The organism is Hungatella sp. SL.1.14 (assembly GCF_024460495.1).
GTDB classification, from domain to species: Bacteria; Bacillota; Clostridia; order Lachnospirales; family Lachnospiraceae; genus Hungatella; species Hungatella hathewayi.
The window spans coordinates 115,343-173,013 of the sequence record NZ_JANFYJ010000012.1 but is presented as its reverse complement, the minus strand read 5'-3'; the positions used below and the strand labels follow the sequence as shown (position 1 = coordinate 173,013).

Below are 57,671 nucleotides of genomic sequence, written 5' to 3'. Positions count from 1 at the left end.
ATACCCATACCGTGCAAAACGGCTCTGCCGGTTTTTACACTGTCTTCACACGCAAAGGCCCGGAGGGAAATCCATACTTTGACGCAGAAGGAAACCTCACCGATGAAGGCAGAGAAAATAATGAAACTGACTGGCTGAACACCGATCCCTGTTTCTATCTCTTTAAGCCTGTAGATACGGACGGTGACGGCATTTACGAGATCATGACTGCCCAGTATACGTATCTCTATGGGCGCGCGGATGGCCTGGGTACCGCGTATACGCTTCTCAAATGGGACAACAGTATGGAACGCATGTATATTCAAAAAGCCGGCTACTGGCCCTATGAGGATCACGAAGATGACTCTCAGGATTACTACCAGCGGTGGGAAGACTATGAGAACACCTGGTATCAGAAGGAAGAACCGTCTCCGGGCGATTCTCTTAATTCGAAGGAGCTGATCAAGGCTGCCTCCGATCAAATCCGGGCAATTGACTTCCATGTAAGGCAGTATCCTGTCGATACATCTCTGTTTGATTCAGAAATGGACAGGAAATACAGGAAGGCATTTTATCAGGCTGTAACCAACCTGAAACCGGTGCTTTGCCGGGCATACCGGTCACTGGATTATGAGGAAAACACGTATCAGTATATCCTGAGAAGTGACTCCTTAAGCGACCAGGAATTTTTAAGGCAGGAACTGAAACAGGATTCCGGCTACTATTATACAGACTATGACGGCGATGGGCTGCCGGAGCTGATCATTCGGAATACGGGACTCTACGGTTTAAAATATGATCCGAAGCAGGATAACGTCTACCTGTTTCTTTCAACTTACAGCAGTTACAGCTATTTCATGGGCGCCGGGCAGATCTTCTGGCACAATCCGTGTCTTGCCGGCAAAGATATCTACAGCTACGAATCGGAAGACAGAAATGGAAACCGGATTTATGCCGGTTTTGAAACAATCTACCATTGGGATGAAGACAGTTCGAGTGAGTCATATTACATATCGACAAACGATTATATGGATGTAGAGGTGAGCAGGAATCTGTGGGAAGAGCTGATCAGCCTGTTGTTTGACGCCTATGAGGAAACTCCCGCACCAGAATCCTACGAGGAATTTTTTAAAGGGTGTTATTAAAACGTATTGTCTTAGAAAAGGACTGGAAAAGTCCATGAAAAAGAACGCCTCCAGGTTCTGTACCTGAAAGCGCTCTTTTTTCATGGGCTTTTTATACAGGCTTCCATCCGCTCAAAATCACGTTCCTCCAGATGGATTCTGTTTTCTATCATATACCGAAAAGACTATTTTTTCTTCTTCCTCGCCTTCCCCTTTCTGGCATTCTTCTCTTTCTCCGGCTGGATTTCGCGTTCGATGTCGTAGTCCTCTTCCTGATCCTCCACTCCCGCCTCCAGTTCCTTAATCTGCTCCAGGAGCTCATTTTTCCGCCCTTTTCCGCCGCGATGATTTTTTCCGCTGTTGTTGTCACAGATCAGGTCAGCCGACTCTTCTGCCTCTGCTGCAGGATTTTCCTCTTCGCCGCAGCTGCCGTCACTCTCGCAGGGTGCTTCATTCTCCCATGCTCCGTCATCTTCCCCATGTTCCTCATTCTCCTGGGCAATCAGGTTTTCCTCATGTATCTCCGCCTCCCGCTCCTTTGCCACTTCCTTCATTTTTTCCGTAGTAATGCTGCCGGAAAGGAACAGCGACATCTTTGCGCAGACCGGCCCCACCATCTCGTAGAGGACGGAGGAGGACAGAATAATCGTCAAAAGCAGCTTTCCCATCTCCTCCGGAAGCAGCCTCTGTCCCAGAAAGGCCAGACCAATGGCGACGCCTGCCTGCGGGATCAGTGCCAGGCCCATATAATTCCGTATCTCCCTGCTGGTTCCCGTAATCAGACAGCTGATATACGTTCCCAGATATTTTCCAATGATTCTCACAATGAAATAGGCCAGTCCCACAGCTCCCACCGTAGTAAGTGCCATTAAATCCAGATTCATGCCTGACACGATGAAAAAGATGGACATTACCGGAGGTGTAAAGTTATTGATCTGACGGTACAGCTTCTTATCACTGGTAAGATTGATATACGCCGCCCCGAAGATCATACAGGACAGCAACGGTGAAATATCGAGAGACGCGCAGATACCTGAAATCCCCAACAGCATGGCGATGGCCAGAATCAGCCTGTTATCCTTGCTTCTGGCCGGTATCAGCAGCCGGCTTAAGAAATAACCGCAGAAAAATCCCAGCCCCAGAGCCAGAATATTATAAACCACCGGCATCAGGAGCGTGGACATGGTCACCTCTTCCTCACCCGTCCGTCCGGCGATCCCCGCCACAATACTGAATGCCAGAAGGCACACCACGTCATCCAGCGCCACGATCTGCAGCAGCGTATTGACAAACTCTCCCTTGGCCTTATACTGGTTGATCGTCATCATCGTACTGGCCGGCGCTGTAGCCGTTGCGATCGCTCCCAGAATCAGTGCAAAATTCCACTCCATCCGAAAAACCCCCACACAGAACAGCGTTACCAGCACGCCGGCCAGCAGGGCCTCAAAGAGTGTAATAATGATAATCCGGCTTCCCGTCTTTAACAGTACTTCCTTCTTAAAAAACTTTCCAACTCCAAACGCGATAAACGCCAGTGCCAGATCGCTGACAAATCCCATGTGGCCGATGATATCCACGGGGATCAGGTTTAATCCGCACGGCCCGATCAAAATTCCGGCCATAATATAACCGCTTACCTTTGGCAGGTTCAGCGTATTGGTCAGCCTCGTCATAATAAATCCGGCAAACAGAATCACTGACAGAATCAGCAGCACTCTGGTGCCCTCACTTACCCCGGCTAAATATCCCTGCATTTTTTTGCCCCCTGTTCCCATTTATACTAAAAACTTCCCTTACTGCCGCAAGCGGCAAAAAAAGAGCAGGGAAATAAAACGAATACTGTTCGCTTTTATTCCTTACTCTTTCTCTCAAAGGTTTTTTATTCTGTTCTTTTATTCAGAAACCGTATTCTTAATGGAACCGATCCCCTCGATCACGCATTCCACCACATCGCCTGCTTTTAAAAACTTCGGCGGCGTAAAGCCCATTCCGACTCCGGAAGGAGTTCCTGTAGATATGATGGTTCCTGCCTTCAGCGTCATTCCCATGGACAGCTCGCTTACAATATGATCGATATCAAAAATCATCTGTCCGGTATTACTCTCCTGCCGCACCTCACCGTTTACGAGAGAGCGGATCGGAAACTTCGGCGGGTATTCCACACTGTCCGCAGTTAAAATACACGGTCCCATCGGCGTAAATCCGTCCAGACTCTTTCCAAAGTACCACTGCTTATGGGCATTCTGCACATTGCGCGCGCTCACGTCGTTAATAATGGTGTAGCCAAAGATGTGATCCTTTACCTGCTCCTTCGGAACCCGGTAAGCCTCTTTTCCGATGATCACGCCCAGCTCCGCCTCATAATCGAGGCTGTCCACGATATCGCTGTGAGCGGAAATCTCTCCGTCCGGATCAACCGTCCTGTTTACCCTTTTGGAAAAATAAACTGCTTCCTTCCGTACTCCGTCAAACGCTTCCTTCTTAAATCTGGCGGATTCCTCCGCATGCTCCATATAGTTAAGCCCAAGACAGATGATATCCTGTTCCGGCGCTTCGATCGGAGCCAGAATCTTTACCTCGGAACGCATGGCCGCCCCTGTGACACCGTACGGCTCCAATCCGGATACGTGCTCCAGCAAATCCTTTTCCGACTGGCTGAATCCCTTTACTACCTCCATCATGCTCGTATATTCCATGCCGAATGCCCGAAGCGGGTATACCCACATCTCATCCCTGCTCATAACCCCGATATCTTTTCTTCTGTCAACTTCATATGTCAGTAACTTCAACGTACTTCCTCCCTTACATGAACCACGGTTTTCCCGTACACGGCGAAACCGCGTCCGCGGCGCAGCCGAAGACGGCCGGAAAAATTTTCCCAACTTCTTATACTTTAACAATCCTTCTCCACAGAGTCAAGTAAGAATCCGAATTTTTGTCATTTCTGTGAAAATTGCCTGTACAAAAAGCCGTCTGTTTCCCCACCGCGTTCCATATAAAGTTCCTTTCCGGCACTTTTTTCGCCTCTCCAGTCAGCCTTTTTTCTCAACCCAGCTCCTGCAGATCTCCGGATAATTCGTAAAAATCCCGCTGCAGCCCCATTCATAAGTGTTCTCCAGGCTTTCCATGTCATTGATGGTCCAGACATTCACCCCGATTCCATGGTCTCTGCAGTTTTTTACGGTATTTTCTGTAAGTCCCTTGATTCCCGGATGGTAAAAGTCATAACCGAAGCGGCTGCAGTAGTATCCAGCATTTCCCAGGCCCCCATGCTCCAGCAGGGCTCCCCGGGGAATATCCGGCGCCAGCTCCTTCATCCGCTCCAGCGACAGGTGGTTAAAGGAAGAGAACATTACCCGGTCCTCCAGATGATACTTCCTTATAAGCTCCAGGGTCTTTTCCTCGATGTCCTCGTAATAATACACTCCCGTTTTGATCTCCACATTCGTCACAAATCCGTACTGGACGGCCCATTCACAGTATTCCTCAAAAGAGGGAATGGGGCAGAAGCTATATCTGCCCCCCTTAATCGTACCCGCATCCAGTTTTCTTAACTCCTCAAAGGTATAATCCTTCACCAGGCCCGTTCCATCCGTCGTCCGGTCAACCGCTTCATCGTGGATCACCACCACGGTTCCATCCTTTGTCAGCTGTACATCCAGTTCCATCCCGTCACAGCCGGTTTCCGCCGCCTTCTGAAACGCGAGCATGGTATTTTCCGGATACCTTCCGCTGTAACCTCTGTGTGCGTATATTTTCATGTTGCTCCCCCGGTTTCTTATTTCATTGCTGCCTTCGAATATCCGGTCAGCATGTATTTCTGGAAAATGAAGAACAGGATGATGACAGGTACAACCGCCATCACCGCGCCGGCCATAATCTCATGGTTGTTCATGGATTCAGCGCCGGCAAAGGTATTCTTTAAGTAGGCAAGTCCGACTGTAAGCACGCGGCGTTTCTCGCCCTTGGCTATGATCTTCGGCCAGAAGTAAGCGTTCCAGCCATTGGTAAAGGTTACTAACGTCACCGTAAATAACGTGGAGCGGCACATGGGCGCCAGGATCTTCGTGATAATGCCCACGCGGCCCAGCCCGTCGATCCGCGCGGCCTCGATATAGCTGTCATCAATAGCCATAAAGGTCTGGCGCAGCATGAATATGTAATACGGCGACACCGCTTCCGGAAGAATCAGGCCTAAGAAGGTATCTGACATTCCCCAGTTTGCCATCATGATATAGATCGGAATAAACGTAACCTGAAGCGGAATCATCAGGGCGCCCAGAACGATGATAAAGCAGAAGTTCTGGCCTTTAAATCTGCCCTTGGAAAATCCATAGCCCGCAAAGATACCGGTTACAACCTGACCGATCAGGATCCCTGCCGTCATGACTGCCGTATTAAAATAATATCTGGCGAAATTGCCTTTTCTTAACACATTGATATAGTTCTCGAAGTGGAATTCCTTCGGCCATAAGGTCGGCACCGGAAGCAGGATCTCCTCCTGGGATTTCACGGAAGACACCAGCATCCAGTAGATCGGGAACACGATGATGATCAGGACGATAATCGCGAGAACCCACTGAACCGCCGTAATCGTCGCCTTTTTTCTTCTGGCGGAACGGTTAATATCCCGTCCGTCCTTCATTGTATGTTTCTCCATGTTGTTCCCCCCTATGAATCGTACGTCACATTGCCGTTAGATACCTTCATGGTAGCCACCGTCACCACCAGCAGAAGCAGGAAGAAGAAGATAGCCACTGTGGAAGCGCGGTCCATTCGGAAGTCTTCCATTGCATAACGGTAAATGTTATACACAAACACTTCGGTCGAACGGTACGGACCGCCCTGCGTTAAGATATCTACGGACTGGAACACCTTCATGGAAGAAAGGAAGGTGGTGACAAATAAAAACAGTGTGGTCGGCGACAGCATCGGTATCGTAATCTTAAAGAACCGCTGTACCGCGTTGGCTCCGTCTAAGGAGGCGGCTTCATAATAGTCCGTGGAGATACCCATCATGGCGGACAAATACACCATCATTCCATAACCCACGCACCGCCACCCGGTCAGCATCAGGACCGAGATTAAAGCGGTGTGACGGTTTCCCAGCCAGTCTACCTTACTGATTCCAACCAGAGACAGGAGGTAATTTAAAATACCGCCGTCCGTATTTAAAATCCACAGGAACACAACGGCCGCTGAGGACATGGCCACATATTTCGGCATGAAAACAATGGCTCTCATGGCGGAGAAACCCTTCGTCATCCGGTTAAAGATCAGGGCAAAGATCATACCCCCTACCAGCGTGATGAAGATTTCGCCGGCCGAATAGAGAATCGTTACCTTTAAGGAGTTCCAGAGATATTTGGTACCGGAGCCTCCAAACAGCCACTTCCAGTTTTTAAATCCCACATAGTGCCACGTATCATTTAACATGTTCCAGTCCGTAAAACTGATCCGGAACAGCTCCGCGATCGGATAATAAGTAAATACCGCCAGGAATATCAGTACCGGAAGCACACAGGCAAAATCCTTCATCGCGGATACTTTTCTTGGATTCATACGTTTTTTCTCTTTCATATGTTACCCCCGCCTTACTGCATCAGGAATCTCCCAATACGTCATCAATTTCTTCGGCCATCTTTTCCATGGATTTCTGCGTATCTCCGCCTTCCAGCATGAGCTGTGCCATGTCGTTCTTCCAGATGTTGGCCATCTGAGACCATGCCTTATGCTGAATTCTCGGCTGAATTAAGTCCAGATTATCGAAAATACACTGGAACGCCGGTTTCTCTTCCAGGAATGCCTTTCCTTCATCGGTTGTGAGCACGGACTTTCTGGTCGGAATATATCCGGTTCCTCTTGCCCATGTTAAGTTTACTTCCTTGCTGCATAAGTACTGCATAAACTGCCATGCCGCGTTCTTCGTAGCCTGATCGTTCTTGGATGGGATTAACAGCACGCAGCCGCCGATCTCCTGGTTCTTTGTCTCGCCGCCCGGAAGCCATGCCATACCAATCTCAAAATTACACTGGCTCAAATAGTTCGTATACAGGGAGCTTGTATGTACAACGGAAAATGCCTCGCCGTCGATAAAGTGCTGACGCATGATGGAGGACGCGTCATCCGCGGTTCCTGTCCAGTATGTATAGCCCTTATCGCACCACTCTTTAATCTTGGCCGCGATCTCCACTGCCTTCTCATCGCCTAGGTCTGTGGTTACCTGGTCATCATTGATGATCTTTACGCCCTGATTTAAGTAGAAGGTCTCATAATACCACTGATCCCAGCCCGGCATAATGGTTCCGTATACGGCAGTCGTTCCGTCGGCGTTGATCTTGGATGTCTTCTCAAGGAACGCATCCATATCTTCCCACTTCTCAGGAATCTCGACTCCCAGCTCGTCCGCCATATCCTTGTTGTAATAGACGATCTGTGTGGAAATCAGGAAGGGAAGGGATACCTGCTTGCCGTTATAGCTGGAAGCTGAGATCATACCGTCTCCAAAGTCCTTTAAGTCATAGCCGCTGGCCTGAATGTATGGCGTCAAATCTTCTGTCAGGCCGCCCGCACCGTATTCTGCGACGTAGGGAGTATTGGCAACCGTAATTGCCGGAAGATCTGTTCCTGCCGCATGAGCCGCTACCAGAGCCTCATTTAATTTCTTGTAGCTTCCGATATACTCGGCTTCCACCGTAATCATATCCTGTGACTTGTTGAAATCGTCTACCACCTTCTGCACAGTCTCTGAATACTGTTCCTCCAGCGCGTGCCACCACTTGATGGTAATAGGTTCCGTCACTTCATACAGAGACGGGTCCACCTCCGCCACAGTCTGTGCTTCTGTCTGCGCGCCGCCGCCCGCCTTGCCTGTGGAACCTCCGCCGCTGCATCCGCTCAGCGTTCCTGCCATCATTGCAGCCACCATTAATAATGCAATACCCCTTTTCTTCATGTCTTTACGACTCCCTTCCGCTGCTCTCTGAGACCTCTCCGCCCGAAGGTTACGACTCCTCCCGGCGGAAAAAACTGCAATAAAAAAGAGATTGTGCATGCGCCGAAAGCATATTGCTCATATGCATCCTACACTTGCTCCGATCTCAGTCTCTCTCAAGCAACCCATATTCTTTTCTGATAGGACTATGGTATCACAGATTATTCCATTATGCAAGCTATTATTTATCTATTTTGTATAATTTTTTTATTTTTTCTTTTCTCTTTTTATTTCCTTTTCATAAAAATTGACTTTTTTTTAACAATTATTACCAGTTACTCTTCCTCATCTTTCATGTATTTATAAAAAATAGAACGATAGAAAAAGGAAGCCACATAACTTCCCAGTGCAAACCAAAACATAAAAAGCATGGGGAAGAAATACGTAATAACTGCTGTAATTCCATATATTACAAGGATTGTTATGGAAACGTGAAGATTTCCGACAGACATGACAAAGGAATCCCTTATCACTTTCAAGGTACCGACATGAAAGAAAGCAAGAAGCGGAAAGAGATAAATTATTGTTAATAAATAGACAAAAATTGCGCCCGTCAGCAGGAAAAACGCGATGAAACGAATCGCCCCCAGCGGAGCCAGAAACTGACAGCACCACAGATCAAACACCAAAAATGCGCCTGCCAGGACTGCACCGATCCAGAGAATGGTGGCCTGGACGAAATTCTTCTTAAACCCTTCCCGGAAGGTCTTCCAGACGTATCCCTCCTCGTCTGCCGTCAGCCGGAGCGTATACTGAAACAGAGCGGTAGTCGCCGCCCCCGCAGTCACTGCCGGGATGCTGAAAAGGAACCAGAAGAAGCTGAGAACACAGATATCCGTTACCCTTTCCATAAATGCCCAGAACCGGTTCTCCGGATTAAAAAATCTGTTGATATTCCATCTCATACGTCTTCTGATTCCTTTCTTACCTAAAGTCTGTTAAGCCAGTTCTACATTCTTCGTCGCTACAATGGAGACACCCGTACCCGCGCAGTCCGGTATTACCACATCCCCGATCTTCACCGGAGCCGGTATCGTCACTTTGCGTATCTCATCCATGCATTCGAAGATCTTGCCCTTCGGTATATCGTGCTCCGTCTTTACAGAAACCATCTCGATGGTTCCTCCAGACACATGAACGGAAGAGGTAACAATTCTGGTAGGGCTTAACACTTCCTTCTTCGCGTAATCGGCACCTCTCGCACAGGTATTGCCGGAGACCTCCACTTCACCGCCTTCCAGACGGACCGTCAGGGGACAGCCAAGCGGACAGCCGATACAGATTAACTCTCTAACCTCCATTTTACTCCACCTCCGTACAAATCACAATATTTTTTAAGTCGGGGCAGCCGGAAAAGCTTTCTTTCTTTAACACGACCTGCTCCATCTCACCCGGTGCAAGGACTTTTTTCTTCTTTTTAGACACACGCACGCCGTCGTAATAGACGCTGATGAAGCGGTCCTTATAGACGTCGGCCACACGGAATCTCACTGTCACCTTATCCTTCATATGATCGATATCGATTGCCTGGGGGACCGTATAACGGACGCCGTTCTCCGCCTTTAAAGCGACGGTGCGGCCTGCCTCTTTTTCGCTTTCCGCCCCCACGTATGCAGCGGCATTGGCGCCGGCCAGCGTGGCCTCCTCGGAAACGTAATCTACCAGGTCATGGACGTGGAGAACATTGCCGCAGGCAAACACTCCGCTGGTATCGGTCTCCAGCTGATCGTTGACATTCGGTCCCTGGGTTACACGGTTCATGGATGCTCCGATCCCCTTTGTCAGTTCGTTCTCCGGAATCAGACCTACGGAAAGAAGGAGGGTATCACAGCTGTAATGTTCCTCTGTCCCCGGAATCGGTTTCCGGTTTTCGTCTACCCTGGCCAGAGTAATTCCGGTAACCCGTTCTTTTCCCTGAATATCAATCACGGTATGGCTGAGCTTCAGCGGTATGCCGTAGTCGTCAAGACACTGGACAATATTTCTCTTCAATCCGCCGGAATAAGGCATCAGCTCGGCAACGACCTTCACCTTTGCGCCTTCCAGCGTCATTCTTCTCGCCATGATAAGTCCGATGTCGCCGGAGCCTAGGATCACGACCTCACGGCCCACGCTGAAGCCCTCGATGTTCATAAGGCGCTGCGCCGTACCTGCCGAATAGATTCCGGCCGGACGGTAACCAGGAATATTTAAGGCGCCGCGGGGACGTTCCCGGCAGCCCATGGCCAGGATGATGGCCTTTGCCCTGATTACCTGTAATCCGTCCTCCCGGTTGATGACGGTGATCTCTTTCTCCTGATTGATATCAATGACCATGGTATTTAATTTATAGGGAATCTTTTCCTCTTCCACCATGTCTATATAGCGTGCTGCGTATTCCGGGCCTGTCAGCTCTTCCTTGAACGTATGAAGTCCGAATCCGTTGTGGATACACTGATTTAAGATGCCGCCAAGGCAGCTGTCTCTTTCCAGAATCAGGATATCTTCCGCTCCTGCCCGTTTTGCAGCCACCGCTGCCGCCAGCCCGGCAGGGCCGCCTCCGATGATTACGATATCATGTTGTGTCATATCATTCTCCCCCTTATTTCTGACCGGTCAGCATATTGGATCCGGGCGCATTTTTGCAGACTTCTTCCATTGTGATTCCAAGTTCCCGGGACAGGATCTCCATGGTCCTCGGCGTGCAGAAGCCGGCCTGGCATCTTCCCATGCCCTGTCTGACCCTGCGCTTCACCCCATCCAGAGACACGGCTCCCAGTGTTCTTCTGATGGAATCGATAATCTCACCTTCGCTGACGCCTTCACAGCGGCAGATAATCGTGCCGTACTCCGGTCTCTGCCGGATCAGCTCGGCCCTCTCTTCCACACTCATCTTCTCCGGCCGGACAATCCCCCGGCGTTCCCGCTTCCAGTCCTTCTTCTGAGCTGCTCCCGCCTTTCCGGCTACAAGCTCTGCCAAATAGACGCCGATGGCCGGCGCGCTGGTAAGACCTGGGGACTCGATGCCTGCCGCATCGAAAAATCCCGGTGCATCCTCCGCCTCTCCGATGATAAAATCATCGCCGTCCTCATGGGCCCGGAGACCGGAAAACGATGTGATGACCTGACGGAATGGAACATTTTTCACGCCGATGGAAGACTTCTCTGTGACAAATGCCAGTTCCTCAGCCGTCGTGGCATTGCCTTCCTTATCCTCAATATCCACGGCTGTCGGCCCGGTCAGCAAGTTTCCGTGAACGGTCGGCGTCACCAGAACGCCCTTTCCCAGCTTTCCCGGGAGCTGGAAAATGGTATGGCTTACATGGCCGCCTGCCTCCTTATCCAGCAGACAGTAATCGCCTTTCCGCGGGGTGATATGTATTTTACTGCTGCTGACCATGTTGTGGAAGCGGTCCGCGAAAACGCCTGCGGCATTGATAATATATTTCGCTGTTATGGCTCCCTTTCCTGTCTCCAGAATGTAGCCTTCTCCGTCTTTTTTAATCTCATTTACTTCAGTCAGGAACTTAAATTCCACTCCGTTGTCTGCCGCATTTTCCGCCAGAGCGATGGTAAGGCCAAAGGGGCAGACAATTCCGCCGGTCGGCGCGTGGAGGGCTGCCACCACGGTATCCGTTACGTTCGGCTCCATCTTTCTGACTTCATCTCCGGAGATTATCTCCAGCCCCTGGACCCCATTGCGCTTCCCTTTTTCCAGGAGTTCTTCCAGCGCCGGAAGATCGTCCTCAGAAAAGCAGAGAACGAGAGAACCGTTTCTCACATAATCAAAATCCAGTTCCTTCGAGAGCGGCTCCATCATCTGGCTTCCCTGTACATTGAATTTCGCCTTTAAGGAGCCTGGTGTGGCATCATGCCCGGCATGGGCGATGGCGCTGTTGGCTTTCGATGTTCCCGAGCACACATCCTCTTCCTTTTCCAGTACACAGACCGACAGCTCATAGCGGGACAGTTCCCTGGCTACCGCACATCCGGTTACCCCGCCGCCAATAATGACCGCATCGTAATTCAAACTTTCCATTTTCATTCCTCCTGATTGATCCTCTCGTTCCTGTGAAACGAAGCGTTTTGGGGAATAAGAGCGCTTTCCTTCTACGCAAAAAGAGTAAGGGAAACAAACGGATTACCTCCGTCTATCTACCTTACTCTGTCGTCTCAAGGTTTCATATTTAGTTTCATGCTATCACACACAGTGACCGGTGTCAAGTATAAATATTCTGAGTTTCACCGAACGCGTTTACTCTTCCTCTGCCCAGCACAGGGCACACTTCACCGCCCGCTTCCATCCCTTTACGAGCCGGCTGCGCTGATCCTCTTCCATACTGCTCTCAAAGGCCCTGGACACCTTCCAGTTCTTTCGGATCTCTTCCTTGTCCTTCCAGTAGCCCACGGCCAGTCCCGCCAGATAGGCGGCTCCCAGCGCGGTGGTCTCGATACAGTCGGGACGGATAATGGCAGTATTCAAAAGATCTGCCTGGAACTGCATCAGGAAGTTATTGGCACAGGCGCCGCCGTCTACCCGAAGCTGCCTTAAGCAGATTCCGGAATCCTGCTGCATGGCCTCGATTAAGTCATATACCTGATACGCCATGGATTCCACGGTGGCACGGATAAACTGTTCCTTGCTGGTACCGCGGGTCACCCCTACAATGGTTCCTCTGGCATACTGATCCCAGTAAGGCGCCCCCAGACCTGCAAAGGCAGGAACCACATAGACGCCGCCCGTATCCGGTACCGCGGCACAGTACTCCTCCGTCTGCGGCGCGCTTCTCACCATTCGCATCTCGTCTCTCAGCCACTGAACCGCAGCTCCTGCCACGAAGACACTGCCCTCCAGCGCGTAACGCACCTCATTTCCCTCACTGGCCGCTATGGTCGTCAGCAGTCCGTTCCGGGAGAGAACCGCTTTTTCCCCTGTATTCATGAGCAGGAAACAGCCGGTTCCATATGTATTCTTCACTTCGCCCTCGTCGAAGCAGCACTGGCCGAACAGCGCCGCCTGCTGATCCCCTGCCGCACCGGCAATCGGAATCTTTCCGCCCATCACGTCGGAGGACGTGTAGCCATAAACACAGCTGGATGGCTTTACATCCGGAAGCATGCACTTCGGAATTCCGAAATACTCCAGAATCTCATCGTCCCAGCACCTTCTGTGGATGTCAAACAGCATGGTTCTCGATGCATTCGTATAGTCGGTCACATGAATGCAGCCCTTGGTCAGATTCCAGATCAGCCACGTATCCACGGTTCCAAACAGCAGTTCTCCACGCTCCGCCCGTTCCCGGGCGCCTTCCACATGATTTAAAATCCATTCGATCTTGCTTCCCGAAAAATAGGCATCCGGAATGAGGCCGGTCTTTTCCCGAATCCGGTCTGCAAGCTCCTCTTTTTTCAGTTCCTCGATCCGGTCCGCCGTCCTGCGGCACTGCCATACGATAGCGTTGTAAACCGGCTCTCCGGTCTCCTTATCCCACACAATAGTAGTCTCACGCTGATTGGTGATGCCGATGGCGGCGATGTCGCTGTAATGCGCCCCTATTTTTCCCATCGCCTCCATGGTTACGGACAGCTGGGAAGACCAGATCTCCATCGGATTGTGCTCCACCCAGCCCGGCTGCGGAAAAATCTGTGTAAACTCCTTCTGTGCCACGCTGCAGATCGTTCCCTGTTCATCAAACAGGATACATCTGGAGCTTGTCGTTCCCTGGTCCAATGCAATGACATACTTCCCCATGTTTCTTCTCCCTCCTGGTAACTCGCCCCGCACACTCTGCGCACAGGTTGCTGTAATAATAAACGGCAGCCGACACGGCCGTTTCTGAGATGACCGCCTGGTCCCCTTGAAAACGGGAAGCCATATCCCCGCGGCGTTTCCCGTTCCGGCAGCATAGCCCTGATAAGCATAATAGCCCCGATAAGCACAGCAGCCCTGATAAACAAGGAAAGAGCGGGCAAAACAACGGGGTTTACGGCCCCGTGTGTTTAACCTGCTCTGTCATCTCTAAGGTTTCTATATAAACTAAGATTATAGTACCACCGGGTCCTGGCTTATGTCAAGAAATTTCGTCAATCCGTCACGGGAAAGTCCCTAACCCTGGTTCAGCGGAAAGTGGCACGCCACACCATGGCCGTCCCCCATATCCCTTAATGCCGGTACCTCTTCCCGGCACCGGTCTGTCGCATAAGGACAGCGGGTATGGAACTTACAGCCGGACGGAGGATTATAGGCACTGGGAACATCTCCCTCCAGGATGATGCGGTTGCGCTTTCTGTTGGCATCCGGGATGGGGATGGCGGAGAGCAGCGCCCTGGTATAAGGATGGAGCGGCGCTCCGTATAAATCCTGCTTGTCGGCGATCTCAACCACACTTCCCAGATACATAACCGCCACACGGTCGCTGACGTGGCGAACCACGCTCAAATCGTGGGATATGAATAAATAGGTGAGGTTCCTCTTCTGCTGCATCTTTTTCATCAGATTCAGTACCTGTGCCCGCACAGACACGTCGAGAGCCGATACCGCCTCGTCGCAGACCACAAACTCCGGATTCAGGATCAGAGCCCTGGCTATGCCGATTCTCTGGCGCTGGCCTCCCGAGAATTCATGGGGAAAGCGGTTTAAGTACTGTTTGTCCAGACCTACGTCATTTAAGATGGAGATCACCATCTCCTTGCGTTCCGCGGCGCTTCCGATTCCGTAGACCTCGAGAGGCGCGCTGACCAGATCATACACCGTCATTCGCGGATTGAGCGAGCTGTAGGGATCCTGGAAGATGATCTGCATCCGCTTGCGCATCTCCCACATCTGCTTCTTGTCATATGCAGCAATATCTTCGCCGTTATAGATTACCTGACCGGAGGTCATGGGAATCAGCTTTAAGATGGTTCTGCCCAGAGTGGATTTCCCGCAGCCGGATTCGCCAACCAGTCCCAGAGTCTCCCCCTTATGGATCGTCAGGTTAATATCATCAACCGCCTTGACCACTGCAGGATTTAAGTTGAACAGACCCTTTTTCCCGCTAAAATATTTTCTCAAATCTTTCGTTTCCAGTAATACCTGATTCTCACTTCTCATAGTTATCACCCTCGTATCTAAAGCAGCTCACCTTCGCACCGCCTGCCTCATAGATTCCCGGCTGTTCTTTCTTACACCGTTCATCCGCATAAGGGCATCTGGGGCTGAAACGGCATCCGGCCGGCATCTGCCCGGGTCCGGGCACCGTTCCCTCTATGGTGTTCAGTTCCTCCACATCCTCTTCCAAAGGCGGTATGGAGCTTAAGAGCCCCTTTGTATACGGATGCTTGGGGGTATTAAAGATCTCTTTTACCGATCCGTATTCCACAACTTTGCCCGCGTAAAGTACCAGGATGTTATCCGCGGTCTCGGCCACCACGCCCATGTCATGGGTGATGAGAATAACCGCCGTATCCATCTTCTGCCTTAAATCCAGCATGAGTTCCAGAATCTGAGCCTGAATCGTCACATCCAGCGCCGTAGTCGGCTCATCTGCGATCAGAAGCTTGGGTGCGCAGGAAACGGCCATGGCGATCATGACCCTCTGGCGCATACCGCCGGATAGCTGGTGGGGATACTCTTTCAGCCGCTTTTCCGGCGCCGAGATTCCTACTTTTTTCAGAACCTCAACCGCCTCCTTCCTGGCGTCCTTCTTGTTGAAGCCCTGATGAATCACCAGGGGCTCGATCAGCTGGTCGCCGATGGTCAGAGTGGGATTGAGCGCCGTCATCGGGTCCTGGAAAATCATGGCGATCTCATTGCCCCGGATCTTACACATCTCGTCTTCAGACAGGGAGAGTAACTCTCTGCCTTCCAGCTTAACACTTCCCTGGGATATCCGGGCGTTGGTTCCTAAAAGCCGCAGGATGGACAAGCTGGTTACGCTCTTACCGCAGCCCGATTCTCCCACGATTCCCAGTATCTCGCCTTTTCCAACCGAAAAGCTGATGCCGTCAACCGCTGTATTAATTCCTTTTTTTGTATTAAACTGGACTGATAAACCGTCCACCGTAAGCAATGAATCCATAAATTTTCCCTCTTAACTTTTATTCTTAAGTTCCTTACTGTACATCCCAGTTCCAGGTTGACCAGTTCAGGGAATCGAAATTCTCTGCATCGATGCCTGTCACCCTCTTATTATGAACCGTTAATGTATTCTTGGTATACAAGTAAGCCATGGCAGAACGCTCCTTCACCATCACCTGATACTCATCAAAATATGGTTTTCTGGCGTCGAAGGTCAGCTCTGCATTGCCCTTGTCGATTAAGTCTGTCATCTCAGTATCTCTTAACTGGCAGAAGTTAACGGAGCTGTCCGGATGGATCATCTCACGGCTCTCGCTCGGGTCCAAGGTACCGCCGGAACCGATGGTTCCCATATCGTGCTTGCCGTCTAACATGTTGCTCATAAGGGTCGGGAAGTCTACCTGTTCAATCTGAACCTTAACGCCCACCTTCTGTAAATCCTGTACGATCAGGGCCGCTGTACGCTCGGTAATGCTGTTGCCTGCCGCAATATAGAAGGTCAGCGTCTGATCAAACGGGAAGTTGGCTTCCTCCAGCATGGTCTTCGCTTTGTCAGGATCGTACCATACCGTTACATCTTTGTTATAATACGGGCTCATCGGCGCAATCGGAGTTATGATCTGCTGGCCCTGGCCCTGTAACAGAGCGTCTACGAGAACCTGACGGTTAATGGCCATGCTCAGAGCCTGGCGCACTTCCTGTGTCAGATACGGCTTCTGGGTATTGAAGATCAGTGTGGTATAGGAAGTGGTCGGAATCGACTCTGCAACCAGGTTTTCCTGCTCATTTGCCAGATCCCAGTCATCGATTAAGATGGAACCGTAGCCGATTAAATCCAAATCTCCATTGATCAGGCCTGCCAGCATGGAGGCAGAATCTGTCACACGGATGACGAGACGGTCGATCTTTGGCGCGCCTAAGTGGTAGTTGGGATTCTTTACAAATTCCATTCTCTCACCGTTGATCTCGCTGTCGTAAATAAATGGACCGGAGCCTACAGGCTTTGCCCATAAGTCAGGGGAATTGATCTCCTGTGCCGTCTTGCCTTCAAAAATATGCTTCGGAATAATGAAGACGGTATCAATGTCCTGGAGGAATGTATCCACGAACATGGAGCTCTTTAAATTGAAGGTTACCTCGTGATCACCGTTCGCGGTTACTTCGATGGAATCCTCGGAAAGTTCTGCACCGGAATCATCAACACCGGCAATGTACTGCAGATGGTAACGGCTCTTGGCATCCACGCTGGGATCCGAGTACATCTGGTAGCTGAAAACTACATCTGCCGCTGTGACAGGTTCTCCGTCGGACCACACGGCATTGTCATATAATTCAAAGGTTACTGCGTTGGAATCATCGTTTACTGTCCAGGATTTGGCCAGACGTCCCTCGTACGTTCCGTCTGCCTTAGACTGTGTCAGACGGTCATAGATCTGGTCACAGATCATGCGGGTATAATTGCTGGTTGTGTTCATCGGCATCATGGTGTCCCATGCGGTACTGACCGCCGCCGTAATCACCTTCTCGCCTGCTGCCGCGCCGGCTGATCCCTGCGCCGCAGTCGTCTCTCCCGCTGCCTGGGCAGTTGTGCCTGCACCTCCGGCCGCAGTCGTTGTGCTGCCTGCGTCTTTTCCGCCGCAGGCGCTCAGTCCCAATACCATGGCTCCTGCCATGACAATGGCTGTCAATCTTGTCATCTTACTCTTACTTTTTCTCATAGAGTCCTCCTTTTTGTGTAGATCTTACTACGTTTGTTTTGCTTTTTAAATCTTAATCTTCGGATCCAGAGCATCGCGGATTCCGTCCCCCAGGAAGTTGATGCTGAGCACCGTAATGAGCAGGGCAATTCCCGGCGGCATCCAGATCCAGAGCCGTTTGGAAAGAACCGTGATCGACTGGGCGTCATAAAGCATGTTGCCCCAGCTGGCCCCCGGCGGCTGTACGCCCATTCCCAGGAAGCTTAACGATGATTCCATCAGGATTGCACTGGCCATCTGAAAGGTGATGGCAATCAAAATCGGGGCGAAGGAGTTGGGCAGAATATACCTGGTGATGATCTTATAATTAGAAGTACCGATCGCCCTTGCAGACTCCACATATTCCTTTTCCGAGACAGAAAGCACATTGGCATAAATCAGTCTGGCGAACTGAGTCCAGCCCAGCACACCGATTACAATGGTAACGGACCAGATGGACGGCCCGATTACCGCCACCAGAACCAGGATTAATACGATGGAAGGGAAGGACATGAAGATATCCGCCACACGCATGATCGCAATCTCCGCCTTGCCCCGGAAATATCCTGCAATCAGTCCCAGGGGAACACCGATGGCGCAGCTGATGATGGTGGACAGCAGACCTACCAGAAGGGAAGTCCTGCCTCCGTAAACCAGTCTGGCAAATATATCGCGTCCGATGGCATCCGTGCCGAGTATATGGAGACTGCTCGGCGCCGCGGAAAATGCCGTATAGTCCGAATCATAAGGATTCAAATGCATGATAAACGGCAGCACTGCCACAAGTATGATCTCCAGCGTGATGATAAAGAGCCCAACCATGGCCATCTTATGCTCTGTCAATTTGCTAAGTACCTCGGAAAGGTAGCTTTCATTCTCTCTTTTTTTCATTCGTCTACCCTCCTATTTGTAGCTGATTCGCGGATCCAGAAGTCCGTAGGCCACATCAGTTAAGATATTGGCAACCAGAACCGCCGCCGCAATCATGACCGTAATTCCCATAATAACCGGATAATCACGTCCATTAATCGCAGTCACCATCAAAGATCCGACTCCCGGCCAGCCAAATACCTGTTCCGTGATAACAGCGCCGCCGACCAGAGACGGGATGGACATGCCTACCACGGTGATTACCGGAATCAGTGCATTTTTCAATCCGTGCTTATAGATGACGCCCCATTTCTTCAGTCCTTTGGAGCGGGCCGTCCGAATGTAATCCTCCTGCATAACCTCCAGCATACTGCTGCGCATATGGCGGACCCAGCCGCCGATCTGCTGGAAGGACAGTACGAGGCACGGCATGATCATGTGGCGCATCAGCGCTGCTCCCGATTTCACTCCCGCCGAATCATACATTCCCCCCGACGGAAGAATCTTAAACACAATGGCAAACAGGTAGATAAAGACCAGACCCACAAAGAAGTTGGGGGTTGCCATCATTAAGAGTGAAATACCGCCCGAAACGTAATCTCTCTTTGAGTTTGGCTTCGACGCCGCATAAATCCCCAGAGGAATCGCTACGATAAGAGACAGCAGAATCGATGCTCCTGCCAGACATGCCGTAGCCGGAAGACGCTCACCGATCATGGCCGCCACCGGCCTCTGGGTACTGTAGGAGAACCCCAGATCCCCATGGAGCAGCAGATTCAGCCAGCTGAAATACTGGATTATCACAGGCTTGTCAAGCCCGAGGGCAACCCGCTTTCGTTCCAGTTCCGCTGGAGATATCCTGGGATCCGCAAGAAGTGCATCCAGAGGTGAACCGGGAGCCAGATTCAGAATAAAAAAGGCCAGCACTGTAATTCCCAAAAAGGTAGGTATGGCAATCAGAAGCCGCTTTGCTATGTATTTCCACTTCATCTTCTCTTGTCCTTTCGTAATCCTGTCACGGAATCTTCATTTTACCGGAGCCGCATATTCCGGCTCTTTTTCTCCCCGGGCCGCCCGTCTCTGAAGGCTGAATAACCACGTTACAGAATAAAACTTTAATGGTATTATCGTATCGCATTTTACGTTTTTTCACAAGTAGTTTCTTAAATTTACAGATATCTCCATGATAGTTCAGCAGCCGGAAGCAGAGACCATACGGTTACATGGTTCCGGAAAAAGGGAACGTCCCAAAGGTTGCCTCCGGAACGCCCCTGATTTGCAGATATTTTATGATTTTCCACGGTTCTACCGCATACTCTCTCTCACCGTCTTAAACGCCTGAATCACCAGCGTCGGCACCACCGCGAAGATCACGATGGTAAGCAGCTGTCTCACCGATAAATCGGCCACGGAGAAGAGAGTCTGAAGCCCCGGCACAAACAGAACTCCGGCCAGAAGCACCACCCCCGCCTCAAACGCCATAATACTGTATAAATTGCTCATCAGTCCAATCTTAAAGACAGAGTGGCTGCTTCGGCAGTTAAAGCCGTGGAACAGCCTCGCCAGCGTCAGGGTGGAAAACGCCATGGTACTGGCCGCAGCTTCGCTTCCCGTGGCCAGCCCCGTATGATAGGCAGTCATCGTACAGACCGCTATCAGCGCCCCCTGGAGAAGAATCTGGAGGATGAACCGCTTCGTCAAAATTCCTTCCTTCGGGTTTCTGGGTTTTTTCGTCAGCAGGCCCGGCTCCGCCTTCTCCATTCCGATGGCGATGGCCGGAAGGGAGTCTGTCACCAGGTTGATAAACAGCAGATGCACCGGCGCAAACGGAGTAGGCAGTGCCATTAAAGATGTATACAGTACGCTTAAAATACCAGCCATATTGCCGGACAGCAGAAACTTGATTGCATTCCGGATGTTGCGGTACACATTCCTGCCGTTGGCTACCGCCTTGATGATCGTGGCAAAGTTGTCATCCGTCAGGATCATGGAAGCAGCATCTTTAGAGACTTCCGTTCCCATTTTCCCCATGGCAACGCCGATATCCGCCTTCTTCAGCGCAGGCGCATCATTGACGCCATCGCCTGTCATGGCTACAATATGGCCTTTTTTCTGCCATGCGCTGACAATCCGGATCTTATGCTCCGGCGAAACCCGTGCGTAAACGCTGATCCGGTCCAGATTCCGGTCCAGCTCCTCATCCGCCATATCGTCCAGTTCCGGACCGCTCACTGCAATTCCGCCTTCATTCAGAATTCCAATCTTTTCCGCAATGGCTGCGGCTGTGATCTTATGATCCCCCGTAATCATGACCGGTCTGATACCGGCCCTTCTGGCATTTAAGACCGCATTTTTTGACTCTGGTCTCGGCGGATCCATCATGGCTGTCATTCCTAAAAATATGTACCCGGATTCCGACTTCTCCGTCAGGATCTCCTTCTCCCCCATTTTCCGGTATACAAAGGTGAGCACGCGCAGCCCCTGCCGCGAGAAGCCGAGGTTTTGCTCATTGATCCGCTGACGGTCATTTTCCCGCATCGGGCGGACCCCTTCGCCTGTCAGAATCGATTCGCAGCGGGGAAGCAGAATATCCAATGCCCCTTTGGTAAACATAATCCGCACGCCGTCGACACGGTGCACGGTCGTCATCAGCTTCCGGTCCGAATCAAACGGAAGTTCTCCGATCCTGGGCATGGAATGCCGCAGTTCACTTTCTGAAATTCCAAGCTTCCGCCCCATAACGACAAGAGCGGCTTCGGTGGGATCTCCCAGTATTTTTCCATCTGTACACGAGGCGTCATTTGTCAGGACGGCGTCATAGAGCAGATACCGCTGAACCAGATTCTCAAGATTTAAATTCTCCGGCGGATAGAGACGGTTGTTTACATAAACCTCCTCCACCGTCATTCGGTTCTGTGTCAGGGTCCCCGTCTTGTCGGAACAGATCACAGATACGCAGCCCAGGCTTTCCACGGCCTTTAAGTCTTTGATAATGGCGTGTTCCCTGGCCATCTTCTGTGTTCCCATGGCCTGCACGATGGTGACGATGGAACTGAGCGCCTCGGGGATTGCCGCGACCGCCAGGGCCACTGCAAACATCAGGGAATCCAGAACCGGCATCCGGCGGTAAATGCTGAGTCCGAACACAAGCGCGCAGATGATCAGTATTCCCGCTGCCAGATGGCTTCCGAACTGGTCCAGACTGATCTGCAGCGGTGTTTTCTTTTCTCCCGTGCTGTTCATCAGAGCGGCGATCCTTCCGATCTCAGTATTCATTCCGGTTCCGGTAACCAGGACCGTGCCGCGGCCGGCCGCCACCAGAGAGCCGGAAAATACCATGTTATGCTGTTCCGCCAGAGGAACCTTTTCCGCCCTTATTTTCCCCGTCTTTTTTTCCACATTAATAGACTCTCCGGTCAGGGAACTCTCGTTCACCAGCAGGGAATGCGTCTCCAGCAGGCGGCCGTCTGCCGCCACCATGTCCCCCGCCTCCAGAAGCAGAATATCTCCCGGGACCACGTCGGAAGACAGGATTTCCTGCCTCCGGCCGTCGCGAAGGACCCCCGCCATCGGTGCGGAGAGGGATTTTAAGCTGTCTAAGGACTTTTCCGCTTTCTGGTGTTCCACGGTGCCCAGAACCGCATTTAAAAGGAGCACCGCGAAGATGACCGCGGTGCTCTCCACATCTCCCGATATCATGGAGATGACTGCCGCTATGATTAAAATGATGACCAGAAGATCTTTAAACTGATCCAGAAATACCTGAAGGGCACTCCGTTTTTCCCCCGCACGAAGGGCATTGGGCCCGAACTCCTCCTTCCGCACTGCCGCTTCCCGGGAAGAAAGCCCGGATCTCGCCGCCTCTAAGCGCCCCAGTGCTTCTTCTTCTGATAAATGAAACCATTCTTCCATGCTGACGCTCCTTCCCCATCTCTCCTACTATGGTATGAGTCAAAAATTGCTTTTCATGCATGAAATTTCATAAAAGCGGACAGCTGCCCTTCCATTTCCCCATTCCATCCGTTATACTGGTACCGATAAGTGTTTATGAACTGCTGAAAGGAGACGTTTTATGGATAAAATAACGAGCTTTACCATCAATCATTTAAAACTTCTGCCGGGCATCTATGTTTCGAGAAAAGATACCGCGGGCGGCCATACCGTGACGACCTTTGATTTACGCATGACCCGGCCGAATTACGAGCCGGTTATCAATACCGCTGAAATTCACACCATAGAGCATCTGGGAGCGACATTTTTAAGGAATCACGGGGATTACGGCTCCCGGGTCCTCTATTTCGGCCCCATGGGCTGCCGCACCGGTTTCTACCTGCTTCTGGCCGGGGATTACGAGTCGAAAGACATCGTCCCGCTCATAACAGAGCTTTTTGAGTTTATCCGTGACTTTGAAGGCGAGGTTCCGGGAGCCGCCGCCAGAGACTGCGGAAACTACCTAGATATGAATCTGGGGATGGCGAAGTATATCGCGGCAAACTATCTGGATCATGTTTTGTATGACATCGATGAGGAACATCTGGTGTATCCGGAGGACTAAAAATGAGTAATTTGCATAGAATAAAAAAGGCAGACATTTTTGCCTTCCTTGAACCGGCATCTTGACAAACAGAACATTTGAAGCTATAATTTAATTACAGATAGGAAGCTATCTCAAATGTTTGTTGTTACTCGATATACAACTAAAATAAGGTCGAGTTCAAATGTTTGTCGCTACTCGATATGCGACTCATCAAAAGGTCGAGTTCAAATGCTTTAAACTCCATTCATAAGAATGGAGTTTATTTATTACTAAGAGGTATTCCCAATGGACAAAGGACATTTTTATTACATTAACGATCAGTACTTTATCGATTTTCCTGATACAATGTTAATGAAAAACAAAGAAACAATTAGCGGACAACCTCATGACCGCCCTTGCTTTTATGCCTTCGAAGACCAAAGAACAGGGCTATATTGGTTAATTCCCTTTTCTTCCCAAGTAGCTAAATATCGCAGATATTATAATACCAAACTTCAGAAGTATAAATGCTGTGATACGATTACTTTTGGTGAAGTTTTAGGGCGCGAAAAAGCATTTTTAATTCAAAATATGTGTCCTGTTACTAATTACTACATAAAAAACGAGTACATCGACAGTGTTTCCAATATTCCGGTTCAAGTAAATGGTGCTTTTGAACGGGAACTATTACAAAAGGCAAAACGGGTACTTGCACTCCAACGCAAGGGGATTAAGCTTATACTACCGGATGTTTTGAGTATCGAGGCTCAGTTATTAAATAAACATCCATAAAAACAGTTTTCGCAGACTGCAATAAACTTGTGGCCCCGTCCATACAGACAGGGCCACAAGTATTTATTTCCCTACAAACACCACAATCGTCCTGGGCGGCACCTCAAACTGCCTGGTCTCCATCACCGGCATTCCGCCTTTCTTCTCCACATCTTCTCCATCGCCCGGCCTCTCCTGATACATACCGTTAAATTCCTTATCGTCCGTGTTAAACACAATATACCATTTCTGCTTCTTCGGCAGATTCGGCAAATCGAATTCATGCGGCTCCCAATGCATGTTATAGGCTACAAAGAAGCTGTCATCCGCGGTGCCATCCGGTTTCTTTCCATATTCTCCGCAGTACATAATACCGATCTGCCTCCGGAAATTCTCAAATTCCGGCCGCCACGCCTTCACGCCGTGGTACGATACATCGGGCCTGCCGCAGGATAAGTAATCCATAATTTTCGGTTCCCCGGCCATATGAAATACCGGATGGCTCTTTCGGAAGGCAATCACCGCCTTTGTAAACTCATAGATGTCCCGGTTGGTTTTCAGAAGGTTCCAGTTCAGCCATGAGACCTCATTATCCTGGCAGTAGGAATTGTTGTTGCCGTCCTTGGAATTGCCGAACTCGTCCCCGGCCAGAAGAAGCGGTGTTCCCTGGCTTAAGAACAGCATAAGAACCGCATTTCTGATCTGCTTTCTGCGCAGCTCCACGATCTTTTTCCGCCTTGTATGTCCTTCCACGCCGCAGTTCCAGGAGTAGTTATAGGAATTACCGTCCTGATTGCCCTCACCGTTGGCCTCATTGTGTTTCGTATCATACGATACCATGTCCATCAGTGTAAAACCGTTGGTGTTGGCCATATAATTAATCACACCGAAATCCGCCGGGTTGCGCCTGCTTCGGAAGATCAGATGATTCATCTCGTCCTCGTCCCCTTTTAACGCCCGGCGCATATCCACCAGAAAACCGTCATTATACTCTGCCAGGTGCTTTTCATGCCCGCCCGGAACGCCCATCCAGGAAGTAGAAAACAGCTTGGTACCGCTCAAATACGGATCGCGCCCGATCAGGTCATTGGGTGCAAATCCTACGAGGTGAATCCCGTCTACATGGAACTCCTCCGCCCAGAAGCGAACCGCGTCGAGAACGAAGGCCGGATTCTCCTTACCGGTAAAATAAAGCTCAATTATCACTTCCATTCCCGCTTGATGAAACGTCTTCACAAGATTTTTAAACTCTGATACCGGGTGCCTGCCGTTACCGGAACTGTAGGAAGCCTTGGGCGCGAAGTAATAGCCGGGGGTATATCCCCAGTAATTTAATTTTCCAGTGGGTTTATCCACAGCGTAGGGACTGCCATCCACATGCTCCGGCATCATCAGCTCCGGAAACTCATTGACGGGAAGGAGTTCCAGACTCGTAACTCCCAGTTCCTTTAAATATGGAATTTTTTCTATCATCGCCCGGAAAGTTCCCTTGTCTTTCGTTCTGGAGGTGGAATGCTTTGTAAAGCCTCTCACATGCGCCCGGTAAAGAATCATCTCTTCATACGGAATCTTTAAAGGCTTATCCCCATCCCAGTCAAAATCCTCTATAACAACCGGCGTTCTCATGGGACGGTCTGCTGCCGACAAATCTCCCCAGACCTCCCGTCCCGTAAACTGTCTCCCGTAAGGGTCGGCAAATACCTTTCCGTCAATCTCGAAACAATACTCCAGACCGGAAAAGTCATCGCCCAGAACAGTCATGTTCCAGACATCCCCGTGCTTTACCTCCTCCGAAAAATGCAGCCGTACATATTCGGTCTCTTCCCCGCTGTGGTATAAAAGGAGATCACATCTCTCTCCCTGTGCAGCTACGCACACATGAATCCCGCCATCAACTACGGTAAGTCCCATGGAATAAATTCTGTTGTCCTGCTTAGCAATTCTGTATCCTTCCATACCGCTTATCTCCTCTATCCGTCGTTTCCTCCGATGCCGGTCAAATCAGCCGGTGGTCTCACTTCCCATTCCGGCCCCCGCATAAGACAAGTTACTGCTTCTCAATCTGCTCCGCCAGATCGTTTAAAACCATCCAGCGCTCCATCTTCTCTTCAAGAAGCTGTTCCTGTATTCTCTTTTCTTCCATTAATTCACTCAATTTAGTATAATTGCTGGCACACTGCTCAATCTGTGCGTCCAAATCCGCAATCTTCTCCTCCAGAGCCGCAATTGTCTCCTCTATGGTATCCCATTCCCTCTGTTCTTTGAACGAAAACTTCAGTTTCTGCTCTCCCTTAGGCTTACCGACAGTCTTCTTTCCCTCTTTTGCATCGGAAGACTTTTTGCCGGCTCCCACTCCAGACGGAAGCACGCCTTCCGGATACTTCTGTGCAAATGCCGCCTGATAATCCGTATAGCCGCCCTCATACTGGGTCACACGGCCCTCACCCTCGAAGGCAAAGATACGCCGCACCACACGATCCAGAAAATACCGGTCATGGGAGACAGTAATTACGATCCCCTGAAAACTGTCTAAATAATCCTCCAGAATCGTCAGCGTCTGAATGTCCAGATCATTTGTCGGTTCGTCTAACAGCAGGATATTGGGCGCTTCCATCAGGATGCGAAGCAGATATAACCGCCTTTTTTCCCCTCCGGAAAGCTTATCAATCACGGTATACTGCATACTGGATGGGAACAGAAAACGTTCCAGCATCTGAGAGGCGCTGATGCTGCCATCCTTCGTCTTCACATACTCTGCGGCCCCGCGAATATAGTCGATCACCTTGACGCTTCCGTCCATAGCCTCATTTTCCTGGGAAAAATATCCCATCTTAACGGTCTGGCCGACGGTCACTGTGCCTCCATCCGGCTCAAGCCATCCGGCGATTATCTTCATCAGCGTCGACTTTCCGCTTCCGTTGGGTCCGATGATGCCAATGCGGTCATTTTTTAAAAAGATATAAGTAAAATCTTTCATCAGAACCTTATCGCCAAATGCCTTGCTGATGCTCTCCAGCTCCACCGTCGTGCGGCCCAGACGGCTGGATACGGAGTCCAGCTCCACATTCTGATCCGCCTCCGGCCCCTTCTGATCACGCAGTGTCTCAAACCTCTCAATATGGGCCTTCTGCTTGGTTGACCGGGCCCGGGCGCCGCGCTGCATCCATTCCAGCTCCACCCTTAAGATGGACTGTCTTTTGCGTTCCGTGGCCTGCTCCATATCGAGGCGCTGCGCCTTCTGCTCCAGATATCCTTCGTAATTGGCCTGATAGCTGTATAATTTACCTTTGTCCAGTTCCACGATCCGGTTCGTCACACTGTCCAGAAAATACCGGTCATGGGTTACCATTAAGAGCGCTCCGTTAAAACGTCGCAGATACGTCTCCAGCCAGTCCGCCATGGCGCTGTCTAAATGGTTGGTCGGCTCATCCAAGACCAGTAAATCAGGGGTGGAAAGGAGGACGCTTACCAGCGCAACCCGCTTTCTCTGTCCGCCCGACAGAGTCTCCACACGGTCATCGAAATCCGTGAATCCCAGCTTTGTGAGCATGGTTTTCGCCTGACTCTCCAGATCCCACATCGGAAAGTCACCCTCACCTGCGTTCAGCGAAGCGTGGGCATGTCCCTCATTCTCACGGACGATGCTTTCCAGTATCGTATCGCCCTCATGGAACTTCGGATTCTGTGACAAAAAGCGGATATCCAGATTCCGTCCGCGCACCACGCTCCCTTCATCCGGCTCCTCCAGTCCTGCCACGATCTTTAACAGAGTCGATTTTCCCGTCCCATTGATACCGATGAGGCCGATCTTTTCTCCCTCGTTGATGCTGAAGCTGGTATCATCAAAGAGAAGCCGCTCCGTGTATGATTTTGTTAAGTGTTCTATTGTTAATAAATTCATCTCAGTCTTTCGTCTCCCCGTTCCTTAATCGCCGCCTGCGTCTGATCGCCTGAATATGGAAATCAGAAATTCTTCTATTCAATCACCAGTTCCACAGGGCAGTGGTCGGAGCCAAGTACTTCCGTATGGATATCCGCACTGACCAGCCTGTCCTTCAGCGCTTCTGAGACACAGAAATAATCAATTCTCCATCCTGCATTCTTAGATCTCGCGCTGAACCGGTAGGACCACCAGGAGTATATCTCTTCTCTGTCCGGATAGAACCATCGGAACGTATCGATAAATCCTGCATCGAGAAGATCCGTAAACTTTCCTCGCTCTTCGTCTGTAAAACCGGCGTTCTTCCGGTTTGTCTTCGGATTTTTCAAATCAATTTCCTTATGGGCCACATTTAAATCGCCGCAGAAAATAACCGGTTTCTTCTCTTCCAGCCCTTTTAAATACCGGAGAAATGCATCCTCCCATACCATACGGTAAGGCAGACGCGCCAGACCATCCTTGGAATTGGGGGTGTAGCAGGTAACCACATAGTAATCTGAGAATTCGGCGGTTATTACACGGCCTTCATGATCGTGTTCCTCGATTCCGATTCCATATGCCACAGATAACGGTTCTTCTTTGGTGAACATTGCGGTGCCGGAATACCCCTTCTTCTCCGCATAGTTCCAGTACTGATGGTAGCCTGGCAGCTCCAGTTCAATCTGCCCTTCTGAGAGCTTACTCTCCTGAATACAGAAAATATCCGCGTCCACTTCTTTAAAATAATCTAAAAAGCCTTTTCCCACGCACGCACGAAGGCCATTTACATTCCATGATATCAGTTTTTTCATTTCACAGTTTCTCCTTAGACAATAGATAATGTTAGTATAGCATTTTCCATGACAATAGAAAAGATGAATCTTGGTGGAAATTTTCAGGCCCTCAAATGAAAATTTTCAGGTATGACGGTTCTGGTTCCTGTTTACAGACCGCAGCAATGAAGGAATCCCTGAGAATTATTCTCAAGTTGATTCCTCACTGACGGGGTGGTATACTGCCACTGAATACGTGGAAAGGAGGACGAATCTATATGAAGCATTTTAACAGCCTGGCAGCGCTGGCACTGTCAGTATCCATGGGTATTTCCGGCTGTGCTCCGGCATCCTCTGCTTCTTCTGAGACAGTCTCTTCTACATATGAAAAAAATACGGAAAACACAGAAATCAACACAATCGCGGAAACCGCCGAAACCGTTCCTCCGGATTCTCAGGAGCATGCCCCCGAAACACCGGAAGAAAGCACGTCAGAAACAGAAAGAGCCGCCGCATTTGCGCAGAAAATAAAAAAAGCCGTCGCGGCGGCCGATATGGAGGAACTGGCAGATCTATGCGGCTATCCAGTCTGCATTACTCTGGAATCCGGAGACGGCCGGGAGCTTGAGACGCGGGAGGATTTTACTGCACTCGGGGCAGATACTCTGTTTACACAGAAAGTAAGAGACACCATCGCCGCAGTGCAGGAATCGGAGCTTGAATTCTGCGGCGCTGGTGTAATGATGGGCGAAAATGGCACGATTGTCTTTCATGACGTAAATGGAACTATGATGATAACAGGAATTAATTTATCTGACTGATCCGATTTAAAAGTATCTGTCTGCCAAAAAACATGGGGAGTCCGGCTCACCGGGCTCCCCAGCCCGGAACGTGTCTGAAAACATTTCTATGAAATCAAAAACGGGGATTCACATAACCGGCACCCATAGCTGAATCTCACTTTCCCCATGTTCGTCCAACTGTTCCCCATATCGGGCAAAATCATACCGTCTGTCCTCGTCAAACCGACAGGTAGAATCCGGAAACCATTCCCATAAATATACTCCACCACAGGCTGAAGGCTGTCCTCATTTCTTCCGCGGAAAGAAAACACGACACAGCGGCCAGCCGGCAGTGTAAATTTCTGCATTCCCTTCGGAACTGTGTATCCCTGCATGACCTCCGCGCCCGCAATATACCGAAAGGCCTGATCCAGTCCCTTACAGGGGTAATAGGAGTAGTCATTGATCCCGATCAGGAATTCCTCATTCGTACACCCGGAAATTCTGTCCTTTTTTGCATGAAACCGTCTCCAGCATCTTCCGATTCCTGCAAATCCGCCCTTTGTGGAACTACAGTAACCGACGACAGACAGTTCCTTCGCTTCCCTCATGGTTACAGTAATTATCCTGTCTCCCCGCAGCTTTTCCCGGCGGAAAACATCGTATTTCAGCTGAAGAGGGAAAAAATCCCCTTTTTTCCGGTAGCGGGAGGGGCTGTGCTGAAAGTACTTCTGAAACGCTCTGGAAAATGATCGCTGTGTCTCGTATCCGGACGCCAGCGCGATCTCCAGAACCGGGCGGTCTGTCCATACCAGCAGCCGGGCTGCCTCAGTCAGCCTGCGCCTCGTAAGATAGGTGTGCAGGGGAAAGCCGGCCACAGATGCAAACATCCGGTGCAGATGGTATCTGGAATAATGAAAGATGGAGGCTATACTCTCTAAATCCATCTTCTCTTCCATCAAATGCTCTTCTATATAATCTATTACTGCCGCTATTTCTTCTATATTATTTCTTTTATGATTAGCGGCGCCTGCCTCCTGCTGATCCACCGCCTCCGTCTGATTTCCCATACGCTTTCCCTCCGTTTTTTTTCTTTATTATATCAGAAAACAAAACCGGTTTTATCACATTTCTTGCTTCCTGCCGCAACAGAAAAAAACCGGGATACTACATCTAAGGCAGTTTCCCGGCTCTGATAACTGTATATTTAACTGTTCTCTGCTTTCGTCATCCATTTCTTCCGTTCTACGAAACGTCCCATTACGAAAGCCATGATGCCGACGCCGATTCCGGTCTGAACGCAGAACAGCAGGCTTTCCACCTCCCCTGGGAGCTCGCCCTGTATCAGGGTTTCCATAACCGGAGTGAACCACGGCTCATACTCTTCTCCGCGGATCTCCGCCACCATCTGGCTTCCCGCATCATCAGATCCCCCAAATTCTGCACCTTTCAGCGCAAACAGGGGAACGATTGCGATCAGACAGGCAATGACCAGTAAAACGGTTACAATTATTTTCTTATTCTTATCCATCTTATTTTGCCTCCTCGTTACGAGCACTTGGCGGACGTCCTTTGGCCGCTTACGTGCGATACATGTCATCTCCACTTAGTGAGGTTTTTCACGAACTTAGTGGTGTGGCTTTGCAAATCCAATACTGGTTAGCTCCGGCCCGGCATAGGATTCCAGTGCAATGATGATAACCGTGGTGAGTATTCCTTCAATCAGGGCCAGCGGCAGCTGTGTCGGCGCAAACACGCCCAAAAACTTCACCGCCGATAAAGCCACACCGCCCGGCTCCGCAGGATAGGCTAACGCCAGCTGAAAACTGGTTACGCAGTATGTAAAGAGATCGCCAAGGGCAGCCGCAAGAAATACGGATACATAACGGTTTACCTTTAGCTTTCCGCATAATTTATAGATACCAAAGGCCACGAACGGCCCCGCAATCGCCATGGAGAAGGTATTGGCCCCCAGTGTCGTCAGTCCCCCGTGTGCCAGCAGCACCGCCTGGAAAATCAGTACGATAATTCCGAGAATGCTCACGGAGGCCGGTCCGAACAGGATCGCTCCCAGACCGGTTCCTGTCATATGGGAACAGCTTCCCGTAACAGACGGAATCTTCAGGGATGAGATCACAAAAATAAACGCCCCGGCCATGGCAAGCACGGTAATGTTCTTTCTGTTCTGCCCCAGTGTGCGGCGGATAGAGAAAAATCCTGCTGCCAGAAACGGCACGCAGACAGCCCCCCATGCCAGACAGTAGCCAAAGGGCAGATACCCCTCCATAATGTGCATCGCATACGAGACCGGCATCACGCCGAACACAAATGCAAATGCGACTGCAAGTGTCATGATTCTTCTTTCTTTCTTCGTCATTTCTATTCTCCCTTCAAAAAAATAAGCACCTTATCCGATGATTCCCACTCATCAGACCGGTACTTTAACGACAGCCCCTCCACTTCGCTTCTATCTCCTGTTTTCACGGAAATATCCGGATTTCCGGACGCAAAAGGGGGCATCGGCCTCCGGTCATCGCTCGTAACCGGACGCATCGTATCGCAACAGGCAGGTCTTCTGACTCAAGGTTCAACACAGCAGCTCATCTTCCCGGTTACCCAGTGATCTATTGAGCCCTGCTCCTCTTTTACAGCGGCGGGACCGTAAGGGACTTTCACCCTTTTCCCTATTATCCTGCGGAGAATTTCACAGGCACCTCTTGCGTAATTCTATTGTATTGTACACTTAACTAACTCCGGCTGTCAAATACATTTGACATTGTCCATTCCTGTTCTTACCGGCACAGCAGTTGTTCCAGTTCCTCCGTATCCTTCACATATGTACCATCCGGCACAATCCCGTGGGCCGCCAGCCGGCTGCACACGTCCATCAGGACCGGTTTTCTTAGATTTGCCTGCGCTATCACGCTTTCATCCTGGAAAATGCGGCACGGCGCGTCATCCGCAATCAGGCGCCCTCCGGAAAATACCAGCGCCCTGTCCGCCCATCTCCAGGCAAAATCCACATCATGGGTGGAAATTAAAAGAGTTTTCCCCATATTCCACAGCTTATCCAGAACCGCCTCAAAAATCGCCGCATTCAGCGGATCCAGCGACGCCGTCGGCTCATCAAACAGAAAGAGCTCCGACTCCATCGCAACAATATCGGCAATACAGACCCGTTTCTTTTCACCGCCGCTCAGGTAATGGGGCGGCCGGTCTTTCATTTCCGTTAAATTCATGCATTCAAGGGCTTCATCCACGCGCCGTTTCACTTCCGTGACCGGGAGTTTTAAGTTCATGGGGCCAAAAGATACCTCCGCCGCCACAGTCGACGCAATAATCTGGTTATCCGCCTCCTGAAACACGATTCCAACGTGTTTGCGCAGTTCCTTCCGGTTCTTTTTCGTAATTTCAGTCCCCCGGTATAAGATTCTTCCGGAATCCGGCGTCAGCACCCCGTTCAGATTCAGAAAACACGTGGATTTTCCTGCTCCGTTGGATCCCAGCACCGCGATCCGTTCCCGCTGTCTGACTGATACATTCACATCCTGAAGCGCAATTTTCTTCCCGTCATAGGAATAACAGAGATGCTCTGTCTCCAGAATCACATCTCCTCCGTTCACCTCCACATACTCACCGCCTTTTCTCTCATTTTCCCTGTACTCCTGCCGGAACACACAGTTCATGGCCACAGGACGGTTCCCCGCCGCAGTCGTCAGAACACCAGCCATACTGCCGCAGTCATCAGCAGATATCCCACCGCCGCCGCTGCCTGGCCGGCCTTAATCCTTTTCTCCTCCTCCAGGAAACAGAGATCTCCGTCGTAACACCGGGATAATAGAGAGTCATAATACGTGTCCGCCTTTTTTAACGATATCACCAGCAGATTACCGGCGGTACTTCCGAAGGTGCGGCAGGATGTCCTGAAATCACAGGTTCCGAGCCGGGAGCCCGCGGCCTGTTTCATCTGGCTGTAAGTATCGCTCAGCACGAAAATGAAGCGGTAAATCAGGTACATCAGTTCCACGATCATTTTCGGCACGTGAATCCGCTTCATGACTCCGATCATCTCGCTGGCCGGTGTGGCAAGCGTCATCATGTACATGGCACTCACAGCCCCCAGCGCTCTGGTAAACAGCCGCACCGCCTGGATAAGCCCGGCCTTCGTCACATAGAGTGAAAACCACGGAGCACTGAGATACCAGTCGCCATAGGGCTTTCGCGATATTCCCACCGCAATCGCCACAGTTCCCATAAAAAGGAAAGCGAGCGGAATAGTCAGCAGTTTTAGATACCGTACCGGCGCCAGACCTCCTGCAATCACCGTTATGCAGGCCATGGTAAGAATTACAAATACCGACACCGCCAGTTTGTCCGCCGCGATGCACAGGCAGAGCGCCGCCATGCCCACCGCCATCTTGAGCCCCGCATTCCAGCTTCGAAGCCTTGATTCACAGGCATAGAAATCAATGGAATACGCCGCATCGTGTTTATGACCTCTGTGTATTGTGTTCACCTCCTTTGATTTATTTACCGGCACTGGCCGATATGACTTATTATATAACGGGAGACGGTGTACGGCAATTGAAATGAAATTTTACTTCTTCCGGACCGCACGCTTCCGGTACCACACATACCACACCGTAAAAAACACAACCCCATACACCGACGCCAGCGGTACCGCCAGTCCGATATCAAACAGGCTGGCACCTTCCTTCAGGCTGAACACATATGACAGCGGCACTCTCACAAGAAATGACGCGGTTATTCCCTGCAGCATAACAGGGAGCGACATGCCGTGACCGTTAAAGTAACCGATGTAGCTGAATACAATACAGGTAAGAACCGCCTCAAAGCTGAAGCCCTTTAAGTACTCCGCCGCACGCATAATATATGCCTCATTGGCGGTGAACAGCGACGCCGGAAGATCCCCTCTGAAAAATGTGACCCCAAAGATAAGCACTCCGACACAGACGCCAAGCCCCATGCCTGTGAGCATCGCCTTCCTGGCCCGCTCCTCTTTTCCTGCGCCCACATTCTGGGCCACAAAGGCCGACATGGACTGCATCAGAGCGGAAGGAATCAGCATGACAAAGGAGATAACCTTCTGAGCGATTCCATAGCCGGAAGAGGCCTCGAGACCAATACCGTTTACGATGGCACAGAGAATTAAAAATGATATATTTGTCAGCAATTCCTGAAGCGCCAACGGTATTCCCAGCTTCAGAAAGATCGGAATCTCGCGGTTAAACCGGATATCGCTTCTTTTTACCGTAAACGGGAGTTCCTGTCTGCGGATAATCAGCAGGGACAGGACCACGCTGACCGCCTGGGCCAGAATCGTGGCCAGCGCGGCGCCCGCTACATTCATATGAAAGACTGCTACAAAAAGCAGATCTCCAATAACATTGACGATACAGGCAATCAATACAAAGATCAGAGGAAGCTTTGAGTTGCCAAGCCCACGGAAAATACCGCTGATCACGTTATATGCCACTACGAATACAATTCCCACACCGCAGATTCTTACATACTGAACCGTCAGCTCATAGGCCTGCTCCGGGGCATTGAGAAGCGATGCAAACACTGGGGCCATAAGCAGAAGCAGGGCCATAATCACCACGGTGAATATTACAAAAAAACAGACCGTTCCGCCAATAACACCGCCGATCCGTTCATTCCGCTTCTCTCCCAGATATCGGCTGATCAAAACCGTCACGCCCATGACCAGGGCGGTTATAACGAATGTAACCAGGTTAATGACATTGCTTCCCGTGGCTACTGCCGAGATGCCCGCGTCCGTTCCAAACTGTCCCACAACGAGCAGATCAACCGCGCCGTACATCGCCTGCAGGATCAGGGCTCCAAGCACAGGAATCATAAATTTAACAAGCTTTCCCACGATACTTCCCTGTGTAAAATCATCTGATAACGAGTTATTCTTTGACATCATTTCCTCCTTTTTATCGTTCCAGGTTCGCAAGCATGGTTTCCGCGACCCTCATAAATGTATTTAAATCCTCCTGGGTGATCCCCTCTATGAGCAGTTCCTCCGTCTTTTGGATCTCCTGCTGCAGCGCAGTTCTGATATCATCCGCCGCCTCCGTAAACTGAATTTTTTTGTATCTCCCGTCTTCCTCACTGCTGACCCTCTGGATCATCTTTCTGCTCTCAAGTGTTTTCAGAAGCTCCGTAGCCGTAGACGGACGCAGTCCAAATTCTTTTTCAATGTCCTTCTGGTACAGCGGCCTGTCCCTGCCGTCAACCAGTATGAAATCCAGAATCCTTCCCTGAATCTCTGTAATTCCAAAATTTTTTCCCATTTTTTCTGATCTGCGCCTTAAGCGGATGGATATTTTATTGATAAGTTTTCCGGTGTCCATTGTATTCCTCCAGGTTTTACTGACCTTATGTATTATATAGTTCGGTTCCTAACTATTAAGTTATACCATATTTCAGGCAATTGTCAAGTACGATCAAAAACGCCTCTCCCGCGAATCAGCTTCGCGCCGGAGAGGCGTACCTCATATGATGCAGCTAAATATTCAGATTTTTTACGGTTTCCCGTATAATCAATTTATTTTCCAGATAAATCCGCCGGTTATCTATGACACCATCCTCCAGACGGCGCAGGAGAATCTTCGTCCCTTCCCGGGCGATCTCACCCATGTTCCGCTCCACGGTAGTCAGCTTCATATTCGCGTACCCCGACAGGTCCCAGTTATCGAAGCCGACCAGCGATATATCGTCCGGCACCTTTAACCCCACCTCATTAATCGCCTCACGGGCTCCGAATGCCATCTCGTCGTTAAAGCTCAAAATAGCAGTCAGATCCTGCTCCAGAAGCCTCTTAGCCGCCTGATATCCGCTGGCATAGCGGTATGTACCATGTTCCACCGGCAGACTGTCCGGATCCAGACCGTATTTTATCATGGAGGCACGCCAGCCGCGGTGACGCATTCTCGTAGAATCCAGATTTGAATTGCCTTCGATAATTCCGATTCTGCGGTGCCCGTTTTCCAGAAGATAATCCATGGCCTTTTCCATCGCTCCGGCCTCATCTGTGGTAACGTTGGGCACATCCAAAAATACCGTCCGGCAGATCGCCACCATGGGAATCTCCTTATTCAGTACTTCATCCATAAACTCCAGATCGTCATCCTTCTGCGTGAGCACGATAATCCCGTCCAAAAAAGAGGGGTTCAGCGTCCCCGGCTCATGCATATCGATACCTTTGACAATGACATTATATTTGCTTCCCACCACGCTGTAAACCCCGGTCAGCACATCGTGAAGAACAAAGGGGGAACTCATCTTGCTGATGGTAGAGAAATAAAGTCCAATCACATAGGACCGCGACATCTTCAGCTGAATCGCCGCCTGATTCGGCACATATCCCATCTCTTCTGCAATTTTTAAAATACGTTTCTTTTTATCGGATTTGTCCGCGTTCGGATCGTTTAAGGCTCTGGATACCGTAGAGTAAGACACCCCTGCTTTTTTTGCCACATCCTTAATTGTAACTGCCATATCCCACACTCCCTGCCATAAATACGTAATAGATTTAGTATACCTTTGACGTCCGAAGATTGCAACACCTTAATTCTCTCAGTTTTACTCAGAGGAAGACAAAAAACAGGCGGAGGTACAGCAACCTCCGCCATTCACTTAACCCTTTACGCCGCCCGCTGCAATACCGTCGATAAACTGATCCTGAGCCAGCAGGAACACGATTAAAGACGGAATGATCGAAATCAGGGACATCGCCAGCACACGGTTCCACTCGAAACCGGTATCCGCGTCCATAGACATCTTCACAAAGATGGAGGCCGGATAACGGGCCGGTGTGTTGACATAAAGCAGCGGTCCCATAAAGTCATTGGAAGACCACATAAACTGGAATAACGCACACGATACAATCGATGGCTTTAACATTGGCACAATCACGTACCATAAGGTCTTGATAGAACCACAGCCGTCAATGGTAGCCGCTTCCTCCAGTTCCTTGGGAATGTTTCTTAAGAACTGAATCAGCATGAATACGAAATACGTGTCCGTCGCAAACAGAGTCGGTACGATCAGCGCCAGATAAATGGGGGAATCGATCCAGCCAAATTTATTGAACAGAACGAACTGCGGCACATTGAGTACGACCTGAGGAAGGAACAGCGTGGACATCAGGACTGCAAAGAGTAACTTTTTTCCCTTAAACTCAAACCTGGCAAATCCATACGCCGTTACAGTGGCGGATACAATTGTAAATACTACCTTCGGCAATACGATAGAGTATGTATTGATCATGGCCTTAAAAATGTCAATATCACCGCCATAGCTTTTCAACGCATTTTTATAGCCGTCCAGAGTCGGATTCTTCGGTATAAATCCAATTCCGCTGAATATCTCATTATTTGTTTTAAATGTAGCCCCAACCATCCAGATCAACGGATAAATCATGATGAAGCCTACTACAATCAGCACTACGTAGCGCACGATTGTATTGACAGTCTTTCTTGTCTCTCTCGTCATCTTTTTTACCTCCCGTCCTCATCTGAATAGTAGACCCAGTGCTTCTGGCTGAAGAATGCAACCGCCGTAAAGGTCATAACAATCAGGAACAGCAGCCATGCCTGGGCGCTTGCCAGACCCATTTCGTAGCTCTTGAACGCATTGTTATAAATCAGCATGGAGATCAGCATGGTCGAATTACGCGGTCCGCCCTGGGTAATGATGAACGGTCCGTTGAATTCCTGGAACGCCTGGCACAGCTGGGTAACCAGATTGTAGAAAATAACCGGGGTGATCAGCGGAACTGTAATGCTGAAAAACTGTCTCCATTTTCCGGCTCCGTCGATGGAGGCCGCCTCGTATAAATCTTCCGGCACACCCTTTAAGGCCGCCAGGAAAATCACCATGGCCGAACCAAACTGCCAGACTCTCAGCAGGCAGATTACAAACAGCGCATGAGAGGGGCTTGCCAGCCAGTTAGGACCCTCAATCCCCATATAGCTCAGCAGCATGTTTATAATACCGTCGTCCTTAAATACTGCTTTCCACAGCACAGCAATGGCAATGGATCCGCCCAGAATAGACGGAATATAGTAAGCCGTACGGAAGAGATTGACTCCCTTTAATTTAAAGTTCAGAATATATGCAATAAATAACGCAAAAACCAGTTTCAGCGGTACGGTCATGAACGCATACTTCATCGTAACCACAAAGGCTTTTACAATTTTCTTGGTATGGATAATCTCATCATAGTTCATCAGGCCAACTTTGGAAACTCCGTCAAACAAATGATAGTCCGTAAAACTGTATACAAGTGATGATCCAAACGGATATACTTTAAAGATAAGAAATCCGATCAGCCACGGCAGTATGAAGAAAAAGCCTTTATTTTCTTTTACGATCCTCTTAAAGCTCCTTCTTTCTGCGGTTGCACTCTGAGCCGCTGGTTGCTTCATACCGTTACCTCCTCTTTCCTGCGCAGCGGCCTCCGTTACCGGCGGCCGCTGACTGTCACTCATTATTTACTTAACACTTTATTTACACCGTCAATCAGTACTTCTGCAGCTTCATCAATATCGTAATCGCCGTAGCTTAAGCCTGCCATGACATCCCAGTAAACGCCTTCGTTTGTTGCCTTTAATGCACTTGCTTCAAATTTCGGATCCAGCGGGAAGGAAACATAGCTTAAAACCTTGGAGTTTGCTTCTGCTACCAGTTCATTTAACAGGCCGTTGTCTTCACAGATCTTAAGGCCTTCTGCGGAACATGGGATTCCTCTTTCCGAACCAAGGATCTTAACACCCTCTTCTTCATTTAACAGGAAGTTGACCAGTGCCGCACACTCAGCCGGATACTTTGTATTTTCAGAAATACCAAAGCACATGGAAACCTTCGCAAAGCCGCCCTTATAGTCGCCCATATCTGCAAATTCTTCCCCTACTACGAATTCCTGGCCTTCATTTAATGCGCCCTGCTGCTTGGTTGCCGCAGAATCCCACTCGAAGATGCCTGCGTATTTGCCTTCCATCCATTTCGGGTTCTTGTCGAAGGAAGCTGCGCCGTCGCCTGCGATGGTTGCGATGGACGGAATCACGTGATCTGCTTCCAGAGACTGAATGAATTCCAGTCCGTCTTTGATCTCATCTTCGGAATACTGAAGTTCATTGTTTTCTACCCAGGCTTTTCCGTACTTGGACTCTAAGTAGTAAACCATGAAGATGGTTCTGTCATACTCGTTCATAGCCAGAGGATAGTAATCGTCGCCAAGCTTTTCCTGGAATACCTTTCCGGCTGCTCTTAAATCGGCCAGAGACTTCGGAGTCTCAATTCCTGCCTGATCGTATGTAGTCTTGTTCCAGTAGAAGATTCTTCCCGTCATGGAGATCGGAACGCCCTGCAGTTTGTCTGCAACCGTACACTGAGCCAGGTAATCTTCAGAAAACTGTGACAGATCCAGAATATCGGATAACTTGTTCAGATCATAGAAAGCGCTTCCGTCTGAACTGAAGGAAGTAATCCAGTTCCAGTTAATCTGGTTCACATCAGGCGCTGTTCCTGTGGCAAACTGAGATGACATCTTGTCTTCCCAGCCGTCCCATGCAGAATAAGAAGTTTTTACCGTAATATTCGGATACTTCTTCATGAATGCATCCACTGCAGCCAGGGTAGCTTCGTGTCTTGAATCGCCGCCCCACCAGCTGAAGGAAATCTCGATGGGATCTGTGGTGTTTACCGTCAGGCCTTCTGCCTGCGCCGGTTCCGCTGTAGTTTCAGCCTCCGTTGCTGCCGCCTCTGTCTTGGCAGCCTCTGTCTGTGCCGCCGTTGTCTCCTCTGTCTGCTTTGCTCCATTGCCGCAGCCAGCCAGTCCAGCTGCCATCGCAGCCGCCATTACCAGTGTTAAAGCTTTTTTCCAGTTCTTTCTCATAAGACAATCTCCCTTTCTTTCCTGGGTGCAGTTCTCATTGCTTTGATTTTGCAAAGGTTTGCAGTCCCGTTTTTAAAAATATGCATATCTGCTAGATCCCAGCCCCTCGTTTGTGTCTTTTTGCCAGCAAATATACATTGTCTCGTTGATGTTTTTATCTTAACACCATTCTTTTCCCATGTCAATTGTATATTATGCACATCATTTTTTTATCTTTTTATGTATATTTACTAATTTTATTTTTCCAATAATATGATATTATAATAGAAACTGCAAACGTTTGAATTATCAATCTTATTTTATTTTCTATAGATAGAAAAGGAGCATTTAATATGGAAATACTGGACCGCTATATTCATCAATTATTAGATCAGAGCACCCCGGAGTCTCCGATCTGGTATAAGGAAGAAAGCGATGCATCGGCCCCGGCCAAATGGAACTATATGGATGGCTGCATGATCAAAGCGATTCTGGAGCTCTATCATATTACACAAAACAGCAGATACTTGGAATTCGCCGATCATTTCATCGATCACTTTGTCCGCGAGGATGGCTCTATTGTTTCCTATGATCCGGAAGAGTATAACCTGGACAATGTAAATGCAGGCAAGACCCTGTTTGATTTATATAAGCTGACCGGAAAAGAGAAATACCGGAAGGGAATCGAAACCGTATACAGCCAGATTTTAAGACAGCCGCGCACCTCCACCGGCAACTTCTGGCACAAAAAGATTTATCCCAATCAAATCTGGCTGGATGGACTCTATATGGCCCTTCCTTTCTATATGCAGTATGAGGTGGAATACAACAACTGCAAAAACTGTACCGATATTATTGATCAGTTCAGAAACGTCAGGAGGCTGATGAGGGAACCGCTGAACGGCCTGTACTACCACGCATTTGATGATTCCCGGAAGATGTTCTGGTGCGACAAGGTAACCGGGCTCTCCGATAACTTCTGGCTCCGCGCGCTGGGCTGGTTCTCCATGGCTCTCATAGACACCATGGAAATCATGCCGGATTCCTTAAAAAGCCAGCGTTCCGAGTTAAATACCATCTACCGGGAACTGATCGACGCCATGCTCCCTTATCAGGATGAAGAGACCGGCATGTGGTATCAGGTCGTAAACCGGGGCGGTATTTGTCCCAACTACCTTGAGACTTCCGGTTCCGCCATTTTCGCCTACGCCATCATGAAAAGCGTCCGGCTGGGATACTTGCCGGACACATATCTTCCATTTGGCGAAAAAGCATTCTCCGGTATCTGCGATAAGTACTTATCCGAAGAAAACGGGGAACTGCAGCTGGATGGCATCTGCCTCGTGGCCGGCCTCGGCAACACCGAGAACCGGGAGGGAACCTTTGAATATTATATGCGGGAGCCAATTGTGAAAAATGAAGCAAAAGGCATCGCGCCTCTCATTCTTGCCTATATTGAAATTCTAATGAGGAAGTAGACCTCCGTCCTGGTTCTTTCTCGGCACTGGTTGTGGGGCCGCGCCGATGAGCTTGATATCCCAGTGTGCCGCCATCTGGATACGAACCGCAAAAATGAACGTGACTGACGAACACATGGGCTTTGTGTCCGACAGTCACGTTCATTTTTGCGGCGAGTAGGAAGCCAGGCGGACACGGGATATCAAGCTCATCGGCGCGGCCCCGCAACCAGTGCCGAGAAAGAACCTCCGTCATCTCTATACAGCGCTCTTTTTCTTGCAACGCTATGGGGCTTATGGTATCATATGCCATAAGCCCCCTTACTTTGGCGCCGGAAAGGACCTGTACATATGAATGAAGCATTTTTTCAACTGATCTCTTATTTTTTCATCTACTCATTCCTGGGCTGGTGCATGGAAATTGCCTATGCGGCCCTGAAAAAGAAACATTTTTATAACCGCGGCGTTTTAAACGGCCCTCTCTGTCCGGTTTACGGAATCGGTATGATCCTGATTCTGACCTTTTTCAGTTCTCTAAAAGAGAGTCTCGTCTTTCTTGCCATCGGAAGCGCTGTCATCGCCACCCTTCTGGAGTTTTTTACCGGGTCGCTGATGGAAAAGCTCTTTAAGAAGCGGTGGTGGGACTACTCTGATTATAAATATAATCTGGGCGGTTACGTCTGTATTCCATTTTCAGCCCTCTGGGGCGTGGGCGCTGCCCTTACACTACGGTTTATCCATCCATTGATCCATATGATGATCAGCCGGGTTCCCGCACTGGCCGGACAGATTATCCTGATCGCCGGACTCGTAATCCTGGCCATGGATTTTATCAGTGTCCTCGGCGTGGTCTTCCAGGTGCAGAAATACAACACCCGTGTGGAAGAACTGGCGGAAGGCATGCAGCAGATTTCCAACAGGCTGGCCCGCGCCATTTTTACCCGGATCGAAAAACGTATGGCAAAGGCCCATCCCGGAGCGGCGGAGGAACACCCGGAGGCAGACACCGGTTCCCGCGTAAAAACCCGTTCCTGCGAGGCGGTTCCGGCCGTCTTTGCCGACGGCTGCTCGTTCCATAAGCTTGTCTGGCTGTTCTTTATCGGGGCATTCCTCGGGGATATCACCGAGACCATCTTCTGTTACGCAACCTCCGGAATTCTGATGAGCCGCAGCAGTGTGGTCTATGGACCGTTCAGCGTCGTATGGGGTCTCGGAGTCGTGGTCCTCACCATGATGCTGCACAAGTATAAAGACCGCGACGACCGCTATATTTTCCTGTTCGGTACTGTGGTTGGCGGCGCCTACGAGTACATCTGCAGTGTATTCACGGAGATCGCCTTCGGAACCGTATTTTGGGATTACAGCAAACTCCCCTTCAACCTGGGCGGAAGAATCAACCTTCTGTACTGTTTTTTCTGGGGACTCGCCGCTGTTGTCTGGATTAAGATTCTCTATCCACGCATCTCAGCGCTCATCGAACGGGTCCCGGTAAAGACCGGAAAGATTCTAAGCTGGCTCATGATCGTCTTTATGACTGTTAATATCATAATCTCGGCCATGGCACTGGCACGCTACTCAGACCGTCAGACAGGCAAAGAAGCGGTCAATTCCATTGATTACTTTCTGGATGACCATTTCCCGGATAAGAGGATGGAATGGATTTATCCAAATGCGATTGTCAAAGACAATTCCGCCGTGCAGCCGTAATGTTTCAAACTCCGGATTCCCGTTAAAGAAAGCCTCCACTTTTCAGTGGAGGCTTTCCTGCCTGTCTGCCATCGATCCCGGCAGGCACTGCCATGTTTTATTTATTCATTCTCCTGCATCTGCTCATCAGTCAGAGTAAATACCTGTCTCTTACGTGCCATCTCATCGCTTGCCAGGTACTCATCGTACGTGGTGATCTTATCGATCAGCTGGCCGTTTACGATTTCCATAATACGGTTAGCGGTCGTCTCCACGATCTGATGGTCACGGGAGGAAAAGATCAGCACGCCCTGGAACTTCACCAGACCGTTGTTTAATGCTGTAATGGATTCCATGTCCAGATGGTCAGTCGGCTCGTCGAGCATCAGCACGTTAGCGCCGGAAATCATCAGCTTGGAAAGCATACAGCGCACTTTCTCACCACCGGATAAAACGCGTACCTTCTTCACACCGTCTTCGCCGGCAAACAGCATACGTCCCAGGAATCCGCGGACATAGGTCGCCTCCTTCTCAGGAGAGTACTGCGTCAGCCAGTCCACGATGGTATCATCGTTGTTGAACTCCGCACTGTTGTCCTTTGGGAAATAGCACTGGCTTGTGGTAAGTCCCCACTTATAATCGCCTTCATCCGGCTCCATCTCTCCGGCAAGAATCTTGAACAGCACCGTCTTCGCCTGCTCGTTGGGGCCAACCAGGGCCACCTTATCTTCTCTGTTTAAGATGAAGGAGATATTGTCCAGCACCTTCACACCGTCGATGGTCTTGGATAAATTCTGTACGGTCAGCACTTCGTTTCCGATCTCACGGGCCGGACGGAAATCAATATACGGATATTTACGGCTGGAGGGTTTGATGTCATCCAGTTCGATCTTTTCAAGCGCACGTTTTCTGGAGGTCGCCTGTTTGGACTTGGAAGCGTTGGCGGAGAAACGCTGGATAAACTCCTGCAGCTCCTTGATCTTCTCTTCCTTCTTCCGGTTGGCCTCTTTCATCTGCTTCACCATCAGCTGGCTGGACTCATACCAGAAATCGTAGTTACCGGCATACAGCTGAATCTTGCCGTAGTCGATATCCGCGATCTGGGTGCAGACTTTATTTAAGAAATAACGGTCATGGGATACCACGATTACCGTATTTTCAAAATTAATCAGGAACTCCTCCAGCCATGCGATGGCATCGAGATCCAGGTGGTTCGTCGGCTCATCGAGAAGCAGGATATCCGGATTACCGAATAACGCCTGGGCAAGCAGTACCTTAACCTTCTGGGCGCCGTTTAATTCCTTCATGTATTTGTAGTGATACTCCGTCTCGATACCGAGGCCGTTTAATAAGTTGGCCGCGTCAGACTCTGCTTCCCAGCCGTTCATGGAAGCAAATTCGCCTTCCAGCTCAGCTGCTTTGATGCCGTCCTCATCCGTGAAGTCTTCCTTCATATAGATGGCATCTTTTTCTTTCATGATCTCATACAGTCTGGCATTTCCCATAATAACCGTGTCCAGAACCTGGAACTCGTCATATTTAAAATGGTCCTGCTGGAGGAAGGAAAGCCTCTGGCCGGCCGTCATCACGATATCGCCGCTTGTTGGCTCCAGCTGTCCTGATAAAATCTTCAAAAATGTAGATTTTCCGGCTCCGTTGGCACCGATCATGCCGTAGCAGTTGCCCTCTGTAAACTTAATATTTACATCTTCAAACAATGCCTTCTTGCCAATACGTAAGGTTACATTATTCGCACTAATCATTCCCAATAAATTCCTTTCTTCAAATGCCGCTCACTCTGCCAATATTTCAGTGCCGCCCGGCGGCACTCGTGAGCAGGCACCCTCTGCGGGAGTTTCCGCTCACACAAAACAGGGCTCATACGGCCCCGTCTCTCATCTCTCTTATTTTACATGAAAATCCCGAATTTGCAAGCCTTTTATCAAAAAAGCCTGTAAATCCGGTGATTTTCAGCTGGATCTTCATATTCTATTTGGCGGACTCTACTTTCAGCGGGAAATTAGCCTCGCTGCCCGCGTCATAGCTCACTGTTACATACGTCACTTTTACCATGGCGCCGCTGCCGTTGCTGTCATCTGTGGCCTGCCCCAGTACACCTGTATTAAGGCCTTCGCAGTTATCTTTTAAGAAGCCCGTATCTTCCCCTTTTTCATTCCGGATCGTAAAGCTGCTCATGGCCTGATCCGTTACGCTTCCGGTCATGGTCTTCACTTCCATGTCCTCCTGGGCATCCAGCACCAGCACGATCGCTGCATTAGCGGCGTCATCTCCGGAGATCTCACCCTTATAAATGATGGAAACCGGAATTCCCGCCTTCAGCTCATAGGACGTCTCGATCACCACGCCGTTCAGGTTAAATTTCACTTCCGCATCGCCGTTTTTAACGGTCATATCCTCCAGCGTATCCGATACCGATACCACATCACACGTCAATATCTTAAACTCTGCGGTATCGCCCGGCGCCTCCAGCGTCGCGGCCGGCGTTGTCGCCGGTTCCTTCGTCTCCGGTTCCGTCACGGCAGGGGCCGGTGTCGTCTCCGTATTACTGGCTGATTTTCCGCAGGCCGTAAATGCGAGAGCCGCGCAGACCGCCATTATCACAATCAGGGTTCGTTTCATTTGCATCCTCTTCTCTCTGTTATATATGATCTTATTGAGTGCTCATAGTATATCATCCGATTGTGAATATTGCTTTGCTTTTTTCTTAATTTTTGAGAGAACCGTATCCATCGCCGTAACGGCCAAGAAAACTCTGCGTGCGCTCATGATTGGAAGTGAAAACTTCCTCCGGCGTTCCCTCTTCCACGATCAGGCCGTCGGCCATGAAGATGACGCGGTCGGAGATATCTCTCGCAAATGCCATCTCATGAGTCACGATTACCATGGTGATCTGTAAATCGGCCAGAGAACGAATCACTTTCAGCACTTCCCCAGTAAGCTCCGGGTCCAGCGCGGAGGTGGGTTCATCAAAGAACAGAATCTTGGGATTTAAGGCGAGAGCTCTTGCGATGGCAACCCGCTGGCACTGACCGCCCGAGAGCTGGCAGGGGTATGCCTCCGCCTTGTCCTCCAGCCCCATCTTGCGGAGCAGATCGTATGCTTCGCGGATGACCTCATCCGCCTTTCGCTTCTGAACATGAATCGGCGCGTCAATGATGTTTTTCAGCACATTGTAATGGGGAAATAAGTTGAAATTCTGGAAAACGAGTCCGTAATTTCCCTGAATCTCCTTCAATTTTTCTTTTCCGGCATAGACGGCCGTTCCAGCTGGGCCGTTCCATGCCGCCTTCTCTCCCAGGTACAGGAGCTCGCCGCTGTCCATCTTTTCCAGCATTGTTGCACAGCGAAGCAGAGTGGACTTTCCGGACCCCGACGGACCAATGATGGAGACAATCTCGCCTTCTTCCACAGATAAGGAGATATCCTTCAGCACGCCCTGTCCGTCAAATGATTTTTTGACATGGTTCATTTCCAGCAGATACATATGGGTTCTCCTCCTTATTGGTAGTAATCCAGCCGTTTTTCCGCGTATTCCATAATAACGGCTACCAGCAGATTAAATATGTAATAGAACAGTCCGGCCGCCACAAAGGGGATCAGACTCGTCTGGGAAGATGCCAGCGCCTTTGCCACTGCAAACATCTCCAGCACGCTGATGGTAAATGCCAGGGAAGTATCCTTGACCAGTGTGATAACCTCGTTTGTTACCGAAGGGAGAATCCGCTTCATCACCTGAGGAAAAATGATCCGGAAAAACGTCTGTGTCTTCGAATACCCCAGCAGCTTCGCCGCCTCATACTGGCCAACCGGCATGGACTGGATTCCGCTTCGGTATATTTCCGCAAAATATGCCGCATAATTGATGACAAAACCGATGAAGGCCGCCCATAGACGGTAGTTGTTGCCCACTTTAATTTTAAACAGATAATACGGACCGAAATAGACCACCATCAGCTGCAGCATCAGAGGCGTTCCCCTCATGACTGAAATATAAAATTTTACAATGGTTCTGATTACAGGATTTTTCGACATCCTGCCAAAGGATATGAAAAGTCCCAGAGGAAGTGAAAAAATAAGCGTCACAAAAAAGATCTGGATGCTGATCCACATGCCTCCTGTCAGCTGTGAAAAAATCTTTGTTAAAGTCATGGTATTCCCCTCTTATCTTCTCCATGGTTTCAAACAGGGGCCAGGCCCAAAAAAGGGTAAGCCCCTGCTGTCTGTCTCTATTTACCGATCGTTGTAATATCCTTATCGAACCATTTTTCGGAAATCTTCGCCAGGGTGCCGTCTGCTGCCAGCGCTTCCAGCTGTGCCTGCACCTGATCCTTTAAGGCGTCATTCCCCTTCTTGAAGCCGACTGCATAATTTTCCGCGGCAAGCGTTTCATCCAATACAATAAAATCAACCTGTCTCTGCTCGATCTGGAAACGCGCTACTACCTCGTCCATGGCAATCGCGTCAACCGCGCCCATCTGTAAATCCATAAAAGCCGTATTATAATCCGGCGTAGTCTGAAGTGTTCCAAACGTACCGGTCAGGTCCGGGTCATCTTTTAACGCCGCTTCCGCAGAAGACTCTGCCTGAACCTCCACTACCTTTCCCGCTAAATCTGCCAGTGTCTTAATGCCGGACTCAGCCGTCACCACAAATACCTGCTGGTTCGCCATATAAGCTTCCGTCCATGTATAATCGTCCTCACGGCCCGTCATGGTAAATCCGTTCCAGATACAGTCAATATTGCCGGATTCCAGTTCCATGTCCTTAGCCGCCCAGTCAACCGGCTGCGGAACGAATTCCATTCCGAGACGTTTGGCAACCTCTTCTGCCACCTCCAGATCAAAACCGGTATACTCACCGTCATCGCCCACATATCCCATAGGCGGAAATTCCTGATCAAATCCTACCGTAAACGTACCGCCCGCGGCTCCCGCCTCAGAAGCCTCTGTCTCCGGCGCCTTCGTATCTGCATCGGTATCTGCAGCAGCCTCCGCTGCCGTTGTCTCCGCCTCTTTCGCCATAGTTCCAGCGGTCTCCGCCGCCGTATTGCCCGCTGCCTGTCCGGAACATCCGGACACCACCGCCATCATTCCCAGGGCTGCCGCCATTAAGATTGCTCTCTTCTTCATAATTGTTGTTTCCTCCTCTGCATTTTCATGTGCTACCATGGTAGCATACTAAAGTATTTCTGTAAAGCAGAATTTTTATCTTTTGCTCTTATTTGCAGAGTGTCCGGCATACAGCTAAAAGTCCGGGCCGGCCCAACGCGTCTTTCTTTGGCGCGTTCGGCTGACCCGGACTTTTGGTGTCTCTTTTTTATGCATTTGCCCTTTCATCCAGATACTCCAGAATCTCCTGTGCGTTCGTATCTGGTTTTACTTTCTCGAAGACCGTTTCAATCACACCGTTCTCATCGATCACGAAGGTGCTTCTGACCACGCCCATGGATACTTTTCCATAAAGCTTTTTCTCCTGCCAGACGTCATACGCCTTTATGGCCTCCAGCTCCGGATCGGAAACCAGAATGAAGGGAAGTTCGTGTTTTTGGGCAAAGTTACTGTGGCTCTTTACACTGTCTTTGCTCACTCCAATGACTTCCACGCCTCTCTGCTGATATCCCGCATACGCGCCGGCGAAGGCACACGCCTCACGGGTACAGCCCGGTGTGTTGTCCTTCGGATAAAAATAGAGAACGACCTTCTTCCCCAGAAAGGAGGAAAGTGTTACGGGATTGCCGTCCTTATCGTTTAATGTAAAGTCTGGTGCTTTTGTTCCTGCCTGCAGCATAATTTAGTACCTCCAAATTTAAAATAGTGATGATTCTTTTTATTCGCCAGGCCATGGCGGCAGATGGAACGCCCGGGTTCCCGCCTGCCGGCTATAAAAATTCTTTCAGCTCCTTAAGCGACCGGATCTCCCGGCTGACAGTGACACCGGCGGTGTTAAGGGCCCCCTGCGGATTAAACCAGCAGGTATCAATTCCCGCCGTATTTCCGCCTTTTATATCTGAATTTAAGGAGTCTCCCACGATCAGGGTTCCTTTCCTCTCCGCTCCCGGCATCGCCTCAAAGCAGTGGTCAAAATACTCTTTCTGCGGCTTCTGGTACCCGACCTCCTCGGAAATAAAGGAGTTCTTAAAATACTGGTCCAGACCGGAATCCGCCATCCGCATCTTCTGAGTCTCTGTAAAACCGTTTGTCACCACATACAGATCATACCGGTCCTGTAAATACGTAAGCACCTCCACGGCTTCCGGCATGACGATGGCGGTATGATTCAGGATTTCTCTGTATCTGTGCTCAGTCTGTATCCCGTCAGCACTGATGCCATGGGCCTCAAACACGGCGCCGAATCTGGTATCCGTGATATGGTCTTTCGTAATGAGACCTTTCTCATAGGCATCCCATAAGCCGCGGTTCACCCTGCGGTACGTTCCGATTAAATCCGCCGTCCGGCATCCCCCGCTTTCTTCATACTCTTTGAACACACTGGCAAGCCCGCGTTCCTCCGCAGAGTCAAAATCGAGAAGCGTTCCGTCCACGTCGAAAAGGATGGTCGTATATTGTTTCATGAAAGTTTCCCCCTCCGGCCTTATTCTCCATCCCGATACACGATTTTCCCGTCACAGATTGTATATTTTACTTTTCCATACAGTCTGCTTCCGGTAAACGGTGAATTAGAAGATTTTGATGCAAATTCCCCTACGGTCCACTCTTCCTCCGGATCAAAGAGCACCAGGTCCGCCGCCTTTCCTTCTTCCACAGAACCGGAATCCAGATGATAGAGCTTCGCCGGATTAAGGCTCATCTTCTCCATCAGCTGAAGCAGGCTTAAATGGCCCGGCCGAACCAGATTTGTAATTGCCAGTCCCAGCGCCGTCTCAAGCCCGATGATCCCGCTGGGCGCCTGCTGAAGCGGTCTGGCCTTCTCTTCCTCACTGTGCGGGGCGTGGTCCGTGGCAACCATATCAATGCTGCCATTTTTCAGGCCCTCTATAATAGCCTGGCGGTCCCGTTCCGTCCGGAGAGGCGGGTTCATCTTCGCCAGAGTCCCATGCTCCAGAACAGCTTTTTCCGTCAGTGTAAAATGGTGCGGCGTAACTTCCGCGTATACATGCGCTCCCAGCTCCTTCGCCAGCTTCACCATCCGCACCGCGCCCTCGGAGCTGATATGCTGAATATCCACCTCGGCCCCTGTGTGCAGGGCGATCATGCAGTCGCGGGCCACCAGAGAATCCTCCGCCAGTGCTGGCGAGCCATAGATCCCCAGCTCGTCCGAGACAGCCCCGTGATTGATTCCATTATTGACAATAAACGCCGGATCTTCCTCATGGAAGCTTAACGGCAGTTCCAGACGCGCTGCTTCCTCCATGGCTGTCTTTAAAAGCTTTTCATCCATAATCGGTATCCCGTCGTCGGTGAAGCCCGCAGCGCCATGGGCTTTCAGCGCCTCCATGTCGGTCAGTTCCTTCCCGGCGAGTCCAACCGTCACCGCGGCGGCCTGAAGCACATGAATCCCGGTCTTTTTCCCCTCCTCGAGAACGTACCGGAGCGTCTCCACATTATCCACCGGCGGCTTCGTATTCGCCATACAGACAACCGTCGTAAAACCGCCTTTTGCCGCAGCGGCAGCGCCGGTATGAATATCTTCTTTATACGTAAGTCCCGGATCCCGGAAATGGACGTGTACATCCACAAGTCCCGGCGCCGCAACAAGTCCCCGGCCGTCGATGACCGTATCAAATTTATCCTCCGGCTCCGCGCACTCTCCAACGCGAAGAATGGTTCCGTCCGAAACAGCGATGTCCCCAATCCTGTCGAGTCCATTTCCCGGACTCACAATCCGGACATTTTTTATCAGCATCCTCATGCCGTACCTCCTTATCATGAGCACTCCGCCCAGCCATTTACCGGCTTCACAGACTGCCCTGTTTCTCTTCTTTTTTCGAAAACACCTTAAAAATCCCCTGCGGCAGTTCAAACACAAACACAATCCCCAGGACGATGGCCACTGCCACCTTAAGAGCCATAAAGCCAGTCTGAGACGCCTTGTCCAGCTCATTTGTCACAATATAATAGGCGGTCCAGTATACCCCGGCTCCCGGTACCAGCGGAAATATGCCGGAAATCAGAAATATGGTAACCGGGCACCGCTCCCTGACCGCAAACAGCCGCGACAGCAGGATCACTACGATTGTGGCAAGCAGCGCCGCAGTCGGTGCAGTACAGCTCTGAATCAAAATGGAGTAAACACCCCAGCCGGCTCCGCCGATCAGACCGCAGTATGGATAATACCTTGTGGGAACCCCGAACAGAAGGGAAAACGAAACCGTCCCTCCAATGGCAGCCACCACTGAAATCAACAGTGTCACAGCATCACACCTCCCGTCAGTTGATGGAACACGCTGAACACGAGTCCAACCCCCATGGCAATACAGAAAAATACCAGCAGAGCGTCCAGCATCCGCACAGAACCGGAGATATAGTCGCCATCCGCAATATCCCTGATGGCATTGGTAAATGCGACTCCCGGTATCAGAGGCATAATAGAACCAATAATCATAAAATTTAAATGCTGCCCTATGGAAAACAGATACATCACAGAGCAGAGAAAGGTTACCAGTGCTCCGCCTCCGATATTTCCAACGATTTTCGATAAATGAGGACCGCTGATGTACAGCACATAGAAATACAGAAGCACACCGGATACAAACGCCGCCGCACTGTCTGTTAAATTACCTCCGAACAGCATGCAGAAGCAAGCGCTTCCCACACCGGAAGCCAGGATCTGCATGGTCTTCGTCTTTCCCGGCATAACGCGGATCTCATCAAGCCGTTCCCTCACTTCACCGATGGTATACCGTCCTTCCACGATCTCCCTGGACAGCTGGTTCACCGCAGCCACCCGGTTTAAATGGACCCCGCTAACCGGGATATGCTGAACCTTGGCGAAGATCTCCTCCCGCGTGCTGCCGGAGGTAATGAATATTCCATTGCTCAGTACAAATGCATTCTCCGACTCAATTCCGTAATAGCGGCATATTCTGTCTACCGTCTCCTCCACCCGGAAAATCTCGGCTCCATTTTCCAGCAGAATATGGCCCGCCTGCATCGCGGCATCTAAGATTTCCCGCTGTTCCTCCCCGTTTAACTCACACGAAACGCTCATCTTCCTCCGTAAAGACCTCCCCATCCCCAGTAATCTCCTGTATTCTGTCTCTGTAACCGGCCGAGCAGTCCAGCGCTCTCATCTTCCCTATCACAGAATAATCTCCCCAGCAGTGCATGGGAAATACATGTTTTACATCGACTTTATTCAAAAACTCGTCCATTCCCAGATAAAAGTCGTCTTCCTGCCTCGGATCCAGCGGCAAAAATGCCACATCCATATGCATACCCGCCATTTTATCAATCTGTGCGCTGTATTTTTTTGCCATGGAATCGTTCCAGTTATCCGGCTCGCCTTCCCATCTCCAGTTATTTAAATCTCCCGCATGATAGATCGTTCTGCCTTCCGCCTCAATCAGAAACGCCACACCTTCATCCGTTGATTTATAAGTATGTATGGTTAACATTCCGCCATTTTCCAGCCTGTATTCCGCCGTCTCTCCTGGCTTCATGGAATCCGTGACCGGTAATGCCTCTTCCGGCAGGCGCTTCCTCCAGATATCACCAGACAGGACAAACCGAACGTTTTCATGTTTCTTTATCAACTCAAATATCACCGGTGAATAGTGGTCCCCGTGCCTGTGGCTTGCCAATACCAGAAGCGGCTTTTCCCGCTTCAGCCCGGGAATCACTCCCTCTGTATAATCAAACAGCAGATAAACCGACTCCAGTTCCACTAAAAAAGAGCTGTGGTGGATATAAGTAATCTTCATATGACGCCTCCTTTCCCGATATCCCTATTCTGTTATAACGGAAGGCGTTTGTCAACTTTTTTCTTCTGTAAAAACAGGGGACTGCCGCCAGAAATCTATCCTGTATAATCAGAAAGGGCGGAGACACTCGTCTCCGCCCAAATAAAATACCTTTTTACTGCAACAGTTTATGTCAGTTCTGATTAGTTAGCTGCTGTTGTAGCTTCTTCTGTTACTGTTTCTGCGTCTTCAAGAGATGCTTCTTCAACTTCTTCGGAAGACTCTTCTGCGGAAGCATCCTCAGATTCTACTGCTTCTGTTGTTTCTGCGTCAGCAGACTCTGCATCTGTAGTTTCATCTGCAGCTTCTTCTGTTGTTACTGCTTCTGTAGTTGCTTCTGTTGTAACTTCAGCTTCTGTTGCTGCAGTTGTCTCAGCAGTTGTGCCGCTGCCACATGCAGAGATAGATGCCATAGTTAATACTGCGATGCCTGTAAGTACGAGTTTCTTTGCTGTCAATTTCATAATTGTTCTCCTCCTTGCGACTACATAGGTGTCTTTTTGTTATGTCTTAGAATTATGTCATGACCTTCGGTTGTCCTATGCCCTCAAGTCGAGAGTCAGTTTATCACTCCAAACGTTTAAAGTCAATGTTCTTTCTGTGATTTTTTTCTTAATTAAAAGTCACCCGATTTCTTAAAATTTATTACAATTGACAAAAGTGGTTCTAAACTGAAAACTATGAAAATATACTCTTGTAACCATACTGTACTTTTTTAGGTGTCCGTTATGTCATGTGATTATGCACTATTATTCGCCGTTATATCGCAGTGTTTTTTGTATATTTTTTTGCTATTTTCCTTTGTTTTTGTGTTTTTACCACGTTTATGGTGGTTTCCACCCCAATTTCCATTATTTACCGCTGGCAGTAGCTTTCAATCGCCCGGCTCATAAATTCGGCTGTATGTTCTCCGAACTGATCGATATTTTCTTTAAAACGTCCGTCCTCCACGTACATTTTCCCCAGTCCCTCCAGGATTTCCAGGGTGCATTCGTAGTAGTTTTCGGTAATATGGTTCCTCCATCGTTCCACCAGTCCGGCCGCGCGGCTGCCATCCGGCGCTTCACCCGCCTGGACGCACTCCGCAAATTCCCGGAAAATATCACTCATCTCTCCATTTAAATCCTTCCATTTTTCCTCACTGTAACCGGAAGTCTTCTTTTCGCTTTCGCGGTATGCTTGGGTATCACCCCAGCGTTTCTTCGCTTCATTGGCGTACTTTTTCTTTGCTTCTTCTATCTCGTGCATATCAAATTCCTGAAAACTCATGGTATTTTCTCCTCTCATCATACTGTCCACCAGTCCGGTAAGCCGGCGCAGCCGCTCGATCTTCAGCAAAAGCAGCGACTTATGGACCGCAAGCGCTTCCTGGCGGTCATAGTCAGGCTTCGACAACATGTCCTTGATTTCCTTCAGAGGAAAATCCAGTTCCCGGTACAGCAAAATCTGCTGCAGCACTGCCAGCGCCTCTTCGTCGTAATAACGGTATCCCGCTTCCGTCGTGTCGGTTGGTTTGAGCAGTCCTATCTCATCGTAATAATGGAGTGTGCGCACACTGATATTCGTTAATTTTGCTGTCTCGCTTACTGTCAGTCTCATAGTTATCACCGCCTTCTTTTTTACTATAATGTATGACGCAGCGTGAGAGTCAAGAGTTTTATTTGTTATGATAAAATAAATATCTACTAAAATTTACAATAGTGCTGATTTCCCATTTGCGCTTTGTTTTCTCTATAGATTATAGCAAAAGATAGTTTTACATGGCACCACATATCGTAATATCCGCTCAATTGGATATACTGCAATCAGATGGTCCGATACTCCTTCGGCGACATCCCCATCACCTTCTTAAACACCTTGGAAAAATACTTCTCATCCCGGAACCCCACTTTATACGCAATCTCATACGTCTTAAAGTAATTCTGTTCCAGATAGCAGCATGCCCTTTCGATGCGCACCCGATTGAGATAATCGATAAATCCGCACTGGAGGCTTTTCTGGAACAGCGTCGAGAGATAGCCTCCGGTTATTCCCAGGATTTCCGCGGTGCCGCTTAGCGTTATATTTTCCATGTAATGCTCAGCAATGTACTCTTTTGCCCGCTTTACCAGCTGATTGGTTCCGTTCTCTTCTTCCTGGACACACGGCTCTTCCAGTCCCATGCCGTCATCTACCAGCCGGTTTAAGCACTTTAAAATATCCGCGGCCCGCGCCGGTTTTAATAAATATTCCTTTGCCCCGAAACGCAGCGCCTGCTGTGCGTATTTAAATTCATCGTATCCGCTTAAGATTACTACGATGGGATGCAGACCCGCCCGCTGCGCCTCCTTCATGACATCGAGGCCATTTTTCAGCGGCATCTGGACATCCAGAAGCAGAATATCCGGCTGATACTTTAAGAGCAGATCGATCGCCTCCTGGCCATTTTCAGCCTCATATATCTTGTCAAACCGGTCCGTATGGAGCCGGATATATTTCGCCACACCACGGCGGATTACCTCTTCGTCATCTGCGACTAACAGTTTTACCGACACTTCTGTTCCTCCTCGTTATAAGCGCTTAAAGACCGTATTTTGGTCTCTTACGTGCGATACATGCCATCTCCGCTCAGCGCGCCCCGCTTTATCGGGCATCGTGAAATCGTTCCCGAACTTAGTGGAGCGGCTTCTCAAAAGGAATACATAGAATTACTGTGGTACCCTTTCCCACATCACTTTGAATCTCCAGTTCGAAATCTCCATGATACCTAAGTTCCAGACGCTCTTTAATATTTTTAATTGCATACCGCCCGATTCTCTGACGGGCGTACTGAGCCGGTTCCTCCTCCCAGATATCGTCGATCTGGTCCTGGCGCATGCCGATCCCCGTATCCTTTATCTCGAACCGGATCTTTCCCTTATCCAGGCTTCCGGTTACCGTCAGATAGCAGGGTATACTGACATTTTCAAACCCGTGAACAATGGCATTTTCCACAAATGGCTGCAGGATCAGCTTGGGGATATATGCCGGCTTCACCTCGTCCGCCACATTGATTTCATAGTGAAGACGCCTGGAAAAACGCATTTTCTGTATCTGTAAGTACCTGGATACCAGTTCAATCTCCTGGGCTACCGTGACTTCCTTCTTCCCCTGGCTTAAAACGAGGCGGAACAGCTGTGACAGGGCCAGAATGCTTTCCGCAATCTCGTCGTTATCCGCTTCCGTGGCCTGCCAGTATAAGGAATCCAGCGTATTATACAGAAAATGCGGGTTAATCTGAGCCTGAAGTGCAGCCAGCTCGCTCTCTTTTTCCTGAAGAGTAATGACGTAATTTTCGTCAATCAGTGACTTGATATCTTCCACCATTTTGTTAAAGCATTCCGCAACCTCTCCGACTTCATCCCTCGTTTCCACCTCCACCCGCTGGTCAAAATCGCCGGTCGAGAATTTGACGATGGCTTCGCTGACCCGTTTTAACGGCCTGGTCACAATATTGGAAATGATGAGGAGCAGGGGAAGGAGCCCAAGCAAAACTCCAATCATCAGGGTAATCGGCATATAGGCGATATCCGTCAGCTGCATCTGCCTGCTGTACCGGGGCACCACCTTGACAATAATGCTGGAATTCTTCTCTTTCTGACTGCAAACCACTTGATAGTCTCCAAATGTAAAGTTATGTTTGCGTTCCCGATAGTCCTCTTTTATAAAATCGTCTGATTTTAAGTATTCGGCCACCTGTGTCGGAATGCTGCCGCTTCTCGAGAGCTCGCCGCCAAATTTATCCAGAATCAGCACGCCTTCCCTGTCGCTGTGAAGAATCCCCTCTCCCAGCTTTTGAAAGACCTCCTGACTGACACCGATGACAATATACCCCAGCGTCTTCTTCTGAGTCAGGTCAAAGATTCCTCTATATAAGACTACCTTATCAGAACGGTTGGTATTATAAGTTTCTTTATCGTATTTACTTACACTCCGCCATAAGATCCCGTTGTCGCTGGCCAGCGTATCCCGGTAGACCGCCGTCTTCTTAACAGTCTCCAGATCCGGCACATAGGCGCTGGCATCCATACACCGCAGATAAGGGCGCACCCCGTTTTCCGGGTAAATGCCAATGGTTTTAATATGGCCTTTCAGCGCTACCATGTCCTGTACGATCTGCATGGGAGCCGCCTCCAGCCAGAGTTTTGCATTCTTGTTC

Annotated in this window: 52 protein-coding genes and 1 riboswitch (2 of these 53 running past the window's edge); of the genes, 6 read left to right on the top strand and 46 right to left on the bottom strand. The window is 49.8% G+C overall.

Annotated features, from left to right (window positions below):
* A protein-coding gene (locus NE473_RS14760; protein ID WP_055651962.1) for a hypothetical protein crosses the window boundary here: on the top strand, nt 1-1,124 show its final stretch. It extends 1,132 nt beyond the left edge of the window; only the last 1,124 of its 2,256 coding nucleotides appear in the window; the start codon falls outside the window, past its left edge; it ends in the stop codon at nt 1,122-1,124.
* Between the two features lie 164 nt (nt 1,125-1,288).
* On the opposite strand, the gene NE473_RS14755 is transcribed toward NE473_RS14760, so the two are convergent.
* From NE473_RS14755 to NE473_RS14675, 17 genes are all read right to left on the bottom strand, one after another.
* Nucleotides 1,289-2,857: a cation:proton antiporter gene (locus NE473_RS14755; protein ID WP_256265298.1), complete on the bottom strand. Its 1,569-nt coding sequence runs from the start codon at nt 2,855-2,857 to the stop codon at nt 1,289-1,291.
* Nucleotides 2,858-2,995: 138 nt separating this feature from the next.
* On the bottom strand, nt 2,996-3,892 hold the full coding sequence (locus tag NE473_RS14750; RefSeq protein ID WP_006774133.1) for a fumarylacetoacetate hydrolase family protein: 897 nt from the start codon (nt 3,890-3,892) through the stop codon (nt 2,996-2,998).
* Nucleotides 3,893-4,135: 243 nt separating this feature from the next.
* Nucleotides 4,136-4,864, bottom strand: a complete 729-nt coding sequence (locus NE473_RS14745) for a glycerophosphodiester phosphodiesterase (RefSeq protein ID WP_055651964.1) — start codon at nt 4,862-4,864, stop codon at nt 4,136-4,138.
* A gap of 17 nt (nt 4,865-4,881) precedes the next feature.
* On the bottom strand, nt 4,882-5,763 hold the full coding sequence (locus NE473_RS14740; RefSeq protein ID WP_006774130.1) for a carbohydrate ABC transporter permease: 882 nt from the start codon (nt 5,761-5,763) through the stop codon (nt 4,882-4,884).
* A gap of 11 nt (nt 5,764-5,774) precedes the next feature.
* Entirely contained in the window at nt 5,775-6,683 is a 909-nt protein-coding gene (locus tag NE473_RS14735) for a carbohydrate ABC transporter permease (protein ID WP_006774129.1), read from the bottom strand.
* A gap of 22 nt (nt 6,684-6,705) precedes the next feature.
* Complete coding sequence (locus NE473_RS14730) at nt 6,706-8,058, bottom strand: ABC transporter substrate-binding protein (protein ID WP_039891823.1); 1,353 nt, start codon at nt 8,056-8,058, stop codon at nt 6,706-6,708.
* Between the two features lie 314 nt (nt 8,059-8,372).
* Nucleotides 8,373-9,002 (bottom strand): YesL family protein, encoded by a 630-nt coding sequence (locus NE473_RS14725; RefSeq protein ID WP_022031500.1) that lies wholly within the window; start codon nt 9,000-9,002, stop codon nt 8,373-8,375.
* Nucleotides 9,003-9,035: 33 nt separating this feature from the next.
* The gene (locus NE473_RS14720) at nt 9,036-9,398 is read right to left on the bottom strand and encodes a DUF1667 domain-containing protein (protein ID WP_006774125.1); all 363 of its coding nucleotides are present in this window, start codon (nt 9,396-9,398) and stop codon (nt 9,036-9,038) included.
* A 1-nt stretch (nt 9,399) separates the two neighbouring features.
* Nucleotides 9,400-10,665, bottom strand: a complete 1,266-nt coding sequence (locus tag NE473_RS14715; protein WP_055651965.1) for an NAD(P)/FAD-dependent oxidoreductase — start codon at nt 10,663-10,665, stop codon at nt 9,400-9,402.
* Between the two features lie 13 nt (nt 10,666-10,678).
* On the bottom strand, nt 10,679-12,115 hold the full coding sequence (locus NE473_RS14710; RefSeq protein WP_055651966.1) for an NAD(P)/FAD-dependent oxidoreductase: 1,437 nt from the start codon (nt 12,113-12,115) through the stop codon (nt 10,679-10,681).
* A 216-nt stretch (nt 12,116-12,331) separates the two neighbouring features.
* Entirely contained in the window at nt 12,332-13,828 is a 1,497-nt protein-coding gene (gene glpK / locus NE473_RS14705; protein WP_006774122.1) for a glycerol kinase GlpK, read from the bottom strand.
* A gap of 354 nt (nt 13,829-14,182) precedes the next feature.
* A complete protein-coding gene (locus tag NE473_RS14700; protein ID WP_055651967.1) occupies nt 14,183-15,169 on the bottom strand; it encodes an ABC transporter ATP-binding protein in 987 nt (328 codons plus the stop codon).
* On the bottom strand, nt 15,159-16,136 hold the full coding sequence (locus NE473_RS14695; RefSeq protein WP_006774120.1) for an ABC transporter ATP-binding protein: 978 nt from the start codon (nt 16,134-16,136) through the stop codon (nt 15,159-15,161). Before NE473_RS14695 ends, NE473_RS14700 begins: the two co-directional genes overlap by 11 nt.
* Nucleotides 16,137-16,170: 34 nt before the next feature.
* Nucleotides 16,171-17,853 carry an ABC transporter substrate-binding protein gene (locus NE473_RS14690; protein WP_055651968.1) on the bottom strand — a complete coding sequence of 561 codons (1,683 nt, stop codon included), beginning with the start codon at nt 17,851-17,853 and terminating at the stop codon, nt 16,171-16,173.
* A 45-nt stretch (nt 17,854-17,898) separates the two neighbouring features.
* Nucleotides 17,899-18,762: an ABC transporter permease gene (locus NE473_RS14685; protein WP_006774118.1), complete on the bottom strand. Its 864-nt coding sequence runs from the start codon at nt 18,760-18,762 to the stop codon at nt 17,899-17,901.
* A gap of 12 nt (nt 18,763-18,774) precedes the next feature.
* The gene (locus NE473_RS14680) at nt 18,775-19,731 is read right to left on the bottom strand and encodes an ABC transporter permease (protein ID WP_006774117.1); all 957 of its coding nucleotides are present in this window, start codon (nt 19,729-19,731) and stop codon (nt 18,775-18,777) included.
* Between the two features lie 315 nt (nt 19,732-20,046).
* Nucleotides 20,047-22,653, bottom strand: a complete 2,607-nt coding sequence (locus NE473_RS14675; RefSeq protein ID WP_006774114.1) for a cation-translocating P-type ATPase — start codon at nt 22,651-22,653, stop codon at nt 20,047-20,049.
* A gap of 160 nt (nt 22,654-22,813) precedes the next feature.
* Between NE473_RS14675 and NE473_RS14670 the strand changes: the two genes are divergently transcribed.
* Together NE473_RS14670 and cptIN are read left to right on the top strand one after the other, a co-directional pair.
* Nucleotides 22,814-23,296, top strand: coding sequence for an S-ribosylhomocysteine lyase (locus tag NE473_RS14670; protein ID WP_055651969.1), 483 nt, complete (start codon nt 22,814-22,816; stop codon nt 23,294-23,296).
* 267 nt (nt 23,297-23,563) lie between these two features.
* The gene (gene cptIN / locus NE473_RS14665) at nt 23,564-24,049 is read left to right on the top strand and encodes a type III toxin-antitoxin system CptIN family toxin (protein ID WP_055651970.1); all 486 of its coding nucleotides are present in this window, start codon (nt 23,564-23,566) and stop codon (nt 24,047-24,049) included.
* Between the two features lie 63 nt (nt 24,050-24,112).
* Here cptIN and NE473_RS14660 read toward each other — a convergent pair whose 3' ends face one another.
* From NE473_RS14660 to NE473_RS14650, 3 genes are all read right to left on the bottom strand, one after another.
* Nucleotides 24,113-25,984 carry an alpha amylase C-terminal domain-containing protein gene (locus NE473_RS14660; RefSeq protein ID WP_055651971.1) on the bottom strand — a complete coding sequence of 624 codons (1,872 nt, stop codon included), beginning with the start codon at nt 25,982-25,984 and terminating at the stop codon, nt 24,113-24,115.
* A gap of 91 nt (nt 25,985-26,075) precedes the next feature.
* Nucleotides 26,076-27,929: an ABC-F family ATP-binding cassette domain-containing protein gene (locus NE473_RS14655; RefSeq protein WP_055651972.1), complete on the bottom strand. Its 1,854-nt coding sequence runs from the start codon at nt 27,927-27,929 to the stop codon at nt 26,076-26,078.
* A gap of 74 nt (nt 27,930-28,003) precedes the next feature.
* Nucleotides 28,004-28,759, bottom strand: a complete 756-nt coding sequence (locus NE473_RS14650; protein WP_022031494.1) for an exodeoxyribonuclease III — start codon at nt 28,757-28,759, stop codon at nt 28,004-28,006.
* Nucleotides 28,760-28,998: 239 nt separating this feature from the next.
* Between NE473_RS14650 and NE473_RS14645 the strand changes: the two genes are divergently transcribed.
* Nucleotides 28,999-29,541, top strand: a complete 543-nt coding sequence (locus NE473_RS14645) for a hypothetical protein (RefSeq protein ID WP_055651973.1) — start codon at nt 28,999-29,001, stop codon at nt 29,539-29,541.
* An 86-nt stretch (nt 29,542-29,627) separates the two neighbouring features.
* On the opposite strand, the gene NE473_RS14640 is transcribed toward NE473_RS14645, so the two are convergent.
* The 11 genes from NE473_RS14640 to NE473_RS14590 form a co-directional block, all read right to left on the bottom strand.
* Complete coding sequence (locus NE473_RS14640; RefSeq protein ID WP_242866245.1) at nt 29,628-30,572, bottom strand: helix-turn-helix domain-containing protein; 945 nt, start codon at nt 30,570-30,572, stop codon at nt 29,628-29,630.
* A gap of 137 nt (nt 30,573-30,709) precedes the next feature.
* A complete protein-coding gene (locus NE473_RS14635; RefSeq protein ID WP_039892107.1) occupies nt 30,710-31,033 on the bottom strand; it encodes an energy-coupling factor ABC transporter substrate-binding protein in 324 nt (107 codons plus the stop codon).
* A 96-nt stretch (nt 31,034-31,129) separates the two neighbouring features.
* A complete protein-coding gene (locus NE473_RS14630; RefSeq protein WP_138313343.1) occupies nt 31,130-31,879 on the bottom strand; it encodes an energy-coupling factor ABC transporter permease in 750 nt (249 codons plus the stop codon).
* Between the two features lie 171 nt (nt 31,880-32,050).
* Nucleotides 32,051-32,235, bottom strand: a riboswitch (cobalamin riboswitch).
* A 59-nt stretch (nt 32,236-32,294) separates the two neighbouring features.
* Nucleotides 32,295-33,233, bottom strand: coding sequence for an energy-coupling factor ABC transporter ATP-binding protein (locus NE473_RS14625; protein ID WP_305148641.1), 939 nt, complete (start codon nt 33,231-33,233; stop codon nt 32,295-32,297).
* Complete coding sequence (gene cbiQ / locus NE473_RS14620) at nt 33,218-34,018, bottom strand: cobalt ECF transporter T component CbiQ (RefSeq protein WP_341465634.1); 801 nt, start codon at nt 34,016-34,018, stop codon at nt 33,218-33,220. The genes NE473_RS14625 and cbiQ overlap by 16 nt, the downstream gene beginning before the upstream one ends.
* Before the next feature lie 81 nt (nt 34,019-34,099).
* Nucleotides 34,100-35,455, bottom strand: coding sequence for an MATE family efflux transporter (locus NE473_RS14615; RefSeq protein WP_081035016.1), 1,356 nt, complete (start codon nt 35,453-35,455; stop codon nt 34,100-34,102).
* Between the two features lie 10 nt (nt 35,456-35,465).
* Nucleotides 35,466-35,885, bottom strand: a complete 420-nt coding sequence (locus NE473_RS14610) for a MarR family winged helix-turn-helix transcriptional regulator (RefSeq protein ID WP_055651977.1) — start codon at nt 35,883-35,885, stop codon at nt 35,466-35,468.
* A gap of 154 nt (nt 35,886-36,039) precedes the next feature.
* A complete protein-coding gene (locus NE473_RS14605; protein WP_006774864.1) occupies nt 36,040-37,032 on the bottom strand; it encodes a LacI family DNA-binding transcriptional regulator in 993 nt (330 codons plus the stop codon).
* A 138-nt stretch (nt 37,033-37,170) separates the two neighbouring features.
* Nucleotides 37,171-38,028 carry a carbohydrate ABC transporter permease gene (locus NE473_RS14600; RefSeq protein WP_006774863.1) on the bottom strand — a complete coding sequence of 286 codons (858 nt, stop codon included), beginning with the start codon at nt 38,026-38,028 and terminating at the stop codon, nt 37,171-37,173.
* A 5-nt stretch (nt 38,029-38,033) separates the two neighbouring features.
* Nucleotides 38,034-38,963, bottom strand: coding sequence for a carbohydrate ABC transporter permease (locus tag NE473_RS14595; RefSeq protein ID WP_022031485.1), 930 nt, complete (start codon nt 38,961-38,963; stop codon nt 38,034-38,036).
* A gap of 62 nt (nt 38,964-39,025) precedes the next feature.
* Nucleotides 39,026-40,432: an ABC transporter substrate-binding protein gene (locus tag NE473_RS14590; RefSeq protein WP_006774861.1), complete on the bottom strand. Its 1,407-nt coding sequence runs from the start codon at nt 40,430-40,432 to the stop codon at nt 39,026-39,028.
* Between the two features lie 332 nt (nt 40,433-40,764).
* On the opposite strand from NE473_RS14590, the gene NE473_RS14585 reads away from it, so the two are divergent.
* Together NE473_RS14585 and NE473_RS14580 are read left to right on the top strand one after the other, a co-directional pair.
* Nucleotides 40,765-41,889: a glycoside hydrolase family 88/105 protein gene (locus NE473_RS14585; RefSeq protein ID WP_006774859.1), complete on the top strand. Its 1,125-nt coding sequence runs from the start codon at nt 40,765-40,767 to the stop codon at nt 41,887-41,889.
* Between the two features lie 330 nt (nt 41,890-42,219).
* A complete protein-coding gene (locus NE473_RS14580; RefSeq protein ID WP_055651039.1) occupies nt 42,220-43,575 on the top strand; it encodes a putative ABC transporter permease in 1,356 nt (451 codons plus the stop codon).
* A 101-nt stretch (nt 43,576-43,676) separates the two neighbouring features.
* On the opposite strand, the gene NE473_RS14575 is transcribed toward NE473_RS14580, so the two are convergent.
* The 15 genes from NE473_RS14575 to NE473_RS14505 form a co-directional block, all read right to left on the bottom strand.
* Nucleotides 43,677-45,317 (bottom strand): ABC-F family ATP-binding cassette domain-containing protein, encoded by a 1,641-nt coding sequence (locus NE473_RS14575; RefSeq protein WP_006774857.1) that lies wholly within the window; start codon nt 45,315-45,317, stop codon nt 43,677-43,679.
* 226 nt (nt 45,318-45,543) lie between these two features.
* Nucleotides 45,544-46,194 carry a hypothetical protein gene (locus tag NE473_RS14570; protein WP_022031482.1) on the bottom strand — a complete coding sequence of 217 codons (651 nt, stop codon included), beginning with the start codon at nt 46,192-46,194 and terminating at the stop codon, nt 45,544-45,546.
* Nucleotides 46,195-46,279: 85 nt separating this feature from the next.
* Nucleotides 46,280-47,059, bottom strand: coding sequence for an amino acid ABC transporter ATP-binding protein (locus NE473_RS14565; RefSeq protein WP_055651040.1), 780 nt, complete (start codon nt 47,057-47,059; stop codon nt 46,280-46,282).
* A gap of 14 nt (nt 47,060-47,073) precedes the next feature.
* The gene (locus tag NE473_RS14560; protein ID WP_006774653.1) at nt 47,074-47,724 is read right to left on the bottom strand and encodes an amino acid ABC transporter permease; all 651 of its coding nucleotides are present in this window, start codon (nt 47,722-47,724) and stop codon (nt 47,074-47,076) included.
* Between the two features lie 77 nt (nt 47,725-47,801).
* The gene (locus tag NE473_RS14555; protein WP_055651041.1) at nt 47,802-48,704 is read right to left on the bottom strand and encodes an amino acid ABC transporter substrate-binding protein; all 903 of its coding nucleotides are present in this window, start codon (nt 48,702-48,704) and stop codon (nt 47,802-47,804) included.
* A gap of 187 nt (nt 48,705-48,891) precedes the next feature.
* Nucleotides 48,892-49,362 (bottom strand): thioredoxin-dependent thiol peroxidase, encoded by a 471-nt coding sequence (gene bcp, locus NE473_RS14550; protein ID WP_055651042.1) that lies wholly within the window; start codon nt 49,360-49,362, stop codon nt 48,892-48,894.
* Nucleotides 49,363-49,453: 91 nt separating this feature from the next.
* Nucleotides 49,454-50,146: a YjjG family noncanonical pyrimidine nucleotidase gene (locus tag NE473_RS14545; protein ID WP_055651043.1), complete on the bottom strand. Its 693-nt coding sequence runs from the start codon at nt 50,144-50,146 to the stop codon at nt 49,454-49,456.
* A gap of 20 nt (nt 50,147-50,166) precedes the next feature.
* Nucleotides 50,167-51,438 carry a dihydroorotase gene (locus tag NE473_RS14540; protein ID WP_055651087.1) on the bottom strand — a complete coding sequence of 424 codons (1,272 nt, stop codon included), beginning with the start codon at nt 51,436-51,438 and terminating at the stop codon, nt 50,167-50,169.
* A gap of 52 nt (nt 51,439-51,490) precedes the next feature.
* Nucleotides 51,491-51,940 (bottom strand): threonine/serine exporter family protein, encoded by a 450-nt coding sequence (locus NE473_RS14535; protein WP_039892027.1) that lies wholly within the window; start codon nt 51,938-51,940, stop codon nt 51,491-51,493.
* 2 nt (nt 51,941-51,942) lie between these two features.
* A complete protein-coding gene (locus tag NE473_RS14530) occupies nt 51,943-52,743 on the bottom strand; it encodes a threonine/serine exporter family protein (protein ID WP_006774659.1) in 801 nt (266 codons plus the stop codon).
* Nucleotides 52,727-53,455: an MBL fold metallo-hydrolase gene (locus NE473_RS14525; protein WP_055651044.1), complete on the bottom strand. Its 729-nt coding sequence runs from the start codon at nt 53,453-53,455 to the stop codon at nt 52,727-52,729. Before NE473_RS14525 ends, NE473_RS14530 begins: the two co-directional genes overlap by 17 nt.
* Before the next feature lie 182 nt (nt 53,456-53,637).
* The gene (locus NE473_RS14520) at nt 53,638-53,958 is read right to left on the bottom strand and encodes a hypothetical protein (RefSeq protein WP_022031473.1); all 321 of its coding nucleotides are present in this window, start codon (nt 53,956-53,958) and stop codon (nt 53,638-53,640) included.
* 391 nt (nt 53,959-54,349) lie between these two features.
* Nucleotides 54,350-55,093: a MerR family transcriptional regulator gene (locus NE473_RS14515; RefSeq protein WP_081034946.1), complete on the bottom strand. Its 744-nt coding sequence runs from the start codon at nt 55,091-55,093 to the stop codon at nt 54,350-54,352.
* Between the two features lie 206 nt (nt 55,094-55,299).
* Nucleotides 55,300-56,028 (bottom strand): response regulator transcription factor, encoded by a 729-nt coding sequence (locus tag NE473_RS14510; RefSeq protein WP_055651045.1) that lies wholly within the window; start codon nt 56,026-56,028, stop codon nt 55,300-55,302.
* A 118-nt stretch (nt 56,029-56,146) separates the two neighbouring features.
* Nucleotides 56,147-57,671: the 3' portion of a sensor histidine kinase gene (locus NE473_RS14505; RefSeq protein ID WP_055651046.1), read on the bottom strand. 284 nt of this gene lie beyond the right edge of the window; only the last 1,525 of its 1,809 coding nucleotides appear in the window; its start codon lies off the right edge, out of view; the stop codon is at nt 56,147-56,149.

Coding starts and splice junctions, on each gene's coding strand:
- NE473_RS14755 (WP_256265298.1), bottom strand. CDS start 2,857: ATGCAGGGATATTTAGCCGGGGTAAGTGAGGGCACCAGAGTGCTGCTG.
- NE473_RS14745 (WP_055651964.1), bottom strand. CDS start 4,864: ATGAAAATATACGCACACAGAGGTTACAGCGGAAGGTATCCGGAAAAT.
- NE473_RS14740 (WP_006774130.1), bottom strand. CDS start 5,763: ATGGAGAAACATACAATGAAGGACGGACGGGATATTAACCGTTCCGCC.
- NE473_RS14735 (WP_006774129.1), bottom strand. CDS start 6,683: ATGAAAGAGAAAAAACGTATGAATCCAAGAAAAGTATCCGCGATGAAG.
- NE473_RS14730 (WP_039891823.1), bottom strand. CDS start 8,058: ATGAAGAAAAGGGGTATTGCATTATTAATGGTGGCTGCAATGATGGCA.
- NE473_RS14725 (WP_022031500.1), bottom strand. CDS start 9,002: ATGAGATGGAATATCAACAGATTTTTTAATCCGGAGAACCGGTTCTGG.
- NE473_RS14720 (WP_006774125.1), bottom strand. CDS start 9,398: ATGGAGGTTAGAGAGTTAATCTGTATCGGCTGTCCGCTTGGCTGTCCC.
- NE473_RS14715 (WP_055651965.1), bottom strand. CDS start 10,665: ATGACACAACATGATATCGTAATCATCGGAGGCGGCCCTGCCGGGCTG.
- NE473_RS14710 (WP_055651966.1), bottom strand. CDS start 12,115: ATGGAAAGTTTGAATTACGATGCGGTCATTATTGGCGGCGGGGTAACC.
- glpK (WP_006774122.1), bottom strand. CDS start 13,828: ATGGGGAAGTATGTCATTGCATTGGACCAGGGAACGACAAGCTCCAGA.
- NE473_RS14700 (WP_055651967.1), bottom strand. CDS start 15,169: ATGAGAAGTGAGAATCAGGTATTACTGGAAACGAAAGATTTGAGAAAA.
- NE473_RS14695 (WP_006774120.1), bottom strand. CDS start 16,136: ATGGATTCATTGCTTACGGTGGACGGTTTATCAGTCCAGTTTAATACA.
- NE473_RS14690 (WP_055651968.1), bottom strand. CDS start 17,853: ATGAGAAAAAGTAAGAGTAAGATGACAAGATTGACAGCCATTGTCATG.
- NE473_RS14685 (WP_006774118.1), bottom strand. CDS start 18,762: ATGAAAAAAAGAGAGAATGAAAGCTACCTTTCCGAGGTACTTAGCAAA.
- NE473_RS14680 (WP_006774117.1), bottom strand. CDS start 19,731: ATGAAGTGGAAATACATAGCAAAGCGGCTTCTGATTGCCATACCTACC.
- NE473_RS14675 (WP_006774114.1), bottom strand. CDS start 22,653: ATGGAAGAATGGTTTCATTTATCAGAAGAAGAAGCACTGGGGCGCTTA.
- NE473_RS14670 (WP_055651969.1), top strand. CDS start 22,814: ATGGATAAAATAACGAGCTTTACCATCAATCATTTAAAACTTCTGCCG.
- cptIN (WP_055651970.1), top strand. CDS start 23,564: ATGGACAAAGGACATTTTTATTACATTAACGATCAGTACTTTATCGAT.
- NE473_RS14660 (WP_055651971.1), bottom strand. CDS start 25,984: ATGGAAGGATACAGAATTGCTAAGCAGGACAACAGAATTTATTCCATG.
- NE473_RS14655 (WP_055651972.1), bottom strand. CDS start 27,929: ATGAATTTATTAACAATAGAACACTTAACAAAATCATACACGGAGCGG.
- NE473_RS14650 (WP_022031494.1), bottom strand. CDS start 28,759: ATGAAAAAACTGATATCATGGAATGTAAATGGCCTTCGTGCGTGCGTG.
- NE473_RS14645 (WP_055651973.1), top strand. CDS start 28,999: ATGAAGCATTTTAACAGCCTGGCAGCGCTGGCACTGTCAGTATCCATG.
- NE473_RS14640 (WP_242866245.1), bottom strand. CDS start 30,572: ATGGGAAATCAGACGGAGGCGGTGGATCAGCAGGAGGCAGGCGCCGCT.
- NE473_RS14635 (WP_039892107.1), bottom strand. CDS start 31,033: ATGGATAAGAATAAGAAAATAATTGTAACCGTTTTACTGGTCATTGCC.
- NE473_RS14630 (WP_138313343.1), bottom strand. CDS start 31,879: ATGACGAAGAAAGAAAGAAGAATCATGACACTTGCAGTCGCATTTGCA.
- NE473_RS14625 (WP_305148641.1), bottom strand. CDS start 33,233: ATGGCTGGTGTTCTGACGACTGCGGCGGGGAACCGTCCTGTGGCCATG.
- NE473_RS14615 (WP_081035016.1), bottom strand. CDS start 35,455: ATGATGTCAAAGAATAACTCGTTATCAGATGATTTTACACAGGGAAGT.
- NE473_RS14610 (WP_055651977.1), bottom strand. CDS start 35,885: ATGGACACCGGAAAACTTATCAATAAAATATCCATCCGCTTAAGGCGC.
- NE473_RS14605 (WP_006774864.1), bottom strand. CDS start 37,032: ATGGCAGTTACAATTAAGGATGTGGCAAAAAAAGCAGGGGTGTCTTAC.
- NE473_RS14600 (WP_006774863.1), bottom strand. CDS start 38,028: ATGACGAGAGAGACAAGAAAGACTGTCAATACAATCGTGCGCTACGTA.
- NE473_RS14595 (WP_022031485.1), bottom strand. CDS start 38,963: ATGAAGCAACCAGCGGCTCAGAGTGCAACCGCAGAAAGAAGGAGCTTT.
- NE473_RS14590 (WP_006774861.1), bottom strand. CDS start 40,432: ATGAGAAAGAACTGGAAAAAAGCTTTAACACTGGTAATGGCGGCTGCG.
- NE473_RS14585 (WP_006774859.1), top strand. CDS start 40,765: ATGGAAATACTGGACCGCTATATTCATCAATTATTAGATCAGAGCACC.
- NE473_RS14580 (WP_055651039.1), top strand. CDS start 42,220: ATGAATGAAGCATTTTTTCAACTGATCTCTTATTTTTTCATCTACTCA.
- NE473_RS14575 (WP_006774857.1), bottom strand. CDS start 45,317: ATGATTAGTGCGAATAATGTAACCTTACGTATTGGCAAGAAGGCATTG.
- NE473_RS14570 (WP_022031482.1), bottom strand. CDS start 46,194: ATGAAACGAACCCTGATTGTGATAATGGCGGTCTGCGCGGCTCTCGCA.
- NE473_RS14565 (WP_055651040.1), bottom strand. CDS start 47,059: ATGTATCTGCTGGAAATGAACCATGTCAAAAAATCATTTGACGGACAG.
- NE473_RS14560 (WP_006774653.1), bottom strand. CDS start 47,724: ATGACTTTAACAAAGATTTTTTCACAGCTGACAGGAGGCATGTGGATC.
- NE473_RS14555 (WP_055651041.1), bottom strand. CDS start 48,704: ATGAAGAAGAGAGCAATCTTAATGGCGGCAGCCCTGGGAATGATGGCG.
- bcp (WP_055651042.1), bottom strand. CDS start 49,362: ATGCTGCAGGCAGGAACAAAAGCACCAGACTTTACATTAAACGATAAG.
- NE473_RS14545 (WP_055651043.1), bottom strand. CDS start 50,146: ATGAAACAATATACGACCATCCTTTTCGACGTGGACGGAACGCTTCTC.
- NE473_RS14540 (WP_055651087.1), bottom strand. CDS start 51,438: ATGCTGATAAAAAATGTCCGGATTGTGAGTCCGGGAAATGGACTCGAC.
- NE473_RS14530 (WP_006774659.1), bottom strand. CDS start 52,743: ATGAGCGTTTCGTGTGAGTTAAACGGGGAGGAACAGCGGGAAATCTTA.
- NE473_RS14525 (WP_055651044.1), bottom strand. CDS start 53,455: ATGAAGATTACTTATATCCACCACAGCTCTTTTTTAGTGGAACTGGAG.
- NE473_RS14520 (WP_022031473.1), bottom strand. CDS start 53,958: ATGAAATTGACAGCAAAGAAACTCGTACTTACAGGCATCGCAGTATTA.
- NE473_RS14515 (WP_081034946.1), bottom strand. CDS start 55,093: ATGAGACTGACAGTAAGCGAGACAGCAAAATTAACGAATATCAGTGTG.